Source organism: Pseudorhodobacter sp. W20_MBD10_FR17, from assembly GCF_052119765.1.
Classification (GTDB): Bacteria; Pseudomonadota; Alphaproteobacteria; order Rhodobacterales; family Rhodobacteraceae; genus Pseudorhodobacter.
Window position 1 is genome coordinate 1 of record NZ_JBGQOQ010000025.1, and the last position, 55,825, is coordinate 55,825.

The 55,825-nt window shown below is 57.7% G+C and carries 51 protein-coding genes and 1 tRNA gene; 23 read left to right on the forward strand and 29 right to left on the reverse strand.

The genetic code is table 11. The features are described from left to right. Positions 1-867 precede the first annotated feature (867 nt). The 9 genes from ACEN2J_RS15380 to ACEN2J_RS15420 all read left to right on the forward strand — a co-directional run bounded on the left by ACEN2J_RS15380 (position 868) and on the right by ACEN2J_RS15420 (position 10,038). Positions 868-1,797, forward strand: coding sequence for a taurine ABC transporter substrate-binding protein (locus ACEN2J_RS15380; RefSeq protein WP_442107038.1), 930 nt, complete (start codon positions 868-870; stop codon positions 1,795-1,797). 106 nt (positions 1,798-1,903) lie between these two features. Then, positions 1,904-2,710, forward strand: a complete 807-nt coding sequence (locus tag ACEN2J_RS15385; RefSeq protein WP_442106992.1) for a taurine ABC transporter ATP-binding protein — start codon at positions 1,904-1,906, stop codon at positions 2,708-2,710. Then, positions 2,707-3,981, forward strand: a complete 1,275-nt coding sequence (locus ACEN2J_RS15390) for an ABC transporter permease subunit (protein ID WP_442106993.1) — start codon at positions 2,707-2,709, stop codon at positions 3,979-3,981. The genes ACEN2J_RS15385 and ACEN2J_RS15390 overlap by 4 nt, the downstream gene beginning before the upstream one ends. A 755-nt stretch (positions 3,982-4,736) precedes the next feature. Next, complete coding sequence (locus ACEN2J_RS15395) at positions 4,737-6,347, forward strand: cytochrome ubiquinol oxidase subunit I (RefSeq protein WP_442106994.1); 1,611 nt, start codon at positions 4,737-4,739, stop codon at positions 6,345-6,347. A 5-nt stretch (positions 6,348-6,352) separates the two neighbouring features. After that, positions 6,353-7,516, forward strand: a complete 1,164-nt coding sequence (gene cydB / locus ACEN2J_RS15400; protein ID WP_442106995.1) for a cytochrome d ubiquinol oxidase subunit II — start codon at positions 6,353-6,355, stop codon at positions 7,514-7,516. 14 nt (positions 7,517-7,530) lie between these two features. Beyond that, entirely contained in the window at positions 7,531-7,671 is a 141-nt protein-coding gene (gene cydX, locus ACEN2J_RS15405) for a cytochrome bd-I oxidase subunit CydX (RefSeq protein WP_442106996.1), read from the forward strand. A 155-nt stretch (positions 7,672-7,826) separates the two neighbouring features. Continuing rightward, positions 7,827-8,531: an ABC transporter permease gene (locus ACEN2J_RS15410; RefSeq protein ID WP_442106997.1), complete on the forward strand. Its 705-nt coding sequence runs from the start codon at positions 7,827-7,829 to the stop codon at positions 8,529-8,531. Next, entirely contained in the window at positions 8,525-9,241 is a 717-nt protein-coding gene (locus tag ACEN2J_RS15415) for an ATP-binding cassette domain-containing protein (RefSeq protein ID WP_442106998.1), read from the forward strand. The genes ACEN2J_RS15410 and ACEN2J_RS15415 overlap by 7 nt, the downstream gene beginning before the upstream one ends. Beyond that, positions 9,241-10,038, forward strand: coding sequence for a substrate-binding domain-containing protein (locus ACEN2J_RS15420; RefSeq protein ID WP_442107039.1), 798 nt, complete (start codon positions 9,241-9,243; stop codon positions 10,036-10,038). The genes ACEN2J_RS15415 and ACEN2J_RS15420 overlap by 1 nt, the downstream gene beginning before the upstream one ends. A gap of 39 nt (positions 10,039-10,077) precedes the next feature. On the opposite strand, the gene ACEN2J_RS15425 is transcribed toward ACEN2J_RS15420, so the two are convergent. The 7 genes from ACEN2J_RS15425 to ACEN2J_RS15455 all read right to left on the reverse strand — a co-directional run bounded on the left by ACEN2J_RS15425 (position 10,078) and on the right by ACEN2J_RS15455 (position 18,566). Continuing rightward, positions 10,078-11,235 carry a TIGR03862 family flavoprotein gene (locus ACEN2J_RS15425; protein ID WP_442107040.1) on the reverse strand — a complete coding sequence of 386 codons (1,158 nt, stop codon included), beginning with the start codon at positions 11,233-11,235 and terminating at the stop codon, positions 10,078-10,080. Continuing rightward, a complete protein-coding gene (locus ACEN2J_RS15430) occupies positions 11,235-12,551 on the reverse strand; it encodes a mechanosensitive ion channel family protein (protein ID WP_442106999.1) in 1,317 nt (438 codons plus the stop codon). Before ACEN2J_RS15430 ends, ACEN2J_RS15425 begins: the two co-directional genes overlap by 1 nt. A 154-nt stretch (positions 12,552-12,705) precedes the next feature. After that, the gene (locus ACEN2J_RS15435) at positions 12,706-13,899 is read right to left on the reverse strand and encodes an HPP family protein (protein ID WP_442107000.1); all 1,194 of its coding nucleotides are present in this window, start codon (positions 13,897-13,899) and stop codon (positions 12,706-12,708) included. After that, on the reverse strand, positions 13,896-14,909 hold the full coding sequence (gene holA, locus ACEN2J_RS15440) for a DNA polymerase III subunit delta (protein WP_442107001.1): 1,014 nt from the start codon (positions 14,907-14,909) through the stop codon (positions 13,896-13,898). The genes ACEN2J_RS15435 and holA overlap by 4 nt, the downstream gene beginning before the upstream one ends. Next, positions 14,906-15,361, reverse strand: a complete 456-nt coding sequence (gene lptE / locus ACEN2J_RS15445) for an LPS assembly lipoprotein LptE (RefSeq protein ID WP_442107002.1) — start codon at positions 15,359-15,361, stop codon at positions 14,906-14,908. Before lptE ends, holA begins: the two co-directional genes overlap by 4 nt. A 19-nt stretch (positions 15,362-15,380) precedes the next feature. Further along, the gene (gene leuS / locus ACEN2J_RS15450; RefSeq protein ID WP_442107003.1) at positions 15,381-17,933 is read right to left on the reverse strand and encodes a leucine--tRNA ligase; all 2,553 of its coding nucleotides are present in this window, start codon (positions 17,931-17,933) and stop codon (positions 15,381-15,383) included. A 96-nt stretch (positions 17,934-18,029) separates the two neighbouring features. Beyond that, a complete protein-coding gene (locus ACEN2J_RS15455; protein ID WP_442107004.1) occupies positions 18,030-18,566 on the reverse strand; it encodes a DUF3576 domain-containing protein in 537 nt (178 codons plus the stop codon). Between the two features lie 471 nt (positions 18,567-19,037). On the opposite strand from ACEN2J_RS15455, the gene ACEN2J_RS15460 reads away from it, so the two are divergent. Further along, positions 19,038-20,012 (forward strand): porin, encoded by a 975-nt coding sequence (locus tag ACEN2J_RS15460; protein WP_442107005.1) that lies wholly within the window; start codon positions 19,038-19,040, stop codon positions 20,010-20,012. A 316-nt stretch (positions 20,013-20,328) separates the two neighbouring features. After that, positions 20,329-20,982, forward strand: coding sequence for a YggS family pyridoxal phosphate-dependent enzyme (locus ACEN2J_RS15465; RefSeq protein ID WP_442107006.1), 654 nt, complete (start codon positions 20,329-20,331; stop codon positions 20,980-20,982). A 16-nt stretch (positions 20,983-20,998) separates the two neighbouring features. On the opposite strand, the gene ACEN2J_RS15470 is transcribed toward ACEN2J_RS15465, so the two are convergent. Both ACEN2J_RS15470 and ribA read right to left on the reverse strand, forming a co-directional pair. Further along, on the reverse strand, positions 20,999-21,502 hold the full coding sequence (locus tag ACEN2J_RS15470) for a L,D-transpeptidase family protein (RefSeq protein ID WP_442107007.1): 504 nt from the start codon (positions 21,500-21,502) through the stop codon (positions 20,999-21,001). Next, positions 21,499-22,581 (reverse strand): GTP cyclohydrolase II, encoded by a 1,083-nt coding sequence (gene ribA, locus ACEN2J_RS15475; RefSeq protein ID WP_442107008.1) that lies wholly within the window; start codon positions 22,579-22,581, stop codon positions 21,499-21,501. The genes ACEN2J_RS15470 and ribA overlap by 4 nt, the downstream gene beginning before the upstream one ends. 153 nt (positions 22,582-22,734) lie before the next feature. Here ribA and ACEN2J_RS15480 point away from each other — a divergent pair, with 153 nt between their 5' ends. Together ACEN2J_RS15480 and ACEN2J_RS15485 are read left to right on the forward strand one after the other, a co-directional pair. Further along, the gene (locus ACEN2J_RS15480) at positions 22,735-23,421 is read left to right on the forward strand and encodes a response regulator transcription factor (RefSeq protein ID WP_442107009.1); all 687 of its coding nucleotides are present in this window, start codon (positions 22,735-22,737) and stop codon (positions 23,419-23,421) included. Between the two features lie 401 nt (positions 23,422-23,822). Then, positions 23,823-24,611: an exodeoxyribonuclease III gene (locus ACEN2J_RS15485; RefSeq protein ID WP_442107010.1), complete on the forward strand. Its 789-nt coding sequence runs from the start codon at positions 23,823-23,825 to the stop codon at positions 24,609-24,611. Here the strand turns inward: ACEN2J_RS15485 and ACEN2J_RS15490 are convergent, their stop codons facing one another. After that, the gene (locus tag ACEN2J_RS15490; RefSeq protein ID WP_442107011.1) at positions 24,612-25,064 is read right to left on the reverse strand and encodes a CreA family protein; all 453 of its coding nucleotides are present in this window, start codon (positions 25,062-25,064) and stop codon (positions 24,612-24,614) included. Positions 25,065-25,221: 157 nt separating this feature from the next. On the opposite strand from ACEN2J_RS15490, the gene ACEN2J_RS15495 reads away from it, so the two are divergent. Next, positions 25,222-28,428 (forward strand): 4Fe-4S dicluster domain-containing protein, encoded by a 3,207-nt coding sequence (locus ACEN2J_RS15495; protein WP_442107012.1) that lies wholly within the window; start codon positions 25,222-25,224, stop codon positions 28,426-28,428. Between the two features lie 19 nt (positions 28,429-28,447). On the opposite strand, the gene ACEN2J_RS15500 is transcribed toward ACEN2J_RS15495, so the two are convergent. From ACEN2J_RS15500 to ilvD, 9 genes are all read right to left on the reverse strand, one after another. After that, positions 28,448-29,602, reverse strand: coding sequence for a YHYH protein (locus ACEN2J_RS15500; protein WP_442107013.1), 1,155 nt, complete (start codon positions 29,600-29,602; stop codon positions 28,448-28,450). Between the two features lie 108 nt (positions 29,603-29,710). Then, positions 29,711-30,949: a saccharopine dehydrogenase family protein gene (locus ACEN2J_RS15505; RefSeq protein WP_442107014.1), complete on the reverse strand. Its 1,239-nt coding sequence runs from the start codon at positions 30,947-30,949 to the stop codon at positions 29,711-29,713. Between the two features lie 12 nt (positions 30,950-30,961). Further along, complete coding sequence (locus ACEN2J_RS15510; RefSeq protein ID WP_442107015.1) at positions 30,962-32,056, reverse strand: carboxynorspermidine decarboxylase; 1,095 nt, start codon at positions 32,054-32,056, stop codon at positions 30,962-30,964. Between the two features lie 254 nt (positions 32,057-32,310). Then, positions 32,311-33,216, reverse strand: coding sequence for a LysR family transcriptional regulator (locus tag ACEN2J_RS15515; protein WP_442107016.1), 906 nt, complete (start codon positions 33,214-33,216; stop codon positions 32,311-32,313). A 511-nt stretch (positions 33,217-33,727) separates the two neighbouring features. After that, the gene (locus ACEN2J_RS15520) at positions 33,728-35,743 is read right to left on the reverse strand and encodes an oxidoreductase (RefSeq protein WP_442107017.1); all 2,016 of its coding nucleotides are present in this window, start codon (positions 35,741-35,743) and stop codon (positions 33,728-33,730) included. 93 nt (positions 35,744-35,836) lie between these two features. Continuing rightward, on the reverse strand, positions 35,837-36,211 hold the full coding sequence (locus tag ACEN2J_RS15525; RefSeq protein ID WP_442107018.1) for a hypothetical protein: 375 nt from the start codon (positions 36,209-36,211) through the stop codon (positions 35,837-35,839). 24 nt (positions 36,212-36,235) lie between these two features. After that, positions 36,236-37,009: a DUF6478 family protein gene (locus ACEN2J_RS15530; RefSeq protein ID WP_442107019.1), complete on the reverse strand. Its 774-nt coding sequence runs from the start codon at positions 37,007-37,009 to the stop codon at positions 36,236-36,238. A 137-nt stretch (positions 37,010-37,146) separates the two neighbouring features. Beyond that, positions 37,147-37,737, reverse strand: coding sequence for a hypothetical protein (locus tag ACEN2J_RS15535; protein ID WP_442107020.1), 591 nt, complete (start codon positions 37,735-37,737; stop codon positions 37,147-37,149). Continuing rightward, complete coding sequence (ilvD, locus tag ACEN2J_RS15540) at positions 37,718-39,451, reverse strand: dihydroxy-acid dehydratase (RefSeq protein WP_442107021.1); 1,734 nt, start codon at positions 39,449-39,451, stop codon at positions 37,718-37,720. The genes ACEN2J_RS15535 and ilvD overlap by 20 nt, the downstream gene beginning before the upstream one ends. 118 nt (positions 39,452-39,569) lie before the next feature. Here ilvD and ACEN2J_RS15545 point away from each other — a divergent pair, with 118 nt between their 5' ends. Both ACEN2J_RS15545 and ACEN2J_RS15550 read left to right on the forward strand, forming a co-directional pair. Next, complete coding sequence (locus ACEN2J_RS15545; RefSeq protein ID WP_442107022.1) at positions 39,570-40,238, forward strand: hypothetical protein; 669 nt, start codon at positions 39,570-39,572, stop codon at positions 40,236-40,238. Positions 40,239-40,241: 3 nt separating this feature from the next. Next, entirely contained in the window at positions 40,242-41,120 is an 879-nt protein-coding gene (locus ACEN2J_RS15550) for a peptidoglycan DD-metalloendopeptidase family protein (RefSeq protein ID WP_442107023.1), read from the forward strand. Between the two features lie 168 nt (positions 41,121-41,288). Here ACEN2J_RS15550 and ACEN2J_RS15555 read toward each other — a convergent pair whose 3' ends face one another. Together ACEN2J_RS15555 and ACEN2J_RS15560 are read right to left on the reverse strand one after the other, a co-directional pair. Then, positions 41,289-41,915, reverse strand: a complete 627-nt coding sequence (locus tag ACEN2J_RS15555; RefSeq protein ID WP_442107024.1) for a TetR/AcrR family transcriptional regulator — start codon at positions 41,913-41,915, stop codon at positions 41,289-41,291. Positions 41,916-41,989: 74 nt separating this feature from the next. Beyond that, positions 41,990-42,157 (reverse strand): hypothetical protein, encoded by a 168-nt coding sequence (locus ACEN2J_RS15560; protein WP_442107025.1) that lies wholly within the window; start codon positions 42,155-42,157, stop codon positions 41,990-41,992. 169 nt (positions 42,158-42,326) lie between these two features. On the opposite strand from ACEN2J_RS15560, the gene mbfA reads away from it, so the two are divergent. Next, a complete protein-coding gene (gene mbfA / locus ACEN2J_RS15565; protein ID WP_442107026.1) occupies positions 42,327-43,304 on the forward strand; it encodes an iron exporter MbfA in 978 nt (325 codons plus the stop codon). On the opposite strand, the gene ACEN2J_RS15570 is transcribed toward mbfA, so the two are convergent. Continuing rightward, positions 43,244-44,200, reverse strand: coding sequence for a LysR substrate-binding domain-containing protein (locus tag ACEN2J_RS15570; protein ID WP_442107027.1), 957 nt, complete (start codon positions 44,198-44,200; stop codon positions 43,244-43,246). The genes mbfA and ACEN2J_RS15570 overlap by 61 nt on opposite strands. A 147-nt stretch (positions 44,201-44,347) precedes the next feature. Here ACEN2J_RS15570 and katG point away from each other — a divergent pair, with 147 nt between their 5' ends. Further along, the gene (gene katG, locus ACEN2J_RS15575) at positions 44,348-46,507 is read left to right on the forward strand and encodes a catalase/peroxidase HPI (RefSeq protein WP_442107028.1); all 2,160 of its coding nucleotides are present in this window, start codon (positions 44,348-44,350) and stop codon (positions 46,505-46,507) included. A 64-nt stretch (positions 46,508-46,571) separates the two neighbouring features. On the opposite strand, the gene ACEN2J_RS15580 is transcribed toward katG, so the two are convergent. The 4 genes from ACEN2J_RS15580 to ACEN2J_RS15595 form a co-directional block, all read right to left on the reverse strand. Beyond that, entirely contained in the window at positions 46,572-47,000 is a 429-nt protein-coding gene (locus ACEN2J_RS15580) for a TIGR01244 family sulfur transferase (RefSeq protein ID WP_442107029.1), read from the reverse strand. A 14-nt stretch (positions 47,001-47,014) separates the two neighbouring features. Continuing rightward, positions 47,015-47,449, reverse strand: coding sequence for a DUF6691 family protein (locus tag ACEN2J_RS15585; protein WP_442107030.1), 435 nt, complete (start codon positions 47,447-47,449; stop codon positions 47,015-47,017). Then, positions 47,449-47,874, reverse strand: coding sequence for a YeeE/YedE family protein (locus ACEN2J_RS15590; RefSeq protein WP_442107041.1), 426 nt, complete (start codon positions 47,872-47,874; stop codon positions 47,449-47,451). Before ACEN2J_RS15590 ends, ACEN2J_RS15585 begins: the two co-directional genes overlap by 1 nt. Positions 47,875-48,008: 134 nt before the next feature. Continuing rightward, positions 48,009-48,872, reverse strand: coding sequence for an MBL fold metallo-hydrolase (locus ACEN2J_RS15595; protein WP_442107031.1), 864 nt, complete (start codon positions 48,870-48,872; stop codon positions 48,009-48,011). 175 nt (positions 48,873-49,047) lie between these two features. Between ACEN2J_RS15595 and ACEN2J_RS15600 the strand changes: the two genes are divergently transcribed. Then, positions 49,048-49,245: a hypothetical protein gene (locus ACEN2J_RS15600; protein ID WP_442107032.1), complete on the forward strand. Its 198-nt coding sequence runs from the start codon at positions 49,048-49,050 to the stop codon at positions 49,243-49,245. A gap of 106 nt (positions 49,246-49,351) precedes the next feature. Further along, a complete protein-coding gene (locus ACEN2J_RS15605) occupies positions 49,352-51,187 on the forward strand; it encodes an enoyl-CoA hydratase-related protein (RefSeq protein ID WP_442107033.1) in 1,836 nt (611 codons plus the stop codon). Here ACEN2J_RS15605 and ACEN2J_RS15610 read toward each other — a convergent pair. Continuing rightward, complete coding sequence (locus tag ACEN2J_RS15610) at positions 51,184-51,399, reverse strand: hypothetical protein (RefSeq protein ID WP_442107034.1); 216 nt, start codon at positions 51,397-51,399, stop codon at positions 51,184-51,186. The genes ACEN2J_RS15605 and ACEN2J_RS15610 overlap by 4 nt on opposite strands. A 324-nt stretch (positions 51,400-51,723) precedes the next feature. Between ACEN2J_RS15610 and ACEN2J_RS15615 the strand changes: the two genes are divergently transcribed. Further along, positions 51,724-51,978, forward strand: coding sequence for a DUF2312 domain-containing protein (locus tag ACEN2J_RS15615; RefSeq protein ID WP_442107035.1), 255 nt, complete (start codon positions 51,724-51,726; stop codon positions 51,976-51,978). Positions 51,979-52,033: 55 nt separating this feature from the next. On the opposite strand, the gene ACEN2J_RS15620 is transcribed toward ACEN2J_RS15615, so the two are convergent. Next, positions 52,034-52,906 (reverse strand): hypothetical protein, encoded by an 873-nt coding sequence (locus ACEN2J_RS15620; protein WP_442107036.1) that lies wholly within the window; start codon positions 52,904-52,906, stop codon positions 52,034-52,036. A 111-nt stretch (positions 52,907-53,017) separates the two neighbouring features. Between ACEN2J_RS15620 and ACEN2J_RS15625 the strand changes: the two genes are divergently transcribed. Then, positions 53,018-54,691: an ABC transporter permease gene (locus ACEN2J_RS15625; protein WP_442107042.1), complete on the forward strand. Its 1,674-nt coding sequence runs from the start codon at positions 53,018-53,020 to the stop codon at positions 54,689-54,691. Between the two features lie 63 nt (positions 54,692-54,754). Beyond that, a tRNA-Thr gene (locus ACEN2J_RS15630) sits at positions 54,755-54,830 on the forward strand. 310 nt (positions 54,831-55,140) lie between these two features. Here the strand turns inward: ACEN2J_RS15630 and ACEN2J_RS15635 are convergent. Beyond that, entirely contained in the window at positions 55,141-55,341 is a 201-nt protein-coding gene (locus tag ACEN2J_RS15635) for a hypothetical protein (protein WP_442107037.1), read from the reverse strand. Positions 55,342-55,825: the final 484 nt, after the last annotated feature.

The following is a 55,825-nucleotide window of genomic DNA, read 5'->3' on the forward strand; positions in this document are numbered from 1 at the left end:
AGCGCGAGACACGGCGGTATGGCTATTACGGCGAATACGGCCATTACGGTAAGGACAGCGATTGATCGACCGCACTTCCAACAAGCGCCAGCATATCGGCCCCGTCGCCTGACTGTCCGCGGGGCAATCCAACCGAAACAGGACCGCGATTATAATTGGGTAACATTTCCGACAAACGGGCAAAAACTGCCTGTTTGTCGGACCACAGCCAAAGGCCGCGCAAATGACCGCGCCGAAATAGGAACATTATCCGTCTTTTCCAAGGTTAATAGGCCGGCGCTAGCGGGCCCAACCGATGCGCTGTGCGGATAACCTTTTTCAATCACTCTACGTTCGACTGGAATACATTGATTTACGCGAGTTCGTGGCTGCAGGCCGTCAGGCTCTAAAGCGCTTGACGCTTATTTGCTACTGCGCCTTATATTCAGGGTCTCCAGCCCCTGTACTGGATGATCTGACCGTGTCGCTGCATGTCGCTTTTGCCGCCTAGCGGCGGATCAAAGCCGAAGATGTGCCCGTCCTTGCCCGTCGTTGAAGGTACAGCCCCGGCTTTCCGAGGAAGTCGTTCGCAAGATCCGGTTTGTGGCCCGCGCAAAGATAAAGCGCGAGCGCGCGGAATTCATGCAGCACTCCGACATGGTTCGAGTTTTTCGGAGCTATAATTCGTTTTTCTTGCGGGTGCCGAGATTCGTTGGACAAACGAAGTCGTAGCTTGCGTGATAAGGTCAAGTCGTTCCCCAGAGCGACGAAAGGTCGCGATTATAATGACCAGATAGTAACAGGGAGAATACAATGACACATAAATTGGTGAAGCACGCTGTGGCAGTTTTGTCGACCAGCGCAGCCCTTTTGGGCGGGACGCAGGCGATGGCTGAAAGCATCACTGTGGGCTATTTCTTGGAATGGCCGATGCCGTTTGAATACGCCAAACAGATGGGCACCTATGAAAAAGAAATGGGCGTCGACGTAAACTGGGTTAGCTTTGAAAGCGGCGTGAAGATGTCTGCGGCGATGGCCTCGGGCGATGTGCAGCTTTCGGTTAGCCAAGGTTTGCCGCCATTCGTGGTTGCGACCAGCGCTGGCCAAGATCTTCAGATGTTGGACGTGGCCGTCAACTATGCCGAAAACGATAACTGCGTTGTGCGTTCTGCCCTAGAGATCGACAAGACTAACGTAGCGGAACTGGCTGGCAAGAAGGTCGCCGTTCCATTGGGAACCGGCGCGCATTACAGCTTTTTGAAGCAGATGGAGCATTTTGGCGTTGATGTCGGCACATTGGAAGTTGTCGATATGGATCCGCCAGACGGTGCTGCTGCCTTCGCACAAGGCTCGGTTGATATGTTCTGCGGTTGGGGCGGTTCGCTACGCCGTGCGCTGGAAAGCGGCAACGTGCTGTTGACGGGCGCAGAAAAGACAGAGCTTGGCATCTTGGTGTTTGACGTTACGTCTGGCCCTGCTGGCTGGGTCAGCGAAAATGGCGATCTGGTTGCCAAATTCCTGAAGGTAACGGCTGATGCCAACGCAATGTGGGCCGATCCGGCAAACCACGCGACGATGCTGCCAGTGATTGCCAAAGATGCTGGCATGGAAGAAGCCGCGACTGCCGAAACCATGTCGACCTTTACCTTTCCAACAATCGAAGAACAGTTGTCGTCAAAATGGTTGGGCGGCAATGCCCAGACGTTCATGAAGGGCGTTGCCGACGTCTTTATCCAAGCTGGCAGCATCGGCGCTGCGTTGGATAGCTATGAAAGCACTGTCAACACCGGCCCACTGGCTGCTGCAGGCAAGATGTAACGATCGCAATCCGGGCGGCAGAGCAAACCTGCCGCCCCTTTTCGATAATGGGCCTTTTCGGGTACGAAGGGCCGCAAAACCTTGGTACGAACGGAAACCGCAGGTCATGTCAGGACTATCCATAAAAAATATCTCTATGCGGTTCGATTTGCCGAACGGCAGCTCGGTTCAGGCGCTTCAGAACGTGTCGCTGGATATCAAACCCGGTGAGTTGTTAAGCGTGCTTGGCCCTTCGGGTTGTGGCAAAACCACGTTGTTGAACATTGTCGCCGGTTTTCTTGCGCCCACCGATGGGACGATTGAAATGAATGGCCACGTTGTCACTGGCCCCGACGCCGAGCGTGGCATGGTGTTCCAGCAAGGTGCGCTGTTTGAGTGGATGAACGTGCGCGAAAATGTCAGCTTTGGCCCACGGATGCGCGGCCAAAAGGAAGCGCAGTGGAAAGATCAGGTTGACCACCTTATTCGCGTCACCGGTCTTGCGGCCTTTGCAGATAAGGCAATTTTTGAATTGTCGGGCGGGATGCAGCAGCGTGTGGCGCTTGCCCGTTGCCTTGCCAACAACCCCGATGTGATCTTGATGGACGAACCGCTGGGCGCGCTTGATGCGCTGACCCGTGAAAAAATGCAGGGCCTTGTGCTGAAGCTGTGGAAAGAAACCGGCACGACCATCATCCTAATCACCCACTCGGTCGAAGAGGCGCTGCTTTTGGGCGAGCGTCTGTTGGTTATGGCCCCGCGCCCCGGCCGGATTCACAAAGAATATCGCCTGCCCTTTGCTGAAATGGGCGTTAAATCGGACCTGCGCGCGGTGAAAAAAGAGCCAGACTATATTAAAATGCGCGAGGAAATATTAGGGATGATCTGGGACATGGAAGAAGAAATCATGGGTCGTTCGGAGGCTGCACAATGATCGGTCTTTTGATCCTTTTGGTCTATGTTGCCATTTTTGTGGCTTCGTTCTTTCTGGTGCGCAAGCTGGTTCACCACAGCGCAACTGGCATGACAGCCCGTAAAACCGTGACCTTCGGCGATGAAAGCGCGGTTGAGGCGAATCGCTTTGCCTCGGCAATCTCGGTTCTGACGATCTTTCTGATCTGGGCGGCGTTCACTGGTTCGTCGATGGTACCAAGCTTTTTGCATGCGCCCGGCCCCTTCACCGGCGACACGTCATTTACCTATACGTTGCAAGATGCCTCGGGCGCGAAAGACGATGCTACGGTGCATGTCAGCGTTGTGCCTTTCGGGGACAAGCTGGTTGACCCCGTGGTCGAGCCCGGCACCGGTTTTGCCAAAGATGACGGGCTGGCGATGAATGCATCGCGCAGCACCACGATCTTATTTGATGCCAATGATGAGGTTAAGCGCGCCGACGGCGCAAAGGTTGTCGCGATTGATGGGGTTAGCATCGGGCCAGACACAGCGATCAACACCGCTGCTGGGCGTTTCGCCTTGACCGATAAAGGTGCCATCAGCTTTACCCCACCCAGCGGTTTGCAGATGGAGCCAATCTGGTTGCCGTCACCCGAAGCGGTGGTGGTTCGCATGATTGAGATTGCCAAAGGCGAGTATCGCGGCAGCAGCCTGTGGGAACATCTTGGCTATTCGTTGTTCCGCGTCATCGCCGGCTTTGTCTTTGGCGCGATTGTCGGCATTCCCCTTGGCTATGCAATGGGCCTGAGCAACTGGTTCCGTGGTTGGTTTGAGCCGATCGTAGAGTTTATGCGCCCGGTTCCGCCGCTTGCCTTGATCCCGCTGGTGATTATCTGGTTTGGTATTGGTGAAACTGGCAAGATCATCCTGTTGTTCCTTGCCTCGCTTTGGATCATGGCGATTTCGGCACGGGCAGGCGTTTCGGGGGTGAACATTACCAAGGTTCACGCGGCCTATTCGCTTGGCGCCAGCAAAGTGCAGATTCTGCGGCATGTTATTGTGCCAAATTCGTTGCCCGAAATCTTTACCGGCGCGCGGGTTGCGATGGGGGTCTGCTGGGGTACGGTTGTTGCGGCCGAGTTGGTTGCGGCCTCGCAAGGTGCCGGGATGATGATCATGGTTGCCTCTAAATTCCAGCTAACCGACATCGTTCTGATGGGGATTATCCTGATTGGAGTGATCGGCTTTGGCATCGACGTGCTGATGCGCTGGGTCGAACGGGTTTTGGTACCTTGGAAGGGCCGCAGCTAACCTTTTCCCAAGGCGGCACTGCCTTTGAACATGACTTGGCCCGGCGTTTGGATAGCAAATGGCGGGCCTACGCATTTTTAAGGGCGAGGCGTTTCCAATGCTTACACGGCCGCCCCGCGAGAAGCGGTTGCCGTGTACCAAGGACGCGTGTAAGAAGCGGATAAGGAAAATGCGTCTGCGTAGCTCAGCAGGATAGAGCACAGGATTCCTAGTTCAAAATTGGGCGTTGTGTTTGGAAACGGCACAACGGATCTGCTCAAATTCGGGGAACGCTACGGTGCGCTTGCACCTTGCCAATCCCGAGCCAAGCCCCTGAAACGGGGAAGGTGTAGAGACTGGTAGGGCAGCACCTAAAGGCCAAAAGCCAAAGGTGAAGGGACAGTCCAGACCACGAACGCCCGAAAGGGCGGCGGTGAAAGCCGAAGTGGTATGAATCCTGGGGCCGTGGGTTCGAATCCCGCCGCGGACACCATTTTCCTTGCCGCCCTGTTGCGCAGCGATTTGCTGACTGCACGGGCTGTTATGCAAAATTTCAATGACGTCTATGCAATTCTGTCGGGGTCACTCGGGCTGGGTTCGACCATATGCCGTAGGGCCAGTTGGGCGATGCTCCCACATAAGTTACATCAAAGATGCCAGTTATTGGCCTGTTATTGATTTGAATCAAAGGCCACCGGCCGGCGCTGACATACATAGAATATTATGAATTTGTGCTTTTGGGGGCAAACGTGCCCCGAATAACCGGAGTTTAAGATATGGAATTCGGTATCGTTGAGCTGTCACGCCTGCAATTTGCAGTGACAGTCATGTATCACTTCCTCTTTGTGCCGCTGACCTTGGGTTTGTCGATCCTCGTCGCGATCATGGAGACGGTCTATGTTATGACCAACCGCCCGATCTGGCGGCAGATGACCAAGTTTTGGGGCATGCTGTTTGGCATTAACTTTGCCCTTGGTGTCGCGACAGGCATTACAATGGAATTTCAGTTCGGCATGAACTGGAGCTATTTCAGCCAATATGTCGGTGATATTTTCGGCGCCCCCTTGGCGATGGAAGGGCTGATGGCGTTCTTTCTTGAGGCGACCTTTGTCGGCCTGTTCTTCTTTGGCTGGGATAAGCTTAGCAAAGTCGCGCACCTTACCGTGGCATGGCTTGTCGCTATCGGGTCGAACTTTTCGGCGCTGTGGATTCTGATCGCCAATGGCTGGATGCAAAACCCCGTGGGCGCCGCGTTTAACCCGATGACCATGCGGATGGAGATGACCGACTTTTTCGCCGTGCTGTTCAATGAGGTGGCACAGGCGAAATTCGTGCATACCGTTAGCGCGGGCTATGTGACTGCCTCGGTCTTTGTGCTGGGCGTGTCGGCGTGGTATTTGCTGCGGGGCCGCCATGTTGAACTGGCGCGGCGGTCGATCACCGTTGCTGCGGCGTTCGGTTTGGCCTCGGCGTTTTCGGTCGTGCTGCTGGGCGATGAGAGCGGCTATAACGCCAGCCACAGCCAGAAAATGAAGCTCGCCGCGATTGAATCGATGTGGGAAACGGAACCTGCACCAGCCTCGTTCAACCTGTTCGGCATCCCCGATCAGACCGCACGCGAAACCCATTATGCGATTAAAATTCCATGGGCGATGGGCCTTATCGGCACCCGCTCGCTCGATACCGTGATTCCCGGCATTAACGATTTGGTGGCTGAGGCCGAAACCCGCGTCCGCTCGGGCATCATCGCCTATGACGCGCTGCTGCATATCCGTGAGGCGCGTGAGGCATCAGACCCCGCGATCATGGCCACGTTTGAGGACCATTCCGCCGATCTCGGCTTTGCGATGCTGTTGAAAAAATACGTTGATGACCCGCGCACCGCGACCGAGGAACAGATCAAAGCGGCCTCAAACGACACAGTGCCAACGGTTTGGCCGCTATTCTGGGCCTTCCGCTTTATGGTGGCGCTTGGTTTTGGTTTCATCGCCACGATGTCCTACTTCTTTTATCGCGCGTCATTCCGCGGGATGCGGTTTCCGCGCTGGTCCTTGCATCTTGCGGTGTGGATGATCCCCGCGCCATGGATCGCGGCTGAACTTGGCTGGATCGTCGCCGAATTTGGACGTCAGCCTTGGACAGTCGATGGCGTTTTGCCTACAGCCTTGTCCGTCAGCGCGCTGTCGATGACCGAGGTTGCGATGACGCTGGCCGGATTTGTGATTTTCTACACCATCCTGTTCATCATCGAGATGGGATTGATGTTGAAATACATCCGCAAAGGCCCGTTCCAAGATGTCGAAGAAACCGAGGCTTGGAATATCCGTCACCATGATCGCTTGGCGGGGCGGCGCAATGCCGATGCCATCGCCCAACCTGCGGAGTAACCGATATGATTTTGCATGAACTGATAAGCTATGAGGCGTTGCGCGTGATCTGGTGGGGCCTGCTGGGCGTGCTGCTGATCGGCTTTGCGCTGACCGACGGGTTTGATATGGGCGTCGGTGCGCTGCTGCCCTTTGTCGCCAAAACCGATGCTGAACGTCGCGTGGCGATTAACACGGTCGGCCCGGTGTGGGAGGGGAACCAAGTCTGGTTTATCCTTGGCGGCGGTGCGATTTTCGCCGCGTGGCCACCGCTCTATTCGGTGTCGTTCTCGGGGTTTTACCTTGCGATGTTCGTCATTCTGGCGGCGTTTATCGTGCGGCCCGTGGCGTTTAAATACCGGTCCAAACGGGATGATGCGCGTTGGCGCACGGCTTGGGATTGGGCGTTGTTTGCCAGTGGTGCCATTCCCGCGCTGCTGTTTGGCGTGGCGGTTGGCAATGTTATTCAAGGCGTGCCCTTCCATTTCACCGATGATCTGCGCGCGATCTATGAAGGCGCGTGGTACACCAAATTCATCGGCCTGCTCGACCCGTTTTCTGTCTTGGCGGGGCTGGTGTCACTGTCGATGCTGGTCATGCATGGCGGCGCGTGGCTGACGCTAAAGGCCGAAAAGGCGGTTCAAACCCGTGCCCGTGCGATTGGGTCTATCGCCGCATTGGTGGCCGTGTCGGGCTATATCCTCGCAGGACTATGGCTAACATTTGGCATCCAAGGCTTTGCTATTGTTGGTGATTATACCACCAGCGGCCCATCAAACCCGTTACATTTTGAGGTGGCCCGCACCGCGACTTGGCTGACCGCCTATGCCGCCCGCCCGTGGATTGCGATTGCCCCGATTATGGGCGTTGTTGGCGGCTTGCTGGCCTTCCTTGGCCTGCGGGCCGGGCGTGAGGTCTCTACCCTGCTGTTTTCCAAGATGGCGATTTTTGGCATGATTTCATCCGTTGGCCTGACGATGTTTCCTTTCATCATGCCCTCGTCGTCTGATCCGCGCTCGTCGCTGACGGTGTGGAACAGCTCTTCCTCGCACCTTACCTTGTTTATCATGCTGGTGGCTGCGGCGATCTTTATGCCGATCATCCTGATGTATACGGCGTGGGTTTACAAAGTGTTGTGGGGCAAAGTGACTGAGGCCGATGTCACCGATGAACATACGCATTCATACTGAAAAGGACTAAAATCATGTGGTATTTTGCTTGGATCCTGGGCCTTCCGCTGGCCGCCATCTTTGCCGTGATGAACGCGATGTGGTTGGAAATGAAAGAGGACGAACGTGTCATCGCAGGCGGCATCAGCCAGCCGCCGAAACGTCCGCACAGCTAAACGACAGCGCGCAGGTGGGGCGGCGGTGTCTTGGTGAAAAAGCACGTTCTGTGTCGAATTTGATCGTTCCGCCCCCATTTTCTGCGTTTAGACAAGCGCTTAGGGGTGCTAAGCAGTGGTAGCACCCCCATAACGCGCATTGGACTCGCCTTGGCATGAACGATATTTGGCAAGGCATAACCCAAGCGGCGCAGCTGGTGGCGGCCCGTGATGCTGATCTGGTGGAAATCGCCACTCTGTCGCTGAGGGTTAGCCTTGGGGCGACTCTTGTGGCCTCGCTTATCGGTTTGCCTTTGGGGGCTTGGCTTGCGGTGAACCGCTTTCGCTTACGACGTGTGGTGATTGCCACGTTGAATGCGCTGATGGGCCTGCCGCCGGTGGTGGTTGGGCTTATGGTTTATGTGGTGTTTTCGCGGTCTGGCCCGTTGGGGGTGCTGGGGCTGCTGTTTACGCCAACGGCGATGGTTGTCGCGCAGGTCATCATCATCACCCCGATTATCGCCTCTATCTCGCATCAGGCAATCCGCGACCTTTGGGCTGATTACCACGACCTGCTGATCTCCCTGAATGCCACGCGCGCGCAGCGCATCAAGGCCCTGCTTTGGGACGGGCGGCGTGCGCTTATGACCGCCTCGCTGGCCGGTTTTGGCCGTGCTATAGGCGAGGTTGGCGCGATTATGATCGTCGGCGGCAATATTGACCACGCCACACGCGTCCTAACCACCGCCATTGCGCTTGAAACCGGCAAGGGTGAATTTGGCATGGCGCTGGCCTTGGGCTTTGTGCTGATCGCGCTGGCGGTGCTGGTTAACCTTGCCGTGCATTTCCTGTCGCGCACAGAAAGAGGCAGCCGATGGTAACCTCTATCCTGCCGCTAACTGTTGACGGCATCAGCCTGCGCCGAGGCGGGCGTTGCATCCTTGGCCCGATCTCGTGGCAGCTGGGTGGTGCGGGCATCACCGTGTTGATGGGGCCAAACGGTTCGGGTAAAACCTCATTCTTGCGTGCCATGCATGGGCTGGAACGCATTTCTGACGGGCGCCTGCACTGGTCCGCCCCGATGGAACAGGCCCGCGCGCGCCAAAGCTTTGTGTTTCAAACCCCCATTCTGATGCGCCGTTCGGTGGTGGATTGCATTGCTTATCCCTTGCTGCTTGATGGGGTGCAGCACCGCCTTGCCCGTGATCGCGCCGTTGGGGCGGCAGGGCAGGTGGGGCTTGCCGCCATGCTGGACCAACCGGCGCAACTGCTGTCGGGGGGCGAAAAGCAAAAGCTGGCCTTGGCGCGGGCCTTGGTGCGTGGCCCCGAATTGTTGTTTCTGGATGAGCCCTGCGCCAATCTTGACGGGCGTTCCACGCGTGAGATTGAGACGATTTTGCTGGCCGCCCGTGATGCTGGCACCCGCATCGTGATGTCGACGCACAACTTGGGCCAAGCGCGGCGGCTGGCCGATGATGTTGTGTTCCTTTATGCGGGGCGGCTGGTTGAGTCCGGCGCAGCGCCCCAGATCCTAGACACCCCAAACACGCCCGAGTTGGCAGCGTTTATCAAAGGAGACCTGTTACCATGATGTTGAAATCACTGGCTTTACTAGCTGCAATGGCCTTTGGCACAGGCGCGTGGGCCGAGGACATGAAGATGGCCGTCACCACCTCTTTTGCCAATTCTGGCTTGGCCGAGGTGCTGCTGCCAGTCATCGAAAAAGACACCGGCATCACGGTGCAGCTGCTTGTTGTTGGCACCGGTCAGGCGCTGGCGCTGGGGGCTGCGGGCGATGTTGATGCTGTTTTGGTTCATTCCCGCGCCGCCGAGGATAAATGGCTGGCCGAGGGCAACGGCACCCACCGCCGCGAGATTATGTATAATGATTTCGTGATCGTCGGCCCCGCCACAGACCCTGCGGCCACCAAAGCCGCGGCCAACGCGATTGATGCGTTCAAGGCCATCGCTGCCGCGCAAACCCCTTTTGTTAGCCGTGGCGATGACAGCGGCACCCACAAGATGGAGCAAGCCTTGTGGGCAACCGCAGGCATCGAACCCAGCGGCGATTGGTATCGCTCGGTCGGGCAAGGCATGGGGGCTGCGCTGAACACGGCTGCTGGCATGAACGCCTATATTCTGGCCGACCGCGCAAGCTGGCTGAATTTCGGCAACAAGGCCGATCTGGCGATTGATTTTGAGGGCGACCCCGCGCTGTTCAACCAATACGCCTATTTGCCGGTGAACCCTGTAAAGCACCCGCATGTGAAAACCGAGCTGGTCCAAAAACTAGAGGATTGGCTGGTCAGCGACACCGCCAAGGGATTGATCGAAGGCTATAAAATCGCGGATCAACAGCTTTTCGTGTTTAACGCAAAACCTGAATAACAGATGTGCGGCGCCTGTTACGGGCGCCGCCTTTTCATGTCATGTTGACGTGGCCGCAGCCCGCCCTGCCCAAAGCCCTGTCGCAAGGCAAGCTGTCAGCAAATACCCGCCCGTCGGGGCCTCCCAATCCAGCATTTCGCCGCAGGCAAAAATGGGGCCAAATTCGGCGGGCACTCCACGCAGCGCCAGCCCCTCGGTCACCGCATCGCGCGTAATGCCGCCAGCGGTTGAGATCGCCTCATCCAGCGGGCGCGGCCCCAAAAGCGGCACCGGCAATGCTTTTAGCAGCGGTGCCAACTCATCGGGCAGGGGCCGCCCCCATTCCTGCACCAAGGCCGCAACCACTGGCGACAGCCCCAGCTTGCGCAACCGTGCGGCAATGGTATCGCCGCGCCGCGCCTTGTTTAAGCGTGCAGCCACAGCTTCGACCGTTAGGTCAGGCAGCAAGTCCAGATTCAGACTTGCCCCCTCGCGCAAAGCGCGGCTAACGGCATAAATCCCGCCGCCCTCCAAACCTTTGCTTGATACAATAAACTCTCCACGTTCACGCAAGCCGGTCGAAAGGCACAGTGCCGCCCCTTTGACCGGCTGGCCGAAATGCTTGGCCATATGCGGTGACCAATCGACGAGAAACCCCATGTTTGCGGGCTGAAACGGCGCAATCTGTACGCCCTTTTCAGCCAGCCACGGCACCCATGCCGCATCGGACCCCAGCCGTGCCCAGCTTGCCCCGCCCAGTGCCAGAACGGTCACCGCAGGCCGTAAAACCTCGCGCCCCTCGGGTGTATCAAAGGCAAACCCACCTGCGTCAAACCCCTGCCAGCGCCAGAGCATCCGCAGCTCCACGCCCGCATTCCCCAGCCGATGCAGCCACGCCCGCAGCAAAGGTGAGGCCTTCATCGCGACCGGAAACACCCGCTCCGAGCTGCCGGTAAACACCTCTTGCCCCAAAGCGCGGCACCAGTCTTGGACAGCGTCAGGGCCAAAACTGTCGAGCATCGGTGCCAGCCAATCGGGAAAAGCCGCCATGAAATCCGGCCCTGCATGGGTGATATTCAGCCCCGATTTTCCCGCCATTAGGAACTTGCGCGCGGGGCTGGGCTTGGCATCTACCACGACCACGCGCCGCCCCGCTGCTGCCAAAGCCTCGGCTGCCATCAACCCCGCAGGGCCGGCCCCTATGACCAAAGCATCCATCATAGGCTTGGCACCGTGCCCTTGAACTCTATCACACGGTGCGGATAGGGGATCTCAATCGCGTTGTCTTTTAACGCATTCCAAATGGCAAATAGCACCTTGCTTTGGTACTTATTCTTGCCGTCATCAATGCCTGAAACCCAATATTCAATCGCAAAATCAATGCCGCTGTCGCCAAAACCGCGCAGCTCGCAATCGGGCGCATCGGGTTTCGACAGCACGAAAGGTAGGGCCTCGACGGCCGCCTCAATGATCGCGGGCACGCGGTTGATATCGGTGTCATAGCTGACCGAAAAGCACGCGTCATAGCGGTTTGCACTGCCCTGATCGGAAAAGTTCACCACCCGCGTGGTGATGAAATGATCGTTCGGCACCACGATCCACTTGCCGTCAAAGGTTTCCAAAATACAGGCACGCGAGGTCATTTTGATAATGGTCCCCGCCTCGCCGCCGTCCAATTCCACATAATCGCCAACCGTGGTCTGGCCCTCGATCAGCAAAATCACACCTGACACAAAGTTCGCCGCGATCTGTTGTAGGCCCAGCCCGATGCCGACACCCAAAGCACCGCCCAAAACGGCAACCGCCGTAAGGTCGATGCCCATGATCGACATCAGTAATAAGAATGCCGCGCCAAAAATCAAAATCTCGGCGGCTTTCACGGCCAGTTGCCGCGTTGCAGGGCGCAGAACATCCTGCTTTTTGATGTACTCGGCACTCTGGCGGTTTGACCAGCCGCCCAGCCAAAATAGTAAACTGCCCGCGATCAACCCGCGGATCAGCGACAACATCGAAAAGCGGATATTGCCCAGCTCGATCATTGTCTCGCTTAACCGCAGCATGATCGGGTCGAGCGCGCCCAGCGTATAGAGCGCGGCCACCGGAATCAGCACATAACGGCCCAGCACCCGCAAAAACGGGTCGGTCAATACCTCACGCGCGAACGCCCGCACCGCAATAAACATGAACACCCGCTTGCCAAAGGCAATCACGGCGCCGGACCCAAACAAAGAGCGGGTAAACTCTTCGCCGATCGCGGTGAAGCCGTAGGCGAGCAAAGGCATAAGCAATGGCAGCAGGCCAAGGGCGAACAGCCGCGCTTGGGCTATGAGCCCCTCACGCGCATCGGGCGGGGTTAGCAGTTTTGTGATCGTGGGTTGCAAGCGACGCGTCAGCAAAACCGCAAGGATAAATGCCGCCGCCAACAGCGCAAACTGTGACCACGCAGCAGGGCTCGCCAGCCATTGCAGGGCCGTTTCGGCAAAGGGTCTTATGATCTCAAGCAGGTTTTTTGCGAAGTCTGGCAGTTCTTGCATGGCAATAGGCCCTTTTTTGGCGTCAATGCTGTTCTTGCCAACAAAGGCCTGTTTTCACAAGGGGCACGATTTTTCGGTGAAAAATCTAAAGTGAGATGACGCCGACAGCCTAGTCGAAATGTGTGGCGGTCGGGCCTAGGGCCATGCGCTGCCTTCAACCATCGCTTGCGGCTGCTTTGTTCATTGGCGATTCAACGGCCGTATGGTGGGCTTTGGCCAAAGCCGCGATCAAATCGGCACGGCTGACAATCCCGATCAGCCGCCCTTCATCCAACACCGGCACGGCCATTTGGTCGCCCTCGGCCAGCAAATCAATCAGCACGCCCAGCGGTGTAATCTCGCTGACCGTGCCCACTGTGCGTGTCATCACATCGGCCGCCACGGGTTCGACCACATCACGGCTGGCGCGGATAAGCCGTGAGACGACACCATCGGATTTGGCGTCGGGTTTGTGCAGGTTGCGCACCAGATCGGCCTCGCTGACCAGCCCTTCGAACATTCCATCAAGCCCGACGACCGGAAACGTGCGCACCTTGTGCAGCTGAAAAAGTCCGGCAATTTGGCTAATGGGCATGCGCGGATGTACGGTCACCAAATCATGCGACATGATTTGCGCGGTTTCGACGCCGTCAAACAAATGTTCGGCGGCTTGCTGATGCGCGGCGTCGATAAGCCGTGCCAAATCGCCTGCACCAATGTTGGCATCCAACCGCAGGCGCTGCAAAATCTCGGTCAGGTCTGCGCCCTTCATCACGGGGCGCAAACCGGCCTCACCCACATCGCGGGGGCCATGCTCGATGGGTTGGCGGAATGGATAGACCCGCCCCGTCAATTGATTATAGCCCACAGCCACCAGCAGCAGCAAAGCCGTATCTAGCATTACGGGGCTGAACGCATAGCCAAAGCCCAAAGGCCGAACCGATTCGGCCGTCAAAACCACACCAAGTGCGACGCCTGCGGCAGGCGGGTGCGTTGCGCGCAACAGCATCATCGCCAGCATGGCGCAGGTCACCGACAGGCCCATCGCCAGCCAAGGCTCATGCACCGTCATGATCACCGCAACACCGACAAGGGCCGAAACCGTATTGCCCACCAAGGCCGACCACGGCTGCGCCAAAGGGCTGGAGGGCACGGCAAAGGCCAGCATCGTCGTCGCCCCCAAGGGCGCGATCAGCAGCAAAGTCGGGTCTGGCCCATCAGCGGTAAGCGGAACGCGGGTCAGCCGTACCAGAAAAATGCACAGCGTCAGGCCAATGCCCGCGCCAATGCAGGCGCGCAACATCTCGCGCAGTTGCGGCGGGCCAATGGCAGGGCCAAGCCCCCGCAATATCGCCCGTAAACGTGTCACTTGGGTGCCATCGCCAACCGGATCAACGTGCGTTCCATCACCGCCATTGAAGGGGCGCGGCTGGTCGATCGCAGCGTCAGATCGGTTTCCAACAACTCGGCAAGCGCCCATTCCAGCACGGGAACACGCCAACCTTGAAGCTGGCGTAACATCCGATCACGGCGCGGACCAAACACACGCATCCGCAACATGCCATTCGCCGCCCCGCCGCTATCGGTGGCCGCGCCGTGCATTGCCTTGAAATGCCGCAGCGCGCCGATGCACAGCGTCACGGGGGCCACGCCTTGCCCCTCAAGCCGCCGCATCAATGCGCCGACCTGTCGTTGGTCGCGCTCGGCCACGGCGTGGATGACATCATCCACCTCTGCCTCTATCGTGCCGGGGGCGCAGGCCGCCACATCAGCCGAAGACAGCGCGCCCGATTCCCCCCAATGATAAAGTGCAATCTTTTCCAGCGTTTGCCTGAAATCTCCAGGGTCCAACGCCTTTGCCAAAATGCCAAGATCGGTCATCGCTTCAGGGGAAATCGCAGTCAGCCCTGCGCGTTTCAACTCGGCCTCAATCTCTTCGCGGGTTGGCGGCTCATCATATAGGCCAATGCAAACGGCATCGCCCGAATCGTCAAATACCTTTTTCAACGCCGATTTTGCGGTCAGATTTCCGGCTGTCACGACGATCACGGCATCCCCCGGGCGCCATTCGCGCAAGGCAGCGGCCAAGATCGGTGCCATGCCATCTGTCGCCTCTTCGACAAAGGCGACGCGTGGGCCAGGAAAAAACCCCTGTGACCTAATCGCATCCGACAAGGCCGCGCCGTCTTTGCGTAATTCGCCAGAGGGTAGGCGGGTCAGGCGCATTTCACCCTCACCTTGCGGGCCAACCAGCGCCAAAATCGCCTCTTGCCGCTTTAACGCAACGCGCATCGCGTCGGCGCCGAAAATCAGCAAGGCGGCCTTTTTCGGGTCAGGTGCGGCGCAATATTTGGCCGCCTGCTGGCCCTTCAGGTTCATTTCACTGCGGCCCACTGGCCTGATGTCGCCAGCAGTTGCGTCACAATCTGATCTGCAAGGATTCGCATCAAGCGTTGCGAGGCATCTTCTTGTGCCGACAAACCTGCCACGGTGGAACCTGTCGCAGAATAAGAGGTGAAAGTTTCAGCTTTGCCACCCGTCAGGCGCGCGCCGGTGGTCACATCTTTTAGGTCCCAAGCGACAGAGCCGGTCAGGTTATAGCGGGTGATCGCATCGTCGGTGGTAATGCCCACGCCAACAGAGGTTTGGGTGATCGTATAGGACAGCGCGTATGTCGGATGGTCCGAAGGGCCCAGCCGTTCCTCTAGCCGCTCGACCAAATCAAAGGCGTTTTTGTCATGCGGTTCGGCGGCCAAAATTGTGTTTTGCAAGGCCATGCCACTGCCCCCCGGCGCATAGGCCGGGGTAAAGCCGCAAGCGGCAAGCGTCATCACGCAGATCATTAAAGCTTTAGATAACCACATTCACAATCCGCCCCGGAACAACGATCAGTTTCTTGACAGGTTGCCCCGCAAGGAATTTGACCACAGCATCATCCGCCAGCACAATCTTTTCAACCTCGGATGCAGGCATATCGGCCGGAACGCTGATTTCTCCGCGCCGTTTGCCGTTAATCTGAATCGGCAGGGTGACAGTATCTTGCACCAACATTGCTGCATCGGCCAAAGGCCACGGCGCCACGGCCACCAAACCAGTGCCGCCTTGTTGCGCCCAAATCTCTTCGGAAAGGTGCGGCACCATCGGGCTCATCAACTGCGCCAGCGTGCGTATGGCCTGCACCATCGCAGGCTTGCCCGCTTTGGATTTCGACAAGGTGTTGGTGAATTCATAGAGCTTGGCAATCGCTTTGTTAAAGGCAAAGCCCTCAATCCCGCGGGTTACATCCTCAATCGCGCGGTGCATGGCGCGCAGCAAATCGGTATCACCTTCGCCCGCGCCATCGGTCATCCCGACGATTCGCTCGCTGAGTGTGCTAACGCGGCCAAGGAATTTCGCCGTCGCTTCGGCACCTGATGCTGTCCACTCGACATCACGCTCGGGTGGGCTGTCGGACATCACGAACCAACGCGCGGTATCGGCACCGTAAGTGGCGATAATGCTCATGGGGTCGACGACGTTTTTCTTGGACTTTGACATCTTGATGATTGGCCCCACCTCAACCGGTGTACCATCGCGCAAGGTTGCGCCGCCTTCGGATTTCACTACGTTTTCAGGCAGTTGCCAAATGGGGCGTCCATCGGCACCCTTGGTGGCATAGGTTTCATGCGTTACCATGCCTTGGGTGAACAGTGCGTTGAACGGCTCAATCGCCTTGGCGGGCAAATGCCCCGTCTTAAACATCGCACGGGCAAAGAAGCGGCTGTAGAGCAGGTGCAGAATCGCATGTTCGACCCCGCCGATATACTGGTCAACGTTCATCCAATAGTCAGCATCGGCCAAATTCGTCGGCGTATCGGCATGCGGCGCGGTAAAGCGGGCATAGTACCAAGAGCTATCGACAAACGTGTCCATCGTATCGGTTTCACGCCGCGCCACGGCCCCGCATTTCGGGCAGGTACAGTTGCGCCACGTTGGGTGACGGTCCAGCGGGTTGCCGGGAATATCGAATGTCACGTCATAGGGCAGCTCTACCGGCAGGTTCTCCTTGGCCTCGGGGACAACGCCGCACGCCTCGCAGTGGATAACCGGAATCGGGCAACCCCAATAGCGCTGGCGCGAAACGCCCCAATCGCGCAGGCGGAAGTTGGTCACGCCATGCCCCACGCCCTTTGATTCGCAGAAGGTGATCGCCGCATCCACAGCATCGGCGCCGGTTTGCACCTCGGCCCCCGCAAAGCCGCGAATATAGCGGACAGGTTCCGATTTCATCGGCACAAAGGCCTCGGTCAGCGCGGTTTCCTCGGCACCCTCGGCCACAAACACTGGCGGAATCGGCAAGCCATACTTGGTCGCAAATTCAAAATCGCGCGGGTCATGCGCAGGGCAGCCGAAAATCGCGCCCGTGCCATATTCCATCAGCACAAAGTTCGCGATGTAGACGGGCAATTCCCATGACGTATCAAACGGATGGCGCACACGCACGCCTGTATCCATCCCGCGCTTTTCGGCCTTTTCCAAGGCCTCCTCAGACGTGCCAATCTTGCGGCACTCGGCCACAAAAGCTGCGACCTTTGGGTCGTGCCGTTCCAGATGCTTGGCCAGCGGATGATCGGGGGAAATGGCGGCAAAAGAAGCGCCCATCAGCGTATCGGGCCGCGTTGTATACACCTCTAGCCGGTCAAACCCGTCGGGGGCCTCGGCCAAGGAAAACGCAAACTGCAAGCCGCGCGATTTGCCGATCCAGTTCGCTTGCATCAAGCGCACCTTTTCGGGCCAATCCTTCAGCCCGTCCAGCGCCTCTAGCAATTCAGCCGAATAATCAGAGATTTTAAAGAACCACTGCGTCAGCTCACGCCGCTCGACCACAGCGCCAGAGCGCCAGCCCTTGCCGTCTTCAACCTGCTCATTGGCCAGAACGGTCATATCGACAGGGTCCCAGTTTACCACAGCATTCTTGCGGTACACCAAACCCTTTTCCATCATGTCGATGAACATCGCCTGCTGTTGGGCGTAGTATTCGGGGTCGCAGGTCGCAAATTCACGCGACCAATCAATCGATAGGCCCAAGGGCAACATCTGCCCCCGCATGTCGGCGATATTGCCATAGGTCCAGTCTTTGGGGTGGCCGTTGCTGTCCATAGCGGCGTTTTCGGCAGGCATCCCAAAGGCATCCCAGCCCATCGGATGCAACACCGCAAACCCGCTTGCCAACTTATACCGCGCGACCACATCGCCCATAGTATAGTTGCGCACATGGCCCATATGAATGCGCCCCGATGGATAGGGGAACATCTCTAGCACATAATATTTGGGCTTGGCATCATCGCGCACGGCGGTAAACACGCCGGCCTTATCCCAGGCCTCTTGCCAATGCTTCTCAATTACAGCGGGTTCATAGGGCATAGCGGGCCTCTTTACGGGAACAGATTTCCCGCGCAGTTAACCCACAAGCCGCACGAACGTCCAGAGCGAGGACCCGTTCCGCAAAGCAAAATCGCCTTAAAGCTTGCTATCCTGAATTCGCAACTGCCGCGCCCGCGTCAGAATCGCATCCTCAACGGCCCGCTGGGTATCACGGCTGACGGAAGCGCCACCCCGCGTCTGCAACGACAGCTTCAGGCTGCGTGCATCCAGCGCCGGGTCTTGGATCAAGACTGTGGCACGATACGAACGCCCACCGCCGGGCGGCGTGCCGTAACCGGTGACGATAACCCCAGTGAACGGGTCAACCGATTGCACCGGCAAAAAGCTCAGAATATCCAGGGTCGCGGCCCAGATATACTTGTTCACTTCTACCGTGGTGTTCGGATTGTCCGCATTCTTGAACAAATCAAAAATCGATTTGCGCTCTTTCGCACGGTAAAAGACCTTACCGTCCTGATCGGCCCGCATCTGCGCCTCGGTGTCATTGTTCAGCTGCGCCGCGGCGCGCCGTTCTTCGACACTCGACGCACCGCCGAACATGCCGCCACAGGCAGTCAGTGAAAATATCGCCGCACCAAACACGGTCGCGCGAAAAACAGGATGCAGGCTCATAGGGGTCTCCCAGTTCTTATCAACCTGTGTCTAACTTAGCGCCCCCCTTGGAACAAGGCCTTTCAATACCCTTATATAGCCACACTCTCTATATAGCCCAGAATTTCGCTTGGTTCGGCGGCCTTTCCCCTAAGTTCGACTCAGCTACGGGGCGGGCTTGCACGGATTCGCGCTTTCCCATGGTTACACCCCTTATATGGCCAGTTCGGGCCCCGCGCTGCGGTTTGCTGGCTGTGGCACAGCGTATAAAAGGTGCGAAATAACGGGGCAGGGGGGCTTTATCCCCTGCAAAACCGCCCGCGCCTGACAGCACTGTGACATAGACGCACCACAAACCACCCCATTGCGACCAAGACCTGCCGCAATCGTTGCAATCACGGTCAGAAGAGGTGATTACAGCGTCATACCCAGTTTGGATTTAACCGAGTTGGGCCACACTTTTGAACCTTTGAAAAACACACGAGGGAAGCCATGAAAAACATTCTTATCGCCACAACCGCGCTGGTCGCAACTGCTGGTATCGCGCACGCTGAAGTAGCTGTATCGGGTTCGGCTAAAGCTGGTTTGATCTACAACAGCGAAGGCTCGACAACAGTAAAACTGCTGTCCAAAGCAAACGTTGCTTTCGACGCTTCGGGTGAATCCGATGGCGGCCTGCAGTTTGGTTTCAACACCAACCACATCGTAACCAACAACGGTTCCGTAGACAACGACGACACAACCGTGTTCATGTCGGGCGCTTTCGGCAAACTGTCGTTCGGCGCTGTTGCAGAAGCTGACGAAGTAGCTGGCCTGTCCGACATCGGTTTTGACGGCTTGGACGTTGATGATGTTGCAGAAGCTCTGGTTGGCGACGAGCTGGGCGACCTTGTAGGTACTTCCCTTGGTCACAACGTAAACTACACATACGCAACTGGCCCAATTTCGGCTTCGATCTCCGGTCGTTTGAATACTGACCACGCTGACGCAGGCAAGTCGAGCTACGCAGCTGGTGTTAAGTACTCCTTCGGACAAGGCTATGTTGGCTTGGGCTATGGCGATCACGAAGTTGACACTTTGGGTACAGCTAAAGTTGTGTCGCTGTTCGGTGGCGTAAACGTAGACAACATCAAAGTATCGGCTATGTACTCCGATGCTAACCTTAAATCTGTCGGTGGTGCTAAATTTGGTGCCAAAGCATACGGCATCAACGCTGCTTACACCATGGACGCTTTGACTTTGTCGATGGGCGCTTCGAAAGCAAACTTTGACGCAGGTCTCGGTCTTGTTGACCAGTCCGCATTCGGCATTGGCGCTGCATACAACATGGGTGGCGGCGCAACCGTTTCCGCTGGTATCGCTCGCGTTAAGTCGGTTGGTGACGAAAACCTTTCGGGTACTGCTGCAAAAGCTGGCGCAAGCGCAACAGAAACTCGCGCAGACGTTGGCGTAAGCTTCTCGTTCTAATCCAACCGGATTTGAATGTTGCGGAAAGAGCGGGCCTTGTGCCCGCTCTTTTCTTTTTGCGCATCCGCTTGCCCAATTCGGCTATGCCAGTTTGGCTGTTGGTAAAGGCACCAAAACGCCCCGCAAAGCCTGATGGATTATCACGCATCAAACCGTTGTCGGTGCAGGGCGTAAGGCCGCGTGATGAAACAACACTATTATATTGAAACAATAGGTTAAGCGTTTCCCCGAACGCAGTTCATCGGCTACTTCGGCTGCCCCTTTCCTTTGTGTGCCCCTCGGTCTAACCTGTCACAGACTCGAAAAAGGCCGCAAAATGTCTCTCTCTGCTATCCAATCCCGCCTGATCTCTGCCTGCCAATCTGCGGGCCGCGACAGCGCGTCTGTGACGCTTATCGCGGTTTCAAAAATCCAACCGCTCGATCGGCTCCGCGCTGTTTTATCGGCCGGACACCGGGTTTTCGGCGAAAACTACGTTCAGGAAACACAGGCAAAATGGCCCGATCTGCGCGCCGAATTTGGCCCTGTTCAGGTTCATATGATCGGGCCGCTGCAAACCAACAAGGCCAAGCCAGCGGTTGAGCTTTTCGATGCGATCCACACGCTTGACCGGCCATCGCTTGCCACCAAACTGGCCAACCTCGCCCAAGCGCGCGGCACCAGCCCCGCGCTGTTTATCCAGATCAATATCGGGTCCGAGCCGCAAAAAGCGGGCGTTCTGCCTGCCGAGGCTGACCAATTCATCGCCTCGGCCCGCGCCCTTGATCTGCCGATTTCCGGCCTGATGTGTATCCCCCCCGAAGGCGAAAACAGCACGCCGCATTTTCAGGCCCTCGCGAAAATCGCCGCCGATAACGGGCTAACCGGCCTTTCCATGGGGATGAGCAGCGATTTTGAGGCCGCAATCGCCGCTGGTGCCACCCATATCCGCGTAGGGTCGGCCATTTTTGGCGAGCGCAGCTACGCCTAAAGCCCCCCCGCCGCGCTTAGGCCTTCACCACCAGCCGCGCCCCAAGCCTGACCCGCGCCGCGATCCACAGCAGATCGGCAGGGGCAAAGGCCACGCAACCCGCCGTAGGGTACCCGATTCGCCGCCACTGGTGCAGAAAAATAGCCGAGCCACGGCCCGCTATTGCATTGGGCCAGTTCCAATCGGTCGTCATCACTAAATTATACAAAGGGTCGGCGCGGCGCATGTGTTCATGGCTAAACCGGTGGGGCGCGCGTACCAGCTGGTTATACATGGGGTCGCCCACATCATCGGACCACAAATCACCCAAGCGAATTGGCTGCGCCCAGTCCGGAAGCACCGCGCCGCGCAGCCTGTCAGGCCGGTAAAACATCCCCGTAATGTGGTGAATGCCAACCGGCGTTGCGCCATCGCCTTCGCGTTTATCGCGCGAAATCCCACCGCGCCCGATCGTGCAGGCAAAGCGGCGGCCCGCAAATAACAGGCCAGTGGGGGTTAAAACAAGGTCGGACACGCTCATAGCATATGCCCCGATTTTGCGGCTTTCGTCGCCAGATAATCGGCGTTTTGGTCGGTTTTGCCCACCCGCAGCGGCACCCGTTCCGGCACTTCAATGCCCATGGCCTGCATCATTTTGATCTTGGCAGGGTTATTGGTCAGCAGCCGCACGGATGAAAACCCAAGGCCCCGCAGCATATCGGCACCAAGCCGAAAGTCGCGTTCGTCATCCTCAAAGCCCAGACGGTGATTGGCCTCGACCGTATCAAACCCTTGATCTTGCAGGGAATAAGCCCGCATCTTATTGGCCAGCCCGATGCCGCGCCCTTCTTGGTTCAGGTACAGCAAGATGCCTGCGCCCTCGGCCCCCATCTGGGTTAGGGCGGCATGTAACTGCGGACCGCAATCGCATTTCAAGCTGCCCAAAACATCGCCGGTAAAGCAGGCGGAATGTAGGCGGGCCAAGACTGGTTGCGCGCGGTCTGGGCGGCCCACTTCGATCGCGTAATGTTCCGGCCCGCCATCCTCGGGGCGCAGCACATGCACGCGGCCAACCCCCGCCGCAGCCATCGGCAGGCGCGCGGCGCTGACGGGGTGCAGGGGTGAGTTTCGATTGAGCTCGGGCAGAATGGCAGACAGTGACAGGCGTGTCAGTGCCGCAAAGTCATGGCTATCACACGGGACCGAAACGGCGATGATCGCAGGCAACAGGGGCGCCGATTTTGCCAGCAGGATCGCCGCACGATGCAGATCGGCAGGGCCATCGCGCAAGCTGTGAAACGGCCCTTTCATCGGAAAGCGCAAGTCATCGGCAGGGTCGGCCATCGCCTGTAACCAGCCCAGATCGGCCCCATCCGGCAGCGCAAGCCGCACCAGATCGCCATCATAGGCCGGTACCTTCAGCGTCTCCGCCCGCCGCACGGTCAGCGCCAGCACAGGCTTGCCCAACCCGCGCAGCTCGGCCAAGCGGCTGGCACTTAGCGATTCGACGGCCACAACAAGAATTGCTGCCGCGCCATCGGTCAGCAGAATCGGCACACCCATGCGCATATCGCCCCGCGCGCGGGTTAGTTTCTCAACGATCGACAGGACCAACGCCATAAAAACCCTCGTTTCACCGCCACCATGTAACCATAGCGCCGGGAAATTGAAACATACCGCCCCAAACTGACACGTCCGCGTGAGATGTTTGACGCATATCTTGCCGAAACGGTTACGCAGGCGCATCTGTTTATCAACGAAAAGGAGTAGGCAATGGCACAGTTACGCAAAATTCTGTTGGTCGACGATGACGAAGACCTGCGCGAAGCGCTAAGCGAGCAGCTTGTTATGACCGAAGATTTCGATGTGTTCGAGGCTGGGAACGGCGTTGAAGGCATGGAAAAGGCCAAGGCGGCCTTGTACGACCTAGTGATTCTTGATGTGGGCTTGCCCGATACCGATGGCCGCGAGTTGTGCCGCCGGATGCGCAAAGCGGGTGTGAAAAGCCCGATCCTAATGCTGACCGGCCATGATACCGACGCCGATACTATTCTGGGTCTTGATGCCGGCGCAAATGATTACATCACCAAGCCGTTTAAATTTCCGGTGTTGTTGGCGCGTATCCGTTCGCAACTGCGCCAGCATGAACAATCTGAAGACGCGGTTTTCCAGCTTGGGCCTTACACGTTTAAACCCGCGCAAAAGATGCTGGTTGATGCCAAAGAAAAGAAGATCCGGTTGACGGAAAAAGAGACAAATATCCTTAAGTTTCTGTACCGTGCGTCCTCTGACGTGGTGGCGCGTGATGTGCTGCTGCATGAGGTGTGGGGCTATAACGCGGGCGTCACAACCCACACGCTGGAAACCCATATTTACCGCCTGCGCCAGAAAATTGAGGCCGATCCCTCGAACGCTGCCTTGTTGGTAACTGAGTCCGGTGGCTACAGACTTGTTGCCTAGGTGCCATACTGGCCTCAAAATCGGTATCAAGTTTCAACAAGTTGCCGTTTTTTGATGTATAGTAACTAGACAGTTCCCCTTGTCGCGTCGGGGTTATGGCGCGCAACCTCCCTGTTGGACCTTGGCCGGGCCTTGTGCCCGGTCTTTTTTTGTTCAAATCCAAAGCTTTGTCGCGCTAAAGTTTGGTAAACCTTTTTGGTGTCCACTGAGCTTACTCCCTGTTGAACTGGGCCGGGTTGCAGCAGGGCTGCGCCCGGTCATTTTTACGTCTTGATTTTTCAAGCAACGCGCGTCCCCCCCTTTGTCCCAGCATCCTAAACGCAGGCCCAAACTGCAAAGGGGTTGAGGCTGCCCCGCCCCCGCCCTAGGGTGGCACGAAATTGCAATAGGAGCTGCGCCCCATGTCTTTCACCCTTGCCACTTGGAACATCAATTCGGTTCGTCTGCGCGAAGGTTTGGTGGCGCGGTTGCTGGGCGATGAGGCCCCTGATGTGCTGTGCTTGCAAGAATGCAAAAGCCCGGTTGAGAAAATTCCGTTGGAGCAGTTTCAGGCGCTTGGTTATCGTTACATGGTCGCGCGTGGGCAAAAGGGCTATAACGGCGTGGCGATCCTGTCAAAGCTGCCGTTGATGGATGCGGGCGACCGTGATTTTGCCAACCTCGGCCATGCGCGGCATGTTTCGGCGCGGCTGGAAAACGGCGTGACCATCCATAATTGCTATGTGCCTGCGGGCGGCGATGTGCCCGACCGTGCGGTGAACGAAAAGTTCGGCCAAAAGCTGGATTACCTAACCGAAATGCGCGATTTGTTCCGCTGGGAAAAGCCTGAACGCGCAATCTTGGTTGGTGATCTGAACATCGCCCCGCGCGAAGACGACGTGTGGAGCCATAAGGCCCTGCTGAAAATCGTTAGCCACACCCCGATTGAGGTGGAGCACTTTAACCAAGTGATGGAGGCGGGCGATTGGCATGATGTCACCCGCGCCGATATTCCCGAAGGGCTGCTGTATAGCTGGTGGTCCTACCGCGCCAAAGATTGGGATGCCGCCGACAAAGGTCGCCGGTTGGACCATATCTGGGCCACCGGCGACATCGCCAAATCTGCGCATTCCAGCCGTATCTTGCGCGATGTGCGCGGGTGGGAACAACCCAGCGATCACGTGCCGGTTTTTGCGACCTTTGATCTGTAACTACTTGGGCTGATACAGTGGTATCGTTGACATCGACGTCTTGGCCGACCCTTGGCTTACCTCGCTGCCATGCGCGAGGTAGATCAGGGTTTGGTTCGCCTCATCAAACACGCGGGTCACGCGGATTGATTTAAAAATGATCGACCGGCTTTCTTTGAAAACCTGCTCGCCACCTTTGCCCCGCGCAATATCGCCCAGCGTAATCGGGCCGGTTTGCGTACAGGAAATAGAGGTGTTCGACGGGTCTTCAAACCAGTTGCCTTGTTGCAGACGGTCAATAATCCCACGATCAAAATAGGCCAAGTGGCAGGTGACACCATGCACCTTTGGGTCGCTGATGCTCTCGATTATGATGTCATTACCAAACCAGTCGACGCCCACTTCGCCCACCTTTTCGGCATGGGCAGTCGTGGCCAACAGTAGGGCAAAGGGCAGGCAGATCGCGCGAAGCATGGGCAAATTCCTTTAGGGTCATTGTGAAACGCATAAGCACCCGCTTGGGTTCCCATCTTTTCGAGAACGGGCCTAACAATAATCGCCACGTGCAGCAATTGACATTGCAGCTGCTGTCTAAGACCTTCACGCCAAGCCGATTTAGCAAGGACCAGCCATGCGTGTGTTTTCGATCAAAGACCGTCCCGTCCACCTCGGGCCGTTTCCGCTTGAACGCTTGGCACGTCACAGTGGCGGGGTTGATCTGACTGGACTGCCCACGCCGCAACCCTTGGTGTTTCAGCACGCGGACCCCGAAAACCTGACCAATGCGATGGCGCGGTTTATGGGCATGTTTGATACGGTGCGCGATGGGGCGCTGTCGCACGGCCCTGCCGAAATTCCTACGGGTGCTGCGGCGCGGACCGAGCACCTAAAGGCCGCCAGCTATTATTTTGACGCCTCAATGGTCGGTATCGCGGCTTTGCATGCTGATCACCACCTTGCCGCACCGCACCGTAATCCTGATATTGATGCGCTGCGCAATGAGCTGGAAGCAGGCCAACCCGCCACCCATGCCGCGGGGATTGACCAAATCTATGCCGACGTTCTGGATGCCTCTCGGCTCACCCATGGGCCAATTCCGCACCACAGCCATGCGCTTGTTTTTCTTGTCGAATATACCCGCGACCCTAGCACCGATGAACCCGGCACCGATTGGCTGCACGGCTCTCAGGCCCACCGCGCCGCCCTTCTAGCGAACAATACGGCCGTGGTTATCTCCAGCTATCTGCGTCTTTTGGGGCACAGCGCGCGGGCCCATTCGGCGAGCACATCGGATGTTGACCTGCTGCGATTGGCGGCCAGCGCGGGGTTGGTTGATGCCACGGGCAGAGCCCCTTATGTCGGCAAACGCTTTGCCTTGGCGGCCGTCACCACCACGATGGAGCTGATCCCCGACCAGCCGCTTGGCCGTGATGCTGGCCGTAACGGCTGGCACAGCCATGGCCCTGATTGGCAGATGGGCCGTCACACGCCCCGTTCCGCTGCCACCGCCCAGCCCTTTGCCAAGCGTCCTTTCCACCTTGGACCGTACCCGTTTGAAACCCTGAAACGCGTCGAAAAACCGACCACCTTCATGGATGAACCCCGCATTCCGCGTTTCCCCAAACGGGCCGAGTTTTTCGCCCGCGCGCTGTTTGGCGACATGGGGAAATCGGTGCAAGAGGTGGCCAAGGGCGGCTATTATGTAGTGAAAAGCCCTATCGGGGCCTGCGCCCGCCGTGCGCTGGGGGCGCTTTTGTTGCTGCAATTTGGCGATGCGCGTGGCCCTGAATCGCCCCGATCCAATGACCCCAAACGCAACGCCCAAAACCTGAAAGCGGCCAGCTATTACCTGTCGGCAGATGCCGTGGGCCTGTGCCGTGTGCCGGAATGGGCGTGGTATTCGCACGGCTCCAACGGTGACCCGATCGAGGCGCGCCACCCCCATGCCGTCAACCTGCTGCTAGACCAAGGCTATGACACGATGGAGGGCGCGTCGGGCGATGACTGGATTTCAGTCGCCCAATCCATGCGGGCCTATTTGCGGTTTTCGCTGCTGGGCGGCGTGGTTGGTGAACAAATCCGCCGTATGGGCTATGACGCGCGCGTGCATTCGGTGATCGATGGCGAGGTGCTGCAACCGCCCTTGTTGCTGCTTTCGGGGTTGGGAGAGGTGAGCCGGATTGGCGAGGTGATCCTGAACCCCTATCTCGGCCCGCGCCTGAAGTCGGGCACTGTGACGACGACGATGCCGATGGATCACGATTTGCCCATCGACTTTGGTCTGCAAACATTCTGCAACTCTTGCAACAAATGTGCCCGCGAATGCCCGTCAGGTGCGATCACGGCTGGCCCCAAGCTGATGTATAACGGCTATGAGATCTGGAAATCGGACGCCGAAAAATGCACCCGCTACCGGCTGACCAATTCGGCAGGCGGCATGTGTGGCCGTTGCATGAAAACATGCCCGTGGAACCTTGAAGGGCTGTTTTCCGAAAGCGCCTTTCGCTGGGTCGCGATGAAGGCCCCACAAACCGCCAAGGCGTTGGCCGCGCTCGATGATAAGCTCGGACGTGGTCGCATCAACCCCGTGAAGAAATGGTGGTGGGATATTGAGTTAGACCCGAAATCCGCCCGCTATATCCGTGCCGGTGCCACCAACCAGCGCGAACTCAGCCCCGAGATCGACCTGCAATACAAAGACCAAACCCTTGCCGTTTATCCCGCCGATGTGATGCCGCAGCCCTATCCGGTGGTCCACCCCCTGAACCGCGAGGAAGGCATCAAACGCTACCGCGAATTGCTGTTGCCGACCGAGTACAAGGCGCGGCTGGAACGCGGTGAAACAGACGGCCTTGCCCCCGCGCCACAAGCGCTGAGCGAGCCGCCGGTGTTTCCCGTTATCATCACCAAACGCCAAGACCTTGGCCCCGATGTCGCAAGGTTTGAGCTGCGCCGCGCCGATGGGACCGACCTGCCGGAATTTACCGCAGGTGCGCATATCGATGTGGTGATTGCCCCCGAATATCAGCGCCAATACTCGTTGGCGGGCGACCCGACGGACCGGTCGAAATATGTGCTAGGCCTGTTGCGTGACCCGAACGGGCGGGGTGGCTCGGCTTTGATGCACCGCATTTTCCATGAGGGGCGGCGCCTGTTCATCAGCCCGCCGCGCAACCATTTCCCGCTGGATGAGGCCGCACCCTTTAGCCTGCTGATGGCCGGCGGTATCGGCGTGACGCCGATGATCACGATGGCCCACCGCCTGCACGCGTTGAGCCGTGATTTCGCGCTGCACTATTCTGCCGCCGATAAGCAAGCTGCCGGATTTGCGGAGGAACTGGCCGCGCAACCTTGGGCTAAGCGCGTCGCAACCCACCTATCCAAGGGCGGCGAACGCGCCGATCTGGCCGCGATCATCCCTGACTATAGCGCTGGTTTCCGGCTGTATACCTGCGGGTCCAACCGCTATATGGACGCGGTTTTTGCGGCAGCCACCGCCAAGGGCTGGCCCGAAAGTGCGCTGCTGCGTGAATATTTCACCGTGCCGGAACCGCCCGATTGGGTGAACCATCCCTTCACGCTTGAACTGACCAAGACCGGAAAAACCCTGCATATCCCTGCAGATAAATCCGCAACCGATGTGCTGGCCGAGGCGGGCATTCCCGTGACGACAAAATGTTCAGACGGGATTTGCGGCGTCTGTGCGGTTGCCCACCCCGCAGGCGAGGACATCGAGCATCGTGACTATGTGCTTTCCGCCGCCGAGCGCGAAACGCGGGTCATTTTGTGCTGTTCGCGCGCTAAACAGGCAGGTGGCGTGCTGCGGGTTGATCTGTAACCCGCAGCACGTAGCGGCGTTACTGGCCAGGAGGGGCGGGTAACAGCGCCTTCAATTCGGCCTCGGTCTTACCCAGCTTTGCCGCTGCTGCTGCTATATCGGGCGGGCCGCCTTGTGCGCCGCCCAAGGCTTGCATCAGCTCTTCGGTGGTGATGCCCAGCTTTGTTGCTGCCTCATCGAAACCGGGTGGCAACTGGCCTTGACCGGCGCCTTGGCCACTGCGCGCGGCCCCAACGCCTGCCTTGGCGGTGGTGGAAAAGTTATCCTGCGCCTGAATGCCAACCAAGCACGGCGGCAGGTTTGGAAACGCGGTCGACGCGTGGTAATGATAGGTCCGGCCCAAGGCCGTTTCGCCAATATGGCCATTGCAGGCATCCAGTGCGACAGGGGCTGTGCCGTCGGCCTCGGTGCTGCCAAACATTGCAAAGCCGTCAAACGCATAGCCAAACTGCGCCCCGCTGTCTTGGGTCAGCGCACAAGAGGCATCGACATCCTCGGTCGCATATACCGTGTCGATATCGGTCGCCGTCGCGTGCCAATGGTACCAGCCGCCGGGATCAATGTGGCCGCCGCAGGTATCAAGCGCAGGCATATGGCCGGTTTGCTGAATGCTTGGCGCGTCCGAGAAAATCGGCACCCCGTCTAGCGCGACACCAACCTTACCCACCGTGCCCAACTGGGTTGGCATGGTCGCCATGACCGGCTCAATCGGTAGGCGCATGGTGATCTTTACGCTCTCATCCGCAGTGACATTGATGCAGGCATGATCCACCGTTGGCCGCTGGGTCGCGTTGTCCACCGTATGCACCGTGCCGTCGTCATCAAAAAAGCGATAGCCAAGGCCGTCGAGCATATGCAGGAAATCAGCGTCAATACGGTAGAGCTTGCCGTTCTCGCCCGTCCAATTCCAAATACCGCCTTTGTCATCCAGCGTTGCGGGGCAAAATGGCCCAATCTTCAATCCTTCGGGCATGTAATCGACGGTAAATTCATAGCAGTCCGAGGCGGTGCCGTCCTCAAGAGTGCAGTGAACCACGGCGGGGTGGCCGTCAAACGCGCTTTGGTTGAACGTCTTTAGGTCCGTATGCGCGTTTGCCAAGGCGGGTGCTAAAACGGGGGCGCAGACGACCCCCGTTAGCAACAGGCGGCACAGGCTGCGGGTGAAATGGGTCATTAAAACGGGTCCTTTGGGCGGGTGTCTGGGGTGGTTTAAAACAAAAGCAGCGGCCACGCGGGGCCGCTGCTTGGGTAGTTGTACGAATGCGTCGGTGCTTTCCGTCGCTTAAAGTTCCACAGCACGGTCGCCTGCGGCGTCTTTGATTCGGGTGGGCAGGCCCATTTTCGCCAGCAAACCAAGGAAGGGCTTGGGGTCCATATCCTCAACATTGGCCATATGGCCTACGTCCCAAACGCCATTCGCGATCAGCATCGCGGCGGCCACAGGCGGCACGCCAGCGGTATAGGAAATGCCCTGAGAGCCGACCTCATTAAAGGCATCCTTGTGGTCGGCGACATTATAGACAAACACCTCAACCGGCTGGCCGTCTTTGGTGCCTTTGACAAAATCTCCGATGCAGGTTTTTCCAGTATAGTCCGGCGCAAGGCTGCTTGGGTCGGGCAGCACGGCCTTGACCAGCTTTAGCGGTACAACCTCTAGCCCCTCGGCGGTGGTGACGGGCTGTTCCGACAGCAGGCCAAGGTTTTTCAGAACGGTAAAGACGTTGATGTAATGGTCGCCAAAGCCCATCCAAAACCGGACATCGGCATGGGGATAGCGGTTGGCCAACGAGTGCACCTCATCATGGCCCGACATGTAGGATTTTTGCTTGCCGACGACGGGCAGGTCATCTTCGCGCCCCACCTCAAACATCGCGTTTTCTTGCCACGCACCGCTTTGCCAGCTGTAAACCGTGCCGGTGAATTCGCGAAAGTTGATCTCGGGGTCGAAATTGGTGCTGAAATACTTGCCGTGACTGCCCGCGTTGATATCCACGATATCAATGCTGGTCACTTCGTCCATGCACGCGTCCACGGCATAGCGGGCAAAGGCATTCACAACGCCCGGATCAAACCCTGCGCCCAAAATCACGGTTACACCGGCGGCGCGGCAGGCCTCGCGCTTTTTCCATTCATAGTTGCCATACCACGGCGGGATCTCGCAAATCTTACCGGCGTCTTCATGGATTGCGGTGTCGATATAGGCCGCACCTGTGGCGATGCAGGCATCCATCACCGTCATGTTCACAAAGGGAGAGCCCACATTGATGACAATCTGCGCGCCGGTTTGGGCGATCAGCGTTTTCACGGCGACCACATCCATCGCGTCCAGCGTATAGGTGTGAAACGCCCCCGGCACCTTCATCGCTGCCTTGACGCGCACCGATTCTACAATCTCGTCGCATTTGGCGACGGTGCGGCTGGCGATATGCAGGTCGCCCAACACGTCATTATTCTGCGCGCATTTATGCGCCACAACCTGCGCCACGCCACCAGCCCCGATGATCAAAACATTGCGTTTCATATCACGCCTCCTTCAGCCCAAATTGCTTTCAAAATCACCATAGTCAAAGGTCCGCGCGACGGTCAGTGACCCATCCAATTCGCGCAGCACAATCGACGGCATCTTCACGCCGTTAAACCAGTTCTTTTTAACCATTGTGTAACCGGCGGCATCGGCAAGGCTTAACCTGTCGCCAATCTGTAACGGCGCGGCAAAAGAAAACTCGCCAAACACATCACCAGCAAGGCAGGATTTGCCGCAGACCATGAAAGGATGGTCGCCTGCCACGTCCATCTTAGCGGCTTCGCGGTAAATCAGCAAATCGAGCATATGCGCCTCGACCGAGGCATCGACGATGGCCAAATCCTTGCCGTTGTTCAGAACATCCAGCACCGTCACCTCTAGGCTGGCGGTGTTGGTAATTGCGGCCTCGCCCGGCTCTAGGTAAACCTGCACGCCAAAGCGATCGGAAAAGGCCCGCAGACGCGCGGCCAGCGCCTCAATCGGGTAGCCTTCGCCGGTAAAGTGAATGCCGCCGCCAAGGCTGACCCAGTCCAATTGCGCTAGGAAATCGCCAAACTCTGTTTCAATGCGGGACAGCTGCTGGTCAAACAGATCAAAATCGCCGTTTTCGCAGTTATAATGAATCATCACGCCCGAGATTTGATCGACCACGGCGTTCAGCTTGGCCAAATCCCATTCGCCCAAGCGGCTGAATGGGCGGGCAGGGTCTGCCAGATCGAAATGTGAGGTTGAAAACTGCGGGTTCAGGCGCAAGCCCCGCGCGATGCCTGCGGTTTTGCCTGCAAAGCGGGAAAGCTGACTGATCGAGTTGAAGATGATCTTATCGGCGTAACCGACAGCCTCATCCACCTCATCCTCGGCCCAGGCAACCGAATAGGCGTGTGTCTCGCCGCCGAATTTCTGGCGGCCCAAGCGCAGCTCATACAGGCTGCTGGATGTCGTGCCATCCATATGGGCCTTCATCGCGTCAAAGGCGGGCCAAGTGGCAAAACACTTCAACGCCAGCAAACATTTTGCACCGGAAAGATCGCGCAAGCGGTCAATCTTGGCCATGTTCACGGCGAGTTTTGTTTTGTCGATAAGGTAGTATGGCGTCGGTATCATGGCATCCCCCAACAATCGGTAAACCCGCGAAAGGCAAGGGTGGCGTGATAGGGCAGTCAAGTCGTTGATGCAAGCCATAGGCGCAGCAATTCAGCGCGGGGGGCCGCCAAGGGCGCACTCCCGCCATTCGTTGACGCTGGCGCGTCGCCTCAAGGTTGGGCCGGGCCCCGCCTGCGTGCCGCAGTCGGCGACAGCGCGCAACGGCAAAGGCCGGGGCCATTATGACCCCGACCCTAAAAGATTGCATGGCAGGTTTACCAGATGTCCGGCCCCTTATCGGCATATCGTCGCGCCAGAAAGTCGATAAAGGCGCGCACTTTGGGTTGGGTAAAGCGGCCCGGCGGGTAGACGGCATAAACCCCAAGCGTTTCTACCGGAAGGTCGGGGATAGCCTCTTCGACCTGCCCCTTTTTCAGCGCATCCGCATAGAGGAACGATGGCAAATACGCGATGCCAAGCCCGGAAATCGCAGCATTCAGCAAGGATTGCCCGTCATTCACTGTCAGCCAGCCAGCCGTCCGCACTTGGCGCTTTTCCCCCGTGGGTGACGGAATTTTCCACATGTTGCCATTGGCTTGGTTCGAGTAATGCAGCAGCTTATGGTCGTTCAGGTCGTCAATTTTCATTGGCCGTCCGTATTTCTGGAAATAGTTAGGCGAGGCAACCATCCGCTTTGACGTCTCGGTCAGTTTGCGGGCGCGCAGGCTGCTATCCTCTAGGTCGCCAATCCGGACGGCCATGTCAAAGCCTTCCGAGATCAGCTCCACATAGCGGTTGTTCAGCACCATGTTGACCGTAATATCGGGATATTCGAGCAGAAAATCCCCCAAAATTGGTGACAACAGGTTGACGCCAAAATCGGTGGCAACCGAGATGCGCAGCAACCCCGAGGGCGCCGATTGCATAGAGGTGACCAGCGCATCCGCCTCGCCCGCGTCATTCAGCACACGGCGCGCACGATCGTAATAGGCAAGGCCAATCTCGGTCGGGCTAACGCGGCGGGTGGTGCGGTTCAGCAGCCGCGCCCCCAGACGCGCCTCAAGCGCCGAGACGTGCTTGGAAACAGCAGATTTTGAAATCCCCATTTTCTTGGCCGCATCGGTAAAGCCGCCTTGATCCACCACAGTGGCGAAAGCTTCCATTTCAGTTAATCGATCCATTGTTCTCCCCATGCGCTAAGTGCAGGTCCATGCCCCTTACTGTTCCTAGAATCAGGCAACATAGGGGCGCTGGCGCGGCTAGTCCGAGGTAATTGCGTGTATCGTTAATAGAGGGGAAACAAACAGCCGTCGCCAAAAGGTGCAAATTGGGGGGATAAACGGTTGGCGGAAACGATTGCCAAAACGCGATCTGGCATGAAACAGCGCTGAAAATATTGCCAACCCGACGCAGGTCTGTCGATGATCCCCGCCGATGCGCCGAGCGTCGTTCCAAAATCGCCGCGCCATAGTGGTGCGTGGCAGCGAGATGCCCCAGACCGTCCCCGAAAAAGGCAAAACGAGGACCGTTTTAAGGAAGCCCGTGGCTGTGACGTGATAGGTAGTTTGGCCGATGGCCAGAGTGACGCTGCGGAATAGGGGTCCGCGATTTGGGCGAGGCTTTGCGCCTAGTATCCAACCCGAAAACGCCCCTGTGCAGGCTTCCCCCTACGCTATCCGCAGCAACTTACCTTTAAATCGCGGCGCCCAGCCGCGCGCCTTGGTCGATGGCGCGTTTTGCGTCCAGCTCCGCGGCTACATCTGCGCCGCCAATCACATGGGGTTTCATGCCAGCCGCCTCCAGCGCATTGGCGAGCGCCCGATTGGGCACTTGGCCCGCGCACATCACAACCGTATCCACGGCCAGTAACTCTGGCCCGTCAGACGTGCTGATCTGCAACCCCTCGGGCACGACGGCCTCATAAGATACCCCGCCGCGCATTTGCACGCGTTTCATTTGCAGGGCCGTACGGTGAATCCAGCCCGTGGTCTTGCCCAAACGCCGACCCAGTTTTTCCGCTTTGCGCTGCAACAGCACCACTTGGCGGGCGGGGGCCTCGGGTTGCGGGCCTGTGGCGGCCAAACCACCCGCCACATCGGCAGGGTCGCCGACACCCCACTCGCGTTTCCACAGATCAAGGTCTTCGGTCGGGCTGTCACCGGCCTGCACCAAATATTCGGCCACATCAAAGCCAATACCGCCTGCGCCAACCACGGCCACACGCGGCCCCACCGCTGCGCCGGTCAAAACCGCCTCATAGCCCAACACATTCGCCGCATCTTGGCCCGCAATCTCCGGATCGCGCGGCAAAACGCCGGTGGCCACGACCACCTCATCAAAACCCGTCAGTGCTTGGGTGTCTGCGCGATGGTTTAAATGCACCTGCACGCCAGCCTGTACCAGCATTACGCCAAACCAATCGACAAGCCCGCGAAACTCTTCTTTTCCGGGCACAGCCTTGGCCAAAATCAGCAGGCCACCAACCTGTGCAGAGGCCTCAAACAAGTCCACCTTATGACCACGCTGCGCGGCCACAATCGCACACATCATGCCAGCGGCACCGGCCCCGACAATTGCCACGCGTTTGGGCGCGGTGGTGGGGGAATAGACCAGTTCTGTTTCCGAACAGGCGCGGGGGTTCACAAGGCAAGACGTCAACTTGCCGCTGAAGGTATGGTCCAAACAGGCCTGATTGCAGGCGATACAGGGCGCGATTTCTGCCGCGCGCCCCGCCGCCGCCTTGGCCACAAAATCAGGATCGGCAAGAAAAGGCCGCGCCATCGAAACCATATCGGCTTGGCCATCGGCCAAAATTTCCTCGGCCACTTCCGGCGCGTTGATCCGGTTGGACGCAATGACGGGTATGCTCACCTCGGGGCGCAACCGCGCGGTGAGCCACGCAAAGGCCGCACGCGGAACCGATGTTGCAATCGTCGGCACCCGCGCCTCATGCCAGCCAATGCCGGTGTTCAGCAGTGTCGCGCCCGCAGCCTCAATGGCTTTGGCAAGCAGCACAACCTCATCCCAAGTGGACCCATCTGGCACCAGATCGATCAGGCTGATCCGGTAAATCAGGATAAAATCAGCCCCCACCGCCGCGCGAACACGGCGCACCACGTCTACCGGCAGGCGCATGCGGTTGGCATAATCGCCGCCCCATTCGTCGGTGCGTTTGTTCACATGGCGGGCCAAAAACTGGTTCAGGAAATAGCCCTCTGACCCCATAATCTCAACACCGTCATAGCCCGCCTCACGCGCCCGCACCGCCGCCGTGACGATATCCGCAATCTGCGCCTCAATGCCTGCCGCATCTAACGCGCGGGGTGCAAAGGGCGAGATCGGCGATTTCACGGCACTGGCCGACACGCAATCCTTGCTATAGGCATAGCGCCCCGCGTGCAAAATCTGCATCGCAATGCGCCCGCCTGCGGCATGCACGGCATCGGTCACCTGCCGGTGGTTTGCAATGTCTTGCGCGGAAAAAAGACCCGCAGCCCCCGGAAATACGCCGCCTTCGGCATTCGGTGCCATGCCGCCGGTGACAATCAGTGCCACGCCGCCCCGCGCCCGTGCGGCGTAAAACGCGGCCACCCGCGCCCAATCGCCGGTTTCTTCAAGGCCCGTATGCATCGACCCCATCAATACGCGGTTGGGCAAGGTCACAAAGCCCAGATCAAGCGGTTCCATCATATGCGGGTAATGCGTCATAGCGGCCTCCAAACCTTTGCCAAACCATGCCGCAGCGCAGTTGCGCTGTCACCCACAACGCAACGTCAAAGCGAAAAAGCTAAAGGTCTGGAGTCAGCCTGCGGTTTCCAAGCAATGCCGCCGAAACGCGCGTTTCAGCATGTCCAACTCGGCCCGCATCAAATCCATCTCGGCGCGAATATCATTTTCCATTGCGACACCGGTAATGATGGTGAATTGCCCCAGCTGCGCCCCCGTGCCACAGTCGCAGATCAAAAACGTCTGTACCCCTTCTGACAGTGCATCGGCCGGAATCGGCACCCGTACGGCCCAATCACCGGCGCGTTCGGGAATGGAAACCACAGAAACGCCCGCGATTGGTGCGCCCAAAAGCAGCACCTCAAGCTCGGGTTGGTCCGCAGCGCCGCTTAGCACCCCTTCCCAAACACCCGCCCGCAGCCGTGTTTTTGTCAGCTTGGCCTCACTCATCATAGCGCTCCTTTTTGGCCCCGATCACAGCTCGGCCCTCGGCCTGCGCGAAAAGGTCAGGTCCCGCAAAATGACTTGGTTCATTTCAGGGCCTTCAAAAATCAAATCCACCCAAATCCGCTCAACCCGCTTTTCGTTCAGCTTGGTATAGGCGAGATCAAACTCTACCTTTACCTCGGCCTCATGCAGCGGCAACTCACGCACCACTTGTTCCACATTGGGGCCATGCTTGATGTTTAGCCGCGCAAAAATTTCCAGCGGTTTTTCCATTTCAACGACGGCATCCAGCTGAATCAGATGCGTCATCCTTAGGCCTTCGACAGCGTCATCCGGCAGCTCCAGCACCAGCGACAGAAACGATCCGTCAAATCGGAAAACATCCATGCGCAGGCCAAACGGTGCCAAATCGGTTGCGCGGGTGTTGCGTACTTGGCGCACCGTCAGCTCACTGCGGCGGCAATCGTGAAACACGGTGGTCCCGTCACAAATCATCGCTTTGTTCTGCACCGATGACAGGCCCGGCACCGGAATCGGGCCTTTCCACAACATTGGCCGCCACGACCAATCTGTGCCCATCGGCCTGGACATCGCATTCGATCCAATAATCGGCATCGCCAGCCGATGTTCCGCCAAATGGATCACCCTATCCAGATTGCGGCGCAACGCCAACGCATGCGCACGATAGAGCCGCAGGCGCGCTAAATCGAGGCTGCCTGCAAAATCTGCAAGCCTACGCCAGCGACGCAGAACACTGCGATGTATAAGCCTGTCTACCAGCCGGTCGCCCTGTTTTCTCATTCGCCGCGTCTTTACCTTGGTACTTGGTCACCCACATTGTTGACCTTATGGAAACGATTCCTTTATTGACGCAAAACGATTAAGACTCCACCCTGTTTTCTGTTATCCGCGCGAACAAGACGCTTGTTTTGTAAGCCTCATAAGCCATTGGCCGCGCGCATCGCATCAATAAAGCGGGTGATCAGACGTTTTCCCGACGCAGGCGTAAGCGTTGTGTTTTGCCGTGGTCGTACGGTTAGCGTTACCAATCGCCCGTCAACCTGCATCAAAGCGCGCCATGACTCGCTTGGCTGGCCTTGCGCTACGCGTGTTAGCTGCAAAATCACGGCTGCTTTGTAATCGTCAACCGCATGTACGTTGATATCGTCATTGCTGTTTTCGCCGCGCAATGCCGATTTGCCGTCTTGGGTGTTGAAATACGGCCCCATTGTGCTGCTTTTCAGGGTTATGCCTGTGGCGCTCGCGCTACTCCCAACCGTTGCTGCCAAAACGGGGCCCAGTTTGCCATTACACGGGGCAAAGGCGACAAAGCTGGCGTCGTCAAGCAACCGCTGGGTGCTTGGCAACGGGCAAAACCCCGCAGGCCCCGCCAATTCGATATCCGCAAAAGACAGGGTTGTGGGCTCTGCTCCGGCACCTGATGCCAGATCCCCGCCGGTGCTATCGGGCATAACGCAGCCCGATAGCAACAACGAGATTAGGACCGCTTTACTGATCCATATAGACATGGCGCTCTTCTTTCGCGCCGGGGTGGGTAACAGCCCCAAGCCGTGCACCACCGACAAGGCGCGCATATTTCCACAACGCACCGCTGTCATATTCGGTCTGGCGCGGGCCTTTCCAATTGGCTTTACGCTCGGCCAGTTCTTCATCGGTCAGGTCAACCGACAATTCCCCCGTGATCGCGTTCAGGGTAATGATATCGCCGTTTTGCAGCAGCGCAATCGGGCCGCCATGGGCTGCCTCTGGCCCAACGTGGCCGACGCAGAACCCACGGGTTGCACCCGAGAAACGACCATCGGTGATCAGGGCCACTTTTTTGCCCATGCCTTGACCCGACAGCGCAGCCGTGGTCGACAGCATTTCGCGCATACCGGGGCCACCTGCTGGGCCTTCATTGCGGATAACGATCACTTCGCCTTCTTTGTATTGGCGGGCCTTTACGGCCTCGAACGCATCTTCTTCACATTCGAACACGCGGGCTGGGCCGGTGAACGATTGCTCTTGGGTCGCCATGCCCGCCACTTTCACAATCGCACCTTCGGGTGCAAGATTGCCTTTCAGGCCCACGACGCCGCCTGTGCGGGTAAGTGGCGCGGAAACCGGGTGGATAACGCGGCCATCGGCCTCACCCTGAATACGGTCCAACTCTTCGCCCATGCTACGGCCAGAGGCTGTCATACAATCTTCGTGCATCAGGCCCGCTTTGCGCAGTTCCTTCATGACAACAGGAACGCCGCCTGCCTCATACAGATCTTTGGACACGAACTGACCGCCCGGTTTCAGATCGACAAAATACGGCGTGTCGCGGAAAATCTCGGCCACGGCGAACAGGTCGAAGTCGATTCCCGCCTCATGCGCGATGGCGGGCAAGTGCAGCGCAGCATTGGTCGAACCACCGGTACAAGCCACAATCCGCGCCGCGTTTTGCAGTGATTTCAGCGTCACGATATCACGGGCGCGGATGTTTTTCTCGATCAGGTTCATCACGGCTACGCCGGATGCCTCGCCATACATATCGCGCGACTCGTAAGGCGCGGGCGCACCGGAGGAGTTCATCAGCGCAAGGCCAATCGCCTCGGACACGCAGGCCATGGTGTTGGCGGTAAACTGGCCACCACAGGCACCGGCCGACGGGCAAGCGATGCGTTCCAGAATTTCCAGCTCGGCGTCTGTCATGTTGCCAGCTTGGTGTTGGCCAACGGCCTCGAATACATCCTGAACCGTCACATCTTTGCCGTTCAAACGGCCCGGCAAGATCGACCCACCATAGATAAACACCGATGGCGTGTTCAAACGTACCATCGCCATCATCATCCCCGGCAAGGATTTATCGCAACCGGCAAGGCCGACAATCGCGTCATAGCAGTGGCCGCGCATGGTCAGTTCCACGGTGTCGGCAATCGCCTCACGCGATGCCAAGGACGAGCGCATGCCTTCATGGCCCATCGCGATACCGTCGGTCACGGTGATGGTGGTAAATTCGCGCGGGGTGCCGCCGCCCTTTTTCACGCCGCCTTTAACAGCCTGCGCCTGACGGTTCAGCGAGATGTTACAGGGCGCCGCCTCGTTCCAACAGGTCGCAACCCCAACCCACGGCTGGTGGATTTCTTCCTCAGAAATCCCCATCGAATAGAAATACGACCGGTGCGGCGCGCGCGATGGCCCCTCGGTCACATGGCGGGATGGAAGCTTGGATTTATCAAAACGCTGGTTGGTCATGGCTGGTCCTCCGGTAAATCGGTTGCGCAAAGGGATAAAGCGGCTGTGGCAAAGGGGCAAGACACAGATTGCATGGCATTGCGCGGGCGCATAGGGTTTCGCTAGGTAAAGAGGTCTTATGCGCCGCATCACATCACTGGATCTGCTGGAAAAGCTGGGTAAGACACGCCTGTCGCGGCATTTCTTCGCACGCGACTTTCTGTATTCCGAAATTGGCAATTTTCACGGCATGCCAAACCTGCCCGAGAATGTGGACCTGTTCCTTGCCGCGGGTGCGGCGTTTTGCGTGGAGCTGCTGGACCCGATTGTTGAAACCTTTGGGCCTGTGGCGGTGCGATCTGCTTATCGCAGCCCAAGCGTGAATAAGTTCGGCAATGACCATGATCTGAAATGCGCGCGCAATGAGGCGAATTTCGCAGGGCATATCTGGGACAGGCGTGACGGCGCGGGCCGGATGGGGGCCTGTGTTTCGGTGGTGGTGCCGTGGTTTGCCGATCAATACAACGCGGGCCGCGATTGGCGTGATCTGGCGTGGTGGGTGCATGACCATCTTCCCTATCATGAGATGTGGTTTTTCTCCACCAATGCTGCGTTCAACCTAACGTGGCGCCAAGATCCGGGCAGGGTGATTTCGTCCTATATGGCCCCGCGCGGTAAACTGCTTGCAGTCGGTTGCGAACCTGTTGAAGATTTGCCCACGCGCCGCGCCCGCTATGCCGATTTTCCGGCGTTCCGTGGCATATCCTACCCCACCATTCCGGCCCGCTGGGCCAAAGCCAAGGATTAGCCCATGCCCGAGTATTCTAAAATCGCCGCCCAACTTACAGGCCAGCCCGACCTCTATTCAGCCTTGCTTGCAGCCGAGGGGGCGCCAGATTTAGACAGGCTTATAGCTGCCTGCGATGCAGAGGTCGCCGCACGGCTCGCCTCGGTCGATCAAGGCTTGCTGCGCGCAATTTTACGGGTCGGCGCGGGGAATGAGGCCGTCGACGGGGCAGGGCGCGTCATCGACCACCTGAAAACCACCACGCCAGCGCCTGTATTTTTGCCCGAGATCAACGCAGGCCCTAGCATTTCCTTGCCCACCGGTGGCCAGCGCCCCGATATGCCAGCCTTTTCCGACCGCGCCTTTGACGCATGGTTCACAGCGCAAAATGTGCCTTACGGCCTTGGTCTATACGGTGAAAACCGCACCTGTTACGCCAGCGCCCAATTCGCCGACAAAGCCAGTGACGAGCGGCGCACCGTGCATCTGGGCGTTGATGTTTTCGCCCCCGCAGGCACCCCTGTTTACGCGCCCTTTGCAGGCAAGGTGCGGCACCTGACCTATAACGCCGACCCGCTGGATTATGGCCATACGTTAATATTGGAACACGCAGGCCCTTTGCCATTCTTTACCCTCTACGGCCATCTTGGCAGCAGCTTGCCAAGCCTTTTGACGGTGGGTGAGAGTGTCGCTGCGGGGCAACATATCGCGCATCTGGGCGATTGGCATGAAAATGGCGGCTGGGCGGCACATCTGCATTTCCAAATCATGACTACGATGCTGGAACAAACGCAGGGGAATTTTTTTGGCGTTGGCCATGCGGGCCTGTGGGGCGTGTGGTCACAAATCTGCCCCGACCCTAACCTGATTTTGCGGATTGATCCGGCACGGTTTGTGGTCTGAAATCCTGCCATTGCGGGGCTTTGCAAAGGGTGGGCTTAGGTATTTGGGCCAAGATGAAATGGCGGGGCAGTTCTAGGCCGTCACCTTGACGCATAAAGTCGTAGACAGGGGGGCGAATTCATCGGGTAATTCGCTCCCCTATTCAGGGCCCAATACCGGCAAGCTGCGTTAGGGTGTTTCTGCACCAAACCGCGCCAAAAACATTGCCACAGCGCCGTTGATAACCCGATCTTTTTCGGCCTGCGTGGGCTTGGATTTAAGCCCGAGCAGCATTTGCAAAAACAGTTCGGTGCGGCACATTTCGGCAAACAGATCGGCGGCCAGATCTTTGTCATCAATCTGAATCTCGCCGCGCTGCTCGGCCTCATTCAGATAGCTTACCATGCGGTTGCGGCCTGTCATAGGGCCGGTTTCATAAAATTGACGGCCAAGCTCGGGGAAACGCTCGCTTTCGGCGACAACCAGACGGAACATGCGCAGATAGAAATCTGACGTATACACCTCGACCAGCGTAACGGCTGCGATCTGCAGGGCTTCTTTCAGCTTGATGTGGGGTAAGATTTTGCTTTCGGCATCAACGATTTGGCGGTCACATTCGGTCTTGACCACCTCTTGAAACATTAGCCGTTTATCGGGGAAATAGCTGTAAAGCGTGGCCTTGGACACACCTGCCGCGCGGGCAATATCATCGACGCTTGCCCCTTCGAACCCTTGGGTCAAAAACACATCGCGTGCGCCGGCCAGCACGTCATCATACTTGCGGCCCTTGCGGGGGGCCTGCGCTGCTGCGCCCATGTTTTGCCTCCCCGAATTGCGAAATTGCTGGCACCCAGCATAGACCGGACCGTTTGGGGCAGGCAAGGGCTGGGTTATTTTCCGCCGCAGTGTACCGCAGCGCCGATGCTTGTCTGGTCAGCGCAGCCTTGGGTGGTGGTGGGGGTACTGGTCGGCCATGTCAGGCGCGGCAAGTCGATCATTTGGGCAAAGGCCGGGGCGGCCAGAAAACCAAGGGCAATTGCGATACGCAGAGCGTTCATTTTTACCATCCATAGCTAAACTAAACGGTTCAGTTCTGTACGTCTGCACCGAGTCCCGCCTTGCTGCAAGTAAAAAATGAACCGATCGGTTTAGTAAATTTTATGCCTGTGGGATTGCGCTTTGTTTGAGGTGCCGATAAATTAGAACTATTCTAAAGTGGAGACGACCATGATCCCCGGCTTTTCCAACCGCCGCCGTTTTTCCGACCTGTCCGAGCAAGAGATTTTGGCGCTGGCCATTTCCTCTGAAGAGGATGACGCCCGCATCTACCGCAGCTTTGCCGAGGCTCTGCGCGGTGAATACCCCAACTCTGCCGCCGTATTCGATGGCATGGCCGAGGAAGAAGATACCCACCGCCAGCGCCTGATTGATCTGCACGTCACGCGGTTTGGCAAGGTTATCCCGCTGATCCGGCGTGAACATGTTGCGGGGTTTTATGCCCGTCGCCCTGTGTGGCTGACCCATAACCTCGGGCTGGAAAAGATTAGGGCCGAGGCGGCCGCGATGGAAAAGGACGCGCATGATTTTTATATGCGCGCCGCCGCCAGCACCACCGATGCCGGTACACGCAAGCTGTTGGGTGACCTTGCCGCCGCCGAGGCTGCACACGAAAACCGCGCTATAGCGCTTGAGGCCCAGCATTTGGGCAGTGATGCGCGTTCCGAGGAAGATCAGAACGCCCACCGTCAGTTTGTGTTAACATGGGTGCAGCCGGGCCTTGCAGGGTTGATGGACGGCTCGGTTTCCACCCTTGCGCCGATTTTCGCTGTGGCCTTTGCGACGCAGGATAACCACACGACTTTGCTTGTTGGTCTGGCCGCTGCAATTGGCGCGGGCATCTCGATGGGCTTTACCGAAGCGGCATCGGATGATGGCCAGCTTTCGGGCCGTGGCTCGCCCATCAAGCGTGGTATCGCGGCCGGTGTGATGACCACTTTGGGCGGGCTTGGCCACGCGCTGCCCTATCTGATTCCCGATTTCTGGACCGCCACGATCATCGCGATCATTCTTGTGTTCTTTGAGCTGTGGGCGATTGCTTGGATCCAAAACCGCTATATGGAAACCCCGTTTTTGCGCGCGGCCTTTCAGGTGGTACTGGGCGGGGCACTTGTGTTGGGCGCGGGGATGTTAATCGGCGCGGGTTGAACCGGTTTTAGCGACCCAACCTGCTGCACAATACCCGCGATATGCGCCAGTTGGTCGGCCAAAGGGTTGGTCTTGCGCCACACCATCCCGATTGTGCGGGTTGGTCGTGGTTGCGCCAACCGCGCGATCGAAACATCGGCTGACCGCGTCTCAATCGCGACTGCCATTTCGGGGATCAACGTTACGCCGATCCCCGCGCCGACCATCTGCACCAGCGTCGACAGCGCGCTGCCCTCCATCAAATCACGCGGCACGGCCGAGGACATCTTGCAAAACGACAAGGCCTGATCGCGAAAACAATGGCCTTCCTCTAGCAATAAAAGCCGCATTTCGCGCAAGGATTGTGGGTTTGGGACTGGCTTATCCGCATCTTCCAATGGCCTCACCAGTACGAATTCTTCCTCAAACAGTGGCTCTTCATGCAGTGACGGCTCGGATACTGGCAGCGCCACAATCGCCGTATCCAGCTTGCCATCTTTCAAATCTGCCAGCAGCTTTTGCGTCACCGCCTCACGCGGGCGCAGGTCAAGCACCGAATAACGGCCCGTCAACGCCTTGATAATCTTCGGCAAAAGATAGGGTGCCACTGTTGGAATAATCCCGATCCGCAGGCGCCCGACCAGCGGGCTATAGGAGGCGCGGGCCAGATCGTCGAGCTCATCCACTTGCCGCAAAATATCGCGCGCCCGAATGGCAAATATTTCGCCAAGGCTGGTCAGCCTGATCTGGCGCGCGCCGCGTTCCACCAAAGGCGTGCCCAAAATCGTCTCCAGCTCTTTGATCTGCAACGACAATGCGGGCTGGGAAATAGCGCAGGTATCTGCCGCACGCCCGAAATGGCCATGGTGGGCCAGCGCCTCGAAGTACCGCAGATGCTTTAAAGTAATTCCAATCATAAGTATTTCCTATCGCAGAAATTGGAAAATGCAAATTTTAATTATCGGTTGCGCCTGCTAATATCACGTCAATCGGGGCAGGTCTTAGATTCGAAACGTCTGAAACCTGCCCCACCGACCCGAAATACCCAAAGCAGGAGAGCAAAGATGAGTGATACTAGCAGCGGCAAATGCCCGGTTATGCACGGGGCTGTTACGGCCAATTCCAACGCGAATGCAGAATGGTGGCCGAACGCCCTCAACCTCGACATCCTGCACCAGCATGACAGCAAAACCAACCCGATGGACCCCGATTTTGATTATCAAGCCGAGGTTGCAAAGCTGGATTTCGCAGCGCTGAAAGCTGACTTGACCGCCTTGATGACCGACAGCCAAAGCTGGTGGCCTGCCGATTGGGGCCATTACGGCGGCTTTATGATCCGCATGGCGTGGCATTCGGCAGGCTCATACCGTTTGGCCGATGGTCGCGGTGGCGGTAATACCGGCAACCAGCGTTTTGCGCCGCTGAATTCGTGGCCGGATAACGTTAGTCTTGATAAAGCGCGCCGCCTGCTGTGGCCGATCAAAAAGAAATACGGCAACAAGCTGAGCTGGGCCGATCTGATGCTGCTGGCCGGTAATGTGGCCTACGAATCGATGGGCTTGAAAACCTTTGGTTTCGGTTTTGGACGCGCCGATATTTGGGGCCCCGAAAAAGACGTGTATTGGGGCGCTGAAAAGGAATGGCTGGCCGATTCCGATGGTCGTTATGGCGATCTGAATGATGCCAGCACCATGGAAAACCCGCTTGCCGCTGTGCAAATGGGCCTGATCTATGTGAACCCCGAAGGCGTGAACGGCAAGCCCGACCCGCTGCGCACCGCCCTGCATGTGCGTGAAACTTTTGCCCGTATGGCGATGAACGACGAAGAAACCGTGGCCCTGACGGCTGGCGGCCACACTGTCGGCAAATGCCACGGCAACGGCAATGCGGCCCTGATAGGTGAGGCCCCCGAAGGTGCCCCGCTGGAAGAGCAAGGCATGGGCTGGCGCAACGGCAACCCCAATTCTGGCGTGGGTCGCCACACCGTTTCCAGCGGTATCGAAGGCGCTTGGACGACCGAACCCACCAAATGGGACAACGGTTATTTCAAATTGCTGTTCAAATATGACTGGGAGCTGCGCAAAAGCCCCGCCGGCGCGCATCAGTGGGAGCCGATCAACATCGCCGAGGAAGACAAGCCCGTTGATGTCGAAGATCCGCAGGTCCGCTATAACCCGATCATGACCGATGCCGATATGGCCATGAAAATGGACCCGATCTATCGCGAAATCTCTGAACGCTTTGCCGCCGATCAGGACTATTTCTCGGAAACCTTTGCGCGTGCTTGGTTTAAACTGACGCACCGTGATTTGGGGCCGAAAAGCCGTTACATCGGGCCAGAGGTTCCTGCCGAAGATTTGATTTGGCAAGATCCGGTGCCAGCAGGCAACACGGGCTATGACGTTGCAGCGGTTAAGGCAAAAATCGCGGCTTCCGGCCTGTCGGTGTCTGATATGGTCACCACCGCTTGGGATTCTGCCCGCACCTATCGCGGGTCGGATTTGCGTGGCGGTGCCAATGGTGCCCGCATCCGCCTTGCCCCGCAAAAAGATTGGGAAGGCAATGAACCTGCACGTCTGGCCGCTGTTTTGGCCAAACTGGAAGCTATCGCTGCCGACACTGGCGCAAGCGTTGCCGATGTGATCGTGCTTGCCGGTAACGTAGGGGTTGAGGCTGCTGCCAAAGCTGCTGGCTATGATTTGGCGCTGCCCTTTACCAAAGGTCGCGGTGATGCCACCGATGCCATGACGGATGCCGATAGCTTTGACGTGCTGGAACCCATCCACGATGGTTTCCGCAACTGGCTTAAAAAAGACTATGCCGTAAGCGCCGAAGAACTGTTGCTGGATCGTAGCCAGCTGATGGGCCTGACAGCGCATGAAGTGACGGTTCTTGTTGGCGGTATGCGGGTTATCGGCACCAACTTTGGCGGCACCGCGCATGGCGTGTTCACCGACCGTGTTGGCGCGTTGACACCTGATTTCTTTGTCAACCTGACCGATATGGCGTTCAAATGGGTGCCAAAAGGCAAAAACCTGTATGAAATCCAAGACCGCAAGTCGGGTGCCGCGAAATGGACAGCAACACGGGTTGATCTGGTGTTTGGTTCGAACTCGGTCCTGCGCGCCTATGCCGAGGTGTATGCACAAGACGACAACGCAGCGAAGTTTGTTAAAGATTTTGCAGCGGCTTGGACCAAGGTTATGAATGCCGATCTGGTGTGATCTAGGCTTATAAAACGAAAAATGCCGGGCAATTCGCCCGGCATTTTTTTTGGTGTAAGGTGGTTCAGCCGTTTTTGGCCATCGCGTCCAATTGGCCGCGCAACCCTTCCAGCTGATACCCAAACCGGCCCGGAATCGCGATCAGATCATCGGTTGGCATTTGCCCTGCATGGGCCAGCGCCCAACAGATTGAGGACCGGTTCCCCGAGGCACAATAGGCCAGAACGGGGCCGCCAGCCTCTTTGATCGCTGCCGCTTGCGCGGTCACATTTTCCATCGTCATCATGCCGCCGATAACAGGGTTGGCAAAGAAAGCCAGCCCAGCAGCCTCGGCCGCGCTGCGCATCGTGATGGTCTGCAAATTAGGCGGAATTTCTGCATCGGGGCGGTTGTCGATCACCGCAACATAGCCAGCCGCCTTAAGCGCCGCCAGATCGGCAGTCTCAATCTGCGGGGATACAGAATAGGTCGGGGTAAGAGCACGAATATCCATCATAATTCCTTAAGCTAAGCCGAGTGAGTTTCGATTTTTTGGCGTATTGGTGGCGCAACATACATACCCACTGCCATCGCAACAATGAACAGCAGCCCGCCCCAGCCGCCAAACGTCGCCGAGGCCATTGCAGGGCCCGGGCAAAGGCCCGCAAGGCCCCAGCCCATGCCAAACAAAAGCGAGCCTATAACGATGTTTGCGTCAGGATTTGCTGTGCTATTGGTCAATGGCAAAGGATTGCCCAGCACAGCCACCCGCCGCCGCGCCGCCACGCGCCACGCAATCGCCATTGGTATGATTGCCCCGCCCAAAACAAAGGCCAGCGTTGGGTCCCATGCGCCGAACACATCCAGCCAGCCCTGAACCTTGGTCGTGTCAACCATGCCCGAAATCAGCAGGCCTGTGCCAAACATCGCGCCCGATACAAAAGCAAAGATGTTGCGTTTCATCAGATCACCCCCAAAACATGGCGGAACAAGGCCATCATTAGCCCACCGCCCAGTAGGTAAAATACGGTGGCCACTATGCCCCGCAGCGACAGTCGTGAAATTCCGCAAACGCCGTGGCCCGAGGTGCAGCCATTGGCCAACCGCGTCCCAATCCCGACCAAAAGGCCCGCGGCGATGATGACGACCGGATTGCTGGTGATATTGGTTGTCGCGCCATCCATGCCTAACGCCAAAATCGCGGGCAGAATCACCAAGCCTGCGATAAAAGCAATTTTTTCAGCCGATGTCTCTTTGGCCGAGCCATCCACCAGCCCGCCCATGATGCCGGAGGCGCCCATGATGCGCCCGTTCACCAGCAAATAAAGTGCCGCCGATGTGCCGATTAACAGCCCACCAACAAGCCCCCAGATCCATTCTATTTGTATCATCTTTTCCCCTGCATCGCAGCAAACCTGCGCACACTCTTTGGCCGCGCGTATATCGTTTTGCTGTGCGTAAAACAAACGTTTGCCCCACGCATGTCAATTTGCATGGGGCAGTTGGTAAAACCCAAAGGACCTTAAAGGCCGTTGACCGGAACCTTAAGGTAGGTCTGCCCGTTTTCTTCGGGTTCGGGCATCTGGCCCGCGCGCATATTAACCTGCAACGACGGGATAATCAGCCGCGGCATTGCCAGCGTTGCATCACGGGCATCGCGCATCGCCATGAACTCTTCTTTCGATTTGCCCGCGCCGATGTGGACATTCAGCGTTTTTTGCGCGCCAACTGTGGTTTCCCACGCAAATTCATCACGGCCGGGGGCTTTGTAATCATGGCCTACGAAAATGCGGGTCTCATCGGGCAGGGCCAGAATTTTCTGCACAGAATCGAACAGCGTTGCCGAGGATCCACCAGGGAAGTCACAGCGCGCAGTACCAAAATCGGGCATGAACAGCGTATCGCCGACAAAGGCCGCATCGCCCACAACATAGGTCAGGCAGGCAGGCGTGTGGCCGGGCGTGTGCAATACATCGACGCGCATTTGCCCGATCATAAAGCTGTCGCCTTGCTCAAACAACTTGTCAAACTGCGAGCCGTCACGCTGAAAGCGGGTGCCCTCATTAAACACTTTGCCAAACGTGTCTTGGACAACGGTAATCCGCTGCCCGATCCCGATTTTACCGCCCAGCCGTTCTTGGATATAAGGCGCGGCAGACAGGTGGTCAGCATGGACATGGGTTTCCAAAATCCATTGCAAATCAAGGTTTTCCGCGCGAATGAAAGCGACCACGGCATCTGCAGAACGCGTATCGGTGCGGCCCGAGGCATAGTCAAAATCCAAAACGGAATCGATAATAGCACAGGCGCGGCCGTTGGGTTCGCGCACAACATAGGTAAGGGTATTGGTGGCTTCATCAAAGAAGGCATGGATAAGCGGTTTCATGGGCGGCCCCTGATTGCTGCGTTACGGGTATGATATAGCATGGAATTTACACATTACAAGAATTGAATATGTAAAATATGCCAATCTTGACATGTATCAAACCCAAATCTTGTTAGACGTGCTATAGACAAAACGTCCCGTGATCTGTGGGGCAGCAGACCTAAAGGGGGGAATGATGACAGATAGCGCAACACCTAAGGCCACAAACGGCACTGAGCCGGTTCATGCAAACGCTGACACAAAACCTCTGACGGGTTTGTTTGATGAGATGCAGGCGTTGATGGCGGTGATGCCGGGTATGGTGTTTGACCAAAACACGCCGGTCGCGACCGAAGAAGAAATCGAAGCGATGTTTGACAATATGCCCCTTTAGCGCGGTATTCGCCGTCTTTTCAGCAGGATGGTGTTGCCAAGCCCCGGCAGAAACTTGTTAATAGCCCAAGTCACAGGCGCTTGGCCTGTTTTGTCTGGGCGGGCCTATGCTTGAAAGCACACATCCTTTTGTCACCTTTGAACAGCGCGGCGCTGTGCGGGTGCTATGGATAGATAACCCACCGGTAAATATGCTGGCCGTAGGTGTGCGGGCGGGCTTGACCACGGGGCTGTTCGCAGCCTTTGCCGATCCGGCCACCCATGCCATTGCGATTTTGGCGCGGGGGCGCACGTTTCCGGCCGGTGCCGATATTTCCGAATTTGACCAGCCGCCGCAAGCGCCTTTGCTGCCCGAACTGTGTTCGATGGTTGAGGCCAGCCCTAAACCGGTTGTTGTAGGCCTGCATGGTACGGCGCTGGGCGGCGGGCTAGAGTTGGCACTGGCGGCACATGCGCGGGTTGGGCTTGCCGATGCACGGCTGGCCCTGCCCGAGGTGAGTTTGGGGATTCTGCCGGGGGCAGGGGGCACCCAGCGTTTGCCGCGTTTGATTGGCGCGCAAGAGGCATTGCGCCTGATGATCACCGGCACACCGATCAGCGCGGTTGAGGCGCTGGCAATGGGCATTTTGGACAAAGTGGTCGAGCAGGATCTGACCGAAGCCACCGTTGCAATGGCGCTGCATCTTGCCCCGAGCAAACCGGTTCCGACCCATGATCGGCGCGACGGGATGCGTAACCCCAAGGCCTATTTCGCCGCCATAGCCGAGGCGCGGCGCAAATATGCGGTTATGCCTCTTCCGGGGCCGGGCCGCATTATTGATTGCGTTGAGGCCGCGCAGCTTTTGCCGTTCGACCAAGGGCTTGCCTTTGAAAGCGCTGCCTTTGCCGAGTTGGTCACCACCCCCGAGGCCGAGGCGCTGCGCCATGTGTTCTTTGCAGAGCGCCGTGCGGCCAAGATGGTTGGTGCCCGCGGCAAGCCGCTGCCTATTGCCCAAATCACCGTGCTGGGTGCAGGGGCCGATGGTGTTGCCCTGACCCAAGAGCTGTTGGCGGCGGGTTATGAAGTGACCTTGGTGGATATCAGCGCCGAAGCCCTGACCGCAGGGCTAGAGGCGATTGCGACGCATCTGGCGGCTGCATTGGACGCGAAAACCCTAAGCCAAGCCGCGCATGATGATCATTGGGCGCGGCTGTTGGCCGCTTTGCCCAATGAGGATGGCGATGCGGCGGACATGCTGTTTCTGACCGGCCCCTTCCGGCTGCCAAAGGCCGAAGTACCGCTGGTTGCACTTAAGGCCGGTGCGCCCGTTGTTAGCATGGGGCGGGTTGGCGTCGGTGGCGCACGCGGGCTGGGCCTTGTCTTGTGGCCGGCCACGGGCAACGGGCGTTTGGCTGAGGTGTTGATCGCAGACCAAACCGGCCCCGAGGCTATTGCGACATTGCTTTCGGTTGTGAAACGCTTGGGCAGGCAGGTTTTGCAAGGGCAGGGCACGGGCATCACGCATGGCCTTGCTGTGGCGCTGCAAGCCAGCCTTGGGTCGCTAGAGGATCAGCACGGCCCCGCACCCGTTTTGGACCTGTTGCAGCGTTGGGGTATGCCGCGTGCCCAAGATCGCACTGGGACCAATCCAAAGGGACGCGTGGACCTGTGGGCAGGGCTGGCACCGCAGGTTTTGGGTGCATTGGCCAATGCAGGCCTGCGCATGATTGGCGACGGTAAGGCGCTGCGCCCATCTGATGTGGATTTGGCGATGATTGTCGGGCTTGGCTTTCCGCGCTGGGGCGGGGGGCCGATGCTTTGGGCGCAGCATCGCGGGCTGATGGTGCTGCGCGATGATCTGATCCGCTTGGCCAATGATGCCCCCGATGTTTGGGAGCCTGCGCCTTTGCTGGATGATATGATCCGGCAAGGCGTATCTTTGGCTGACCTGAACGCCGATTAGCGCAGAAAAATACCCAGCACCACCAGCATCAATCCAAGCGCAGACACACCCAGTGCGCCCATATTAAAAACCACAACCTTTTGCAGTGCTGTGCGCATGGCCTCTTCGGGCAGGCCTGAATTGCGGGCGCGCAATGCCATCACAACACACCAACCCAGCCCGGCAACCCCAATCAGGGATACGGCGGCACCGATCCAAATCAAAACGTCCATTGCGCCTCCTTTATTCACCGCTTTGTGCGGATTGTTTCTTTGCCCTATCGAACCCAAGCGAGCCTGACAAGAGAGGCTGTCACCCTTGCAGCACGCCTAAAGCGTTTCAGAGAGAGGCCAATCCACAGGTTTTGGCGGCGTCCCTGAAAACCCGTACTTGAACAGCCATCCCTACCGCGCTAAAGCATTTCGGGTTTGATACGCGTAAGCAGATCAAACCCAAAACGCAAATGACCACGCCCAAGACTTTCTTGGTTTGCAACCCGTCTGGCAAGATTGATCGCAAGCCGCTTTGGGCAAAGGTTCCCTATATAAGAGGCAAACATGAGCGATCCAATCGACCAGTATTCCGTAACCGCAGACGAACTGCGCGCCTTCATCGAGCGTTTTGAGCAATTGGACGCCGAGAAGAAAGACTTGGCAGAGCAGCAAAAAGAGCTGATGGCCGAGGCGAAAGGCCGTGGGTATGACACCAAGATTTTGCGCAAAGTCGTGGCGCTGCGCAAACGCACGCCTGATGATGTTGCCGAAGAAGAAGCCGTTTTGGAATTGTACAAAACTGCGCTTGGCATGCAGTGATTAAAGGTGGCCTGTTGGCCACCTTATACCACAGGTTTCGGTGCAGTTTTGGCCGTCATGGCGCGAGAAACGTAACCCCGTCCATCGCTATGATCCGCGATACATCTTGGTCATAGGCCTCGGTCGTGCGGGCGATCAAATCCTCTGACCACCCCTCCATTTCGATATTGAAATCAATTTGTTCCGGCAGAACGAATTTGTCCAAAAAGGCCGAAACAACCCGCCTGTGTTGGGCGGTGTTTTGCGGCGGGTGGGATTTCATATAGGTGTTCATCCGCGCCAGCCCATCCTCGGACATGATCGAAACCAGCAGATCGTCGGTATCGGTCAATGTCACCGCATCGCTATGGCCAGACACGGCTTGCAAAACCTCGGGCCATAGGAGGGGTGTGTCTTCATCGCACCAAATGGTTATTGGTACAGTCGGATTTGCATCGCGCAATGCGGCAACCAATGTTGACCAGCGCAGGTTATCCACCTCCACGCCATCCATGAATTCTTCGTAATTGCGGCCATGTTGCTTTTGATACACCGCCGGAACGAACGTGGCCGGGTTGCGGATGGCAAGGTGAAACTCGGCCTCACAGCCGGGAAAGACTTGGCAAAACGCGGCCATGCGTTCAGCGCCAGAGCTGTAGATGCCGCCGCGCAGTGCGCCTTGTGCATAGCCCAGAAAATTATCCCAAGACAGAATAACCCGGTCTGCCTCATCATCTGACAGGATCTGATCCAAAACCAAATCCTGTGCGTCTTGGGTGGCGCTTTCGCCTTTCAGCGCCATAGCCGTGTCGCGCAGCAGGGTCCGGTATTTTGCAGGCCCCGGCACGACAATGCCTTCATTCGCCAGCGCATCCCGGTTTTTCAACAAACAGCGCAGCAGCCGTTCTTCATCCGTACAATGGGCGCCGAGGTGATAAACAATCCGCATCAAAGCCTTCCGGTTGGTCTTTTCTTTGCGCACCAAAGGGGTACGCCAATGTGTCGCGACTATACGGGCTTTTCTGGACAGTTAAAACGCTTTCCTATATCGCTGCGGTTTATGACCAAGCAAAACACTCAACAACCTATTCCTGCTGCACCAAGGGCTGCGTGGTTTCGCGCGCTTGACGGATGGTCGATTGGCGCCGCGCTGATCGCTTTTATCGTTGTTGCGCCGGTTGTTTCGGTGATTTGGCTGGCGTTTCATCCGGTTGAAAATATTTGGCCCCATATGATGGCCACTGTTTTGCCTCGCTATCTGGGCAATACGCTGTTTTTGATGGGCGGTGTTGGGGTGATAACCGCAACCGTGGGCACGGGGGCGGCGTGGTTGATTGCGATGTACCGCTTTCCGGGCAGCCGCTGGCTTGATTATGCGCTGCTGTTTCCACTGGCGATTCCCGGCTATGTCGGGGCCTATGCGCTGATTGATTTCTTTGATTATTCCGGTGTGGTGCAAACAGCCCTTCGGGCTAGCTTTGGCTGGGAAACGGCGCGCGACTACTGGTTTCCCGCAGTGCGCACGCGGTCGATGGCGGCGATCGTGCTGTCGGCGGCGCTGTACCCTTATGTCTACCTTTTGGCCCGTGCCGCATTTCGCGAGCAATCCAATTGCACCTATGAGGTGGCCCGCGCTTTGGGCTCTGGTCCTATGGCGCTGTTTTGGCGCGTAGGGTTGCCGCTGGCACGTCCGGCGATTGCGATGGGTGTGGCGTTGGCGCTGATGGAAACGGTCGCCGATTTTGGCACGGTTGATCATTTTGGCGTCCAAACCCTGACGACAGGTATTTTTTCGGTCTGGCTGAGTGGTGGCAATGCAGGGGGGGCTGCGCAGATTTCGCTGGTTATCTTGGCAATCGTCGTGGGTTTGCTGACGCTGGAACGGGTCAGCCGCCGTAACGCACGCTTTCACCGCATGTCCCGCGCCTCGCGCCCGTTAGAGCCGATGGCGTTGCGGGGGGGCAAGGCTTGGGCCGCAACTCTTGCCTGTTTGCTGCCGTTCGGGGTGGGGTTCGTTCTGCCCGTTTCGGTTATGCTGTCACATGCTGTGAAAAACCCCGCGGCGTGGGTGTCCAAAGGCCTGTTGCAGGCGCTGGGTAACACGATTGTGGTCGGCGGGGTCGCCTCGGTTCTAACGGTCGCGGGGGCGTTGTTTTTGGTTTACGGCGTGCGCATGGCACGGCGCGGCTTTCCTCGGCTGGTTTTGCCGCTGACTTCGGTTGGCTATGCCGCACCTGGCACGGTTTTGGCCGTTGGATTACTCATCCCCCTGGCCGCGATGGACCACCGCGTCGCCGATTTTATCTTGGCCATAACGGGGTATGATCCGGGGTTGATGCTGACGGGTACGGCTGCCGCGCTGATCCTTGCCTATTTCGTGCGATTCTTTGGAATCGCCCAAGGGTCGGTTGATTCGGCCTTTGGGCGCGTGTCACCCTCATTGCCCTTGGCCGCCCGGTCATTGGGCCGTGGTGCCGGTGCCACATTGCGAGAGGTCTATTTGCCCCTGATGCGGCGCTCGGTGGCCACCGCATTGCTGGTAGTTTTTGTCGATTGTGTCAAGGAACTGCCCGCAACGTTGTTGTTGCGCCCCTTTAATTACAATACCTTAGCGACACGCGTGTATGAGCAAGCCAGCCTTGAACGCCTTGGCGATGCCGCCCCAGCAGCTTTGTTGGTCATGGTTGTGGGGTTGGTGGCGGTTTGGGTCATGGCACACACAAATCGCGCGTAAATGTGTGAAATTTTTTTCCAAACCCTTGCGTCCCCGCAAATCAAAGGGTATCTGACCCTCGTTGCCCCTATAGCTCAGCTGGTAGAGCATCTGATTTGTAATCAGAGGGTCTGCGGTTCGAATCCGTATGGGGGCACCACTTTACTTGATTTAACTGTTGATTTCCAGTGGTTTGTGCCAATTGCGTTTCAGAGTATCCACCCGAATATCCACCTCTTGCTGCTTGATGCATATCGGGCGTTATCGGATTTTAGCGAGGGCTTGCAAATTCTTCGTTTGTTGTTACCGTTTGTCTTACATGATGTTTTTGCCTTTTTTGCCTAGCCAAATGGTGGATTATTCAATGAGTGCATCCTGCAGGCCGCCAACAGCAAAGTAAAAGTGTGCCCATCCCGCCCTAGCCCAGGGAGGCGGTGTCAGAGGCGCAGTCATCAGTTTTGCGCAACCCGCTAAATATCTAGATGCCCTATCGGAGCAAGCCCCTGATCCAACAGCCACTGTTCAAGCTCAAGCAAAAAATCGGCAATGAAAGCTGCCGCCATCCCAGCATAAATCTGCTCTGGATGGGCGAACTCACATAGGCAGTTAATTTCAGCTGATATGCTCTCGGGTAATGCACCCTCGCCATCCCAACTTTCCAACGTCTTCAACACACGAGTCCTTATGGCCCGCATTGGTCGGCGAACCGAAATTCGGTCTAGAACAAGCTCTGCTCTGTTCAAACCGCAAGTTTGGATTGTATAGCCGCCACAAGCGCTTGGGCCGTCCACTTTATTGCTAGGCCTAACTATCGGGAGCTCTTCCGATGCTTTCCAAACGAGCTCCAAGGCGGGGTCACGTCGGCTGGGGTCAATGAGTAAGGGATCTTCGTCGACTAAGTTGCATTGAATGCCAATTGCTCTTCGTCCACGCACCTCAAATTTGCTGGCCTTCCCAAAGCTATGTTTTGCGGGCTTGCTTAGAAGTGTTTCTACATCCTCTCGCGTCATGTTCTCGGTGACTATGTGCTGCTTAATACCCTGATTACAGTCTCGGCACGTGGGCAGCAGGTTCTCCCTGTTAATTGTCACTGAGAACTGACCCGGCGGGGGTGCGGACGAAAACTTGGACTATCTTGGAGATAGTTCATGTATA

What these genes read in the sequence shown, in the direction of transcription:
- ACEN2J_RS15380 (WP_442107038.1), top strand. Translation starts at nt 868, where the DNA reads ATGGCTGAAAGCATCACTGTGGGCTATTTCTTGGAATGGCCGATGCCG.
- ACEN2J_RS15385 (WP_442106992.1), top strand. Translation starts at nt 1,904, where the DNA reads ATGTCAGGACTATCCATAAAAAATATCTCTATGCGGTTCGATTTGCCG.
- ACEN2J_RS15390 (WP_442106993.1), top strand. Translation starts at nt 2,707, where the DNA reads ATGATCGGTCTTTTGATCCTTTTGGTCTATGTTGCCATTTTTGTGGCT.
- ACEN2J_RS15395 (WP_442106994.1), top strand. Translation starts at nt 4,737, where the DNA reads ATGGAATTCGGTATCGTTGAGCTGTCACGCCTGCAATTTGCAGTGACA.
- cydB (WP_442106995.1), top strand. Translation starts at nt 6,353, where the DNA reads ATGATTTTGCATGAACTGATAAGCTATGAGGCGTTGCGCGTGATCTGG.
- cydX (WP_442106996.1), top strand. Translation starts at nt 7,531, where the DNA reads ATGTGGTATTTTGCTTGGATCCTGGGCCTTCCGCTGGCCGCCATCTTT.
- ACEN2J_RS15410 (WP_442106997.1), top strand. Translation starts at nt 7,827, where the DNA reads ATGAACGATATTTGGCAAGGCATAACCCAAGCGGCGCAGCTGGTGGCG.
- ACEN2J_RS15415 (WP_442106998.1), top strand. Translation starts at nt 8,525, where the DNA reads ATGGTAACCTCTATCCTGCCGCTAACTGTTGACGGCATCAGCCTGCGC.
- ACEN2J_RS15420 (WP_442107039.1), top strand. Translation starts at nt 9,241, where the DNA reads ATGTTGAAATCACTGGCTTTACTAGCTGCAATGGCCTTTGGCACAGGC.
- ACEN2J_RS15425 (WP_442107040.1), bottom strand. Translation starts at nt 11,235, where the DNA reads ATGGATGCTTTGGTCATAGGGGCCGGCCCTGCGGGGTTGATGGCAGCC.
- ACEN2J_RS15430 (WP_442106999.1), bottom strand. Translation starts at nt 12,551, where the DNA reads ATGCAAGAACTGCCAGACTTCGCAAAAAACCTGCTTGAGATCATAAGA.
- holA (WP_442107001.1), bottom strand. Translation starts at nt 14,909, where the DNA reads ATGAACCTGAAGGGCCAGCAGGCGGCCAAATATTGCGCCGCACCTGAC.
- lptE (WP_442107002.1), bottom strand. Translation starts at nt 15,361, where the DNA reads ATGACGCTTGCCGCTTGCGGCTTTACCCCGGCCTATGCGCCGGGGGGC.
- leuS (WP_442107003.1), bottom strand. Translation starts at nt 17,933, where the DNA reads ATGCCCTATGAACCCGCTGTAATTGAGAAGCATTGGCAAGAGGCCTGG.
- ACEN2J_RS15455 (WP_442107004.1), bottom strand. Translation starts at nt 18,566, where the DNA reads ATGAGCCTGCATCCTGTTTTTCGCGCGACCGTGTTTGGTGCGGCGATA.
- ACEN2J_RS15460 (WP_442107005.1), top strand. Translation starts at nt 19,038, where the DNA reads ATGAAAAACATTCTTATCGCCACAACCGCGCTGGTCGCAACTGCTGGT.
- ACEN2J_RS15465 (WP_442107006.1), top strand. Translation starts at nt 20,329, where the DNA reads ATGTCTCTCTCTGCTATCCAATCCCGCCTGATCTCTGCCTGCCAATCT.
- ACEN2J_RS15470 (WP_442107007.1), bottom strand. Translation starts at nt 21,502, where the DNA reads ATGAGCGTGTCCGACCTTGTTTTAACCCCCACTGGCCTGTTATTTGCG.
- ribA (WP_442107008.1), bottom strand. Translation starts at nt 22,581, where the DNA reads ATGGCGTTGGTCCTGTCGATCGTTGAGAAACTAACCCGCGCGCGGGGC.
- ACEN2J_RS15480 (WP_442107009.1), top strand. Translation starts at nt 22,735, where the DNA reads ATGGCACAGTTACGCAAAATTCTGTTGGTCGACGATGACGAAGACCTG.
- ACEN2J_RS15485 (WP_442107010.1), top strand. Translation starts at nt 23,823, where the DNA reads ATGTCTTTCACCCTTGCCACTTGGAACATCAATTCGGTTCGTCTGCGC.
- ACEN2J_RS15490 (WP_442107011.1), bottom strand. Translation starts at nt 25,064, where the DNA reads ATGCTTCGCGCGATCTGCCTGCCCTTTGCCCTACTGTTGGCCACGACT.
- ACEN2J_RS15495 (WP_442107012.1), top strand. Translation starts at nt 25,222, where the DNA reads ATGCGTGTGTTTTCGATCAAAGACCGTCCCGTCCACCTCGGGCCGTTT.
- ACEN2J_RS15500 (WP_442107013.1), bottom strand. Translation starts at nt 29,602, where the DNA reads ATGACCCATTTCACCCGCAGCCTGTGCCGCCTGTTGCTAACGGGGGTC.
- ACEN2J_RS15505 (WP_442107014.1), bottom strand. Translation starts at nt 30,949, where the DNA reads ATGAAACGCAATGTTTTGATCATCGGGGCTGGTGGCGTGGCGCAGGTT.
- ACEN2J_RS15510 (WP_442107015.1), bottom strand. Translation starts at nt 32,056, where the DNA reads ATGATACCGACGCCATACTACCTTATCGACAAAACAAAACTCGCCGTG.
- ACEN2J_RS15515 (WP_442107016.1), bottom strand. Translation starts at nt 33,216, where the DNA reads ATGGATCGATTAACTGAAATGGAAGCTTTCGCCACTGTGGTGGATCAA.
- ACEN2J_RS15520 (WP_442107017.1), bottom strand. Translation starts at nt 35,743, where the DNA reads ATGACGCATTACCCGCATATGATGGAACCGCTTGATCTGGGCTTTGTG.
- ACEN2J_RS15525 (WP_442107018.1), bottom strand. Translation starts at nt 36,211, where the DNA reads ATGAGTGAGGCCAAGCTGACAAAAACACGGCTGCGGGCGGGTGTTTGG.
- ACEN2J_RS15530 (WP_442107019.1), bottom strand. Translation starts at nt 37,009, where the DNA reads ATGAGAAAACAGGGCGACCGGCTGGTAGACAGGCTTATACATCGCAGT.
- ACEN2J_RS15535 (WP_442107020.1), bottom strand. Translation starts at nt 37,737, where the DNA reads ATGTCTATATGGATCAGTAAAGCGGTCCTAATCTCGTTGTTGCTATCG.
- ilvD (WP_442107021.1), bottom strand. Translation starts at nt 39,451, where the DNA reads ATGACCAACCAGCGTTTTGATAAATCCAAGCTTCCATCCCGCCATGTG.
- ACEN2J_RS15545 (WP_442107022.1), top strand. Translation starts at nt 39,570, where the DNA reads ATGCGCCGCATCACATCACTGGATCTGCTGGAAAAGCTGGGTAAGACA.
- ACEN2J_RS15550 (WP_442107023.1), top strand. Translation starts at nt 40,242, where the DNA reads ATGCCCGAGTATTCTAAAATCGCCGCCCAACTTACAGGCCAGCCCGAC.
- ACEN2J_RS15555 (WP_442107024.1), bottom strand. Translation starts at nt 41,915, where the DNA reads ATGGGCGCAGCAGCGCAGGCCCCCCGCAAGGGCCGCAAGTATGATGAC.
- ACEN2J_RS15560 (WP_442107025.1), bottom strand. Translation starts at nt 42,157, where the DNA reads ATGAACGCTCTGCGTATCGCAATTGCCCTTGGTTTTCTGGCCGCCCCG.
- mbfA (WP_442107026.1), top strand. Translation starts at nt 42,327, where the DNA reads ATGATCCCCGGCTTTTCCAACCGCCGCCGTTTTTCCGACCTGTCCGAG.
- ACEN2J_RS15570 (WP_442107027.1), bottom strand. Translation starts at nt 44,200, where the DNA reads ATGATTGGAATTACTTTAAAGCATCTGCGGTACTTCGAGGCGCTGGCC.
- katG (WP_442107028.1), top strand. Translation starts at nt 44,348, where the DNA reads ATGAGTGATACTAGCAGCGGCAAATGCCCGGTTATGCACGGGGCTGTT.
- ACEN2J_RS15580 (WP_442107029.1), bottom strand. Translation starts at nt 47,000, where the DNA reads ATGGATATTCGTGCTCTTACCCCGACCTATTCTGTATCCCCGCAGATT.
- ACEN2J_RS15585 (WP_442107030.1), bottom strand. Translation starts at nt 47,449, where the DNA reads ATGAAACGCAACATCTTTGCTTTTGTATCGGGCGCGATGTTTGGCACA.
- ACEN2J_RS15595 (WP_442107031.1), bottom strand. Translation starts at nt 48,872, where the DNA reads ATGAAACCGCTTATCCATGCCTTCTTTGATGAAGCCACCAATACCCTT.
- ACEN2J_RS15600 (WP_442107032.1), top strand. Translation starts at nt 49,048, where the DNA reads ATGACAGATAGCGCAACACCTAAGGCCACAAACGGCACTGAGCCGGTT.
- ACEN2J_RS15605 (WP_442107033.1), top strand. Translation starts at nt 49,352, where the DNA reads ATGCTTGAAAGCACACATCCTTTTGTCACCTTTGAACAGCGCGGCGCT.
- ACEN2J_RS15610 (WP_442107034.1), bottom strand. Translation starts at nt 51,399, where the DNA reads ATGGACGTTTTGATTTGGATCGGTGCCGCCGTATCCCTGATTGGGGTT.
- ACEN2J_RS15615 (WP_442107035.1), top strand. Translation starts at nt 51,724, where the DNA reads ATGAGCGATCCAATCGACCAGTATTCCGTAACCGCAGACGAACTGCGC.
- ACEN2J_RS15620 (WP_442107036.1), bottom strand. Translation starts at nt 52,906, where the DNA reads ATGCGGATTGTTTATCACCTCGGCGCCCATTGTACGGATGAAGAACGG.
- ACEN2J_RS15625 (WP_442107042.1), top strand. Translation starts at nt 53,018, where the DNA reads ATGACCAAGCAAAACACTCAACAACCTATTCCTGCTGCACCAAGGGCT.